This window comes from Bacteroidota bacterium, from assembly GCA_016213405.1.
Classification (GTDB): domain Bacteria; phylum Bacteroidota; class Bacteroidia; order Palsa-948; family Palsa-948; genus Palsa-948.
In genome coordinates, this window is the sequence record JACRAM010000069.1 from 57672 (window position 1) to 107540 (window position 49869).

At 39.7% G+C, this 49869-nt stretch carries 43 protein-coding genes and 1 tRNA gene (1 of these 44 cut by a window edge); 19 read left to right on the forward strand and 25 right to left on the reverse strand.

Translation table 11 applies throughout. The features are described from left to right. Positions 1-327 carry the 5' portion of a gliding motility-associated C-terminal domain-containing protein gene (locus HY841_08570; GenBank protein MBI4930800.1) on the reverse strand. It extends 2397 nt beyond the left edge of the window, so 327 of the gene's 2724 nt are visible here — the first part of the coding sequence; it begins with the start codon at positions 325-327; the stop codon falls past the left edge of the window. A gap of 27 nt (positions 328-354) precedes the next feature. After that, positions 355-1293, reverse strand: coding sequence for a hypothetical protein (locus HY841_08575; protein MBI4930801.1), 939 nt, complete (start codon positions 1291-1293; stop codon positions 355-357). Positions 1294-2861: 1568 nt separating this feature from the next. Here HY841_08575 and HY841_08580 point away from each other — a divergent pair. From HY841_08580 to HY841_08595, 4 genes are all read left to right on the forward strand, one after another. Next, positions 2862-4208, forward strand: a complete 1347-nt coding sequence (locus HY841_08580) for a T9SS type A sorting domain-containing protein (GenBank protein MBI4930802.1) — start codon at positions 2862-2864, stop codon at positions 4206-4208. A gap of 146 nt (positions 4209-4354) precedes the next feature. Then, positions 4355-5242, forward strand: a complete 888-nt coding sequence (locus HY841_08585) for a hypothetical protein (protein MBI4930803.1) — start codon at positions 4355-4357, stop codon at positions 5240-5242. A gap of 10 nt (positions 5243-5252) precedes the next feature. Further along, a complete protein-coding gene (locus HY841_08590; protein ID MBI4930804.1) occupies positions 5253-6092 on the forward strand; it encodes a class I SAM-dependent methyltransferase in 840 nt (279 codons plus the stop codon). Positions 6093-6104: 12 nt separating this feature from the next. Then, entirely contained in the window at positions 6105-7640 is a 1536-nt protein-coding gene (locus tag HY841_08595) for a UbiA family prenyltransferase (protein MBI4930805.1), read from the forward strand. Positions 7641-7710: 70 nt separating this feature from the next. Here the strand turns inward: HY841_08595 and HY841_08600 are convergent, their stop codons facing one another. From HY841_08600 to HY841_08625, 6 genes are all read right to left on the reverse strand, one after another. Further along, positions 7711-8355 carry a hypothetical protein gene (locus HY841_08600; GenBank protein MBI4930806.1) on the reverse strand — a complete coding sequence of 215 codons (645 nt, stop codon included), beginning with the start codon at positions 8353-8355 and terminating at the stop codon, positions 7711-7713. 85 nt (positions 8356-8440) lie between these two features. Then, positions 8441-9589 (reverse strand): saccharopine dehydrogenase NADP-binding domain-containing protein, encoded by a 1149-nt coding sequence (locus tag HY841_08605; GenBank protein ID MBI4930807.1) that lies wholly within the window; start codon positions 9587-9589, stop codon positions 8441-8443. Between the two features lie 48 nt (positions 9590-9637). After that, positions 9638-10102, reverse strand: a complete 465-nt coding sequence (locus HY841_08610; protein MBI4930808.1) for a hypothetical protein — start codon at positions 10100-10102, stop codon at positions 9638-9640. A gap of 75 nt (positions 10103-10177) precedes the next feature. Next, positions 10178-10516 carry a DUF86 domain-containing protein gene (locus tag HY841_08615; GenBank protein ID MBI4930809.1) on the reverse strand — a complete coding sequence of 113 codons (339 nt, stop codon included), beginning with the start codon at positions 10514-10516 and terminating at the stop codon, positions 10178-10180. Further along, a complete protein-coding gene (locus tag HY841_08620; protein MBI4930810.1) occupies positions 10509-10808 on the reverse strand; it encodes a nucleotidyltransferase family protein in 300 nt (99 codons plus the stop codon). The genes HY841_08615 and HY841_08620 overlap by 8 nt, the downstream gene beginning before the upstream one ends. A gap of 109 nt (positions 10809-10917) precedes the next feature. Beyond that, a complete protein-coding gene (locus tag HY841_08625) occupies positions 10918-12612 on the reverse strand; it encodes a hypothetical protein (GenBank protein ID MBI4930811.1) in 1695 nt (564 codons plus the stop codon). A 614-nt stretch (positions 12613-13226) separates the two neighbouring features. Here HY841_08625 and trxA point away from each other — a divergent pair. The 3 genes from trxA (at position 13227) to HY841_08640 (ending at position 15037) form a co-directional block, all read left to right on the forward strand. After that, the gene (gene trxA / locus HY841_08630; GenBank protein MBI4930812.1) at positions 13227-13544 is read left to right on the forward strand and encodes a thioredoxin; all 318 of its coding nucleotides are present in this window, start codon (positions 13227-13229) and stop codon (positions 13542-13544) included. Positions 13545-13684: 140 nt separating this feature from the next. Then, complete coding sequence (locus HY841_08635; protein MBI4930813.1) at positions 13685-14614, forward strand: DUF58 domain-containing protein; 930 nt, start codon at positions 13685-13687, stop codon at positions 14612-14614. Between the two features lie 12 nt (positions 14615-14626). Continuing rightward, on the forward strand, positions 14627-15037 hold the full coding sequence (locus HY841_08640) for a hypothetical protein (protein ID MBI4930814.1): 411 nt from the start codon (positions 14627-14629) through the stop codon (positions 15035-15037). Positions 15038-15043: 6 nt separating this feature from the next. On the opposite strand, the gene HY841_08645 is transcribed toward HY841_08640, so the two are convergent. Genes HY841_08645 through mtaB form a run of 5 tightly spaced genes read right to left on the reverse strand, consistent with a single transcriptional unit; the run spans position 15044 to position 21851 of the window. Continuing rightward, complete coding sequence (locus tag HY841_08645; GenBank protein MBI4930815.1) at positions 15044-16420, reverse strand: nodulation protein NfeD; 1377 nt, start codon at positions 16418-16420, stop codon at positions 15044-15046. A 15-nt stretch (positions 16421-16435) separates the two neighbouring features. Continuing rightward, entirely contained in the window at positions 16436-17821 is a 1386-nt protein-coding gene (locus HY841_08650) for a hypothetical protein (protein MBI4930816.1), read from the reverse strand. Position 17822: 1 nt separating this feature from the next. Further along, a complete protein-coding gene (locus HY841_08655) occupies positions 17823-19256 on the reverse strand; it encodes an MBOAT family protein (protein MBI4930817.1) in 1434 nt (477 codons plus the stop codon). 29 nt (positions 19257-19285) lie between these two features. Continuing rightward, complete coding sequence (locus tag HY841_08660; GenBank protein ID MBI4930818.1) at positions 19286-20449, reverse strand: prolipoprotein diacylglyceryl transferase; 1164 nt, start codon at positions 20447-20449, stop codon at positions 19286-19288. Between the two features lie 16 nt (positions 20450-20465). After that, positions 20466-21851: a tRNA (N(6)-L-threonylcarbamoyladenosine(37)-C(2))-methylthiotransferase MtaB gene (mtaB, locus tag HY841_08665; protein ID MBI4930819.1), complete on the reverse strand. Its 1386-nt coding sequence runs from the start codon at positions 21849-21851 to the stop codon at positions 20466-20468. Positions 21852-21995: 144 nt separating this feature from the next. Between mtaB and HY841_08670 the strand changes: the two genes are divergently transcribed. Next, complete coding sequence (locus HY841_08670; GenBank protein MBI4930820.1) at positions 21996-23660, forward strand: ABC transporter substrate-binding protein; 1665 nt, start codon at positions 21996-21998, stop codon at positions 23658-23660. A 68-nt stretch (positions 23661-23728) separates the two neighbouring features. Here the strand turns inward: HY841_08670 and HY841_08675 are convergent, their stop codons facing one another. Beyond that, positions 23729-24856 (reverse strand): endonuclease/exonuclease/phosphatase family protein, encoded by a 1128-nt coding sequence (locus HY841_08675; protein MBI4930821.1) that lies wholly within the window; start codon positions 24854-24856, stop codon positions 23729-23731. Between the two features lie 64 nt (positions 24857-24920). Further along, positions 24921-25790 carry a rhomboid family intramembrane serine protease gene (locus HY841_08680; protein ID MBI4930822.1) on the reverse strand — a complete coding sequence of 290 codons (870 nt, stop codon included), beginning with the start codon at positions 25788-25790 and terminating at the stop codon, positions 24921-24923. A gap of 51 nt (positions 25791-25841) precedes the next feature. On the opposite strand from HY841_08680, the gene HY841_08685 reads away from it, so the two are divergent. The 4 genes from HY841_08685 (at position 25842) to fumC (ending at position 30515) form a co-directional block, all read left to right on the forward strand. Further along, the gene (locus HY841_08685; protein ID MBI4930823.1) at positions 25842-27086 is read left to right on the forward strand and encodes an insulinase family protein; all 1245 of its coding nucleotides are present in this window, start codon (positions 25842-25844) and stop codon (positions 27084-27086) included. A 6-nt stretch (positions 27087-27092) separates the two neighbouring features. Continuing rightward, complete coding sequence (locus HY841_08690; protein ID MBI4930824.1) at positions 27093-28397, forward strand: insulinase family protein; 1305 nt, start codon at positions 27093-27095, stop codon at positions 28395-28397. Positions 28398-28455: 58 nt separating this feature from the next. Next, positions 28456-29034 carry an NAD(P)H-dependent oxidoreductase gene (locus HY841_08695; protein MBI4930825.1) on the forward strand — a complete coding sequence of 193 codons (579 nt, stop codon included), beginning with the start codon at positions 28456-28458 and terminating at the stop codon, positions 29032-29034. Positions 29035-29117: 83 nt separating this feature from the next. After that, complete coding sequence (gene fumC / locus HY841_08700; protein MBI4930826.1) at positions 29118-30515, forward strand: class II fumarate hydratase; 1398 nt, start codon at positions 29118-29120, stop codon at positions 30513-30515. Here the strand turns inward: fumC and HY841_08705 are convergent, their stop codons facing one another. Further along, positions 30516-30965, reverse strand: coding sequence for a hypothetical protein (locus HY841_08705; protein MBI4930827.1), 450 nt, complete (start codon positions 30963-30965; stop codon positions 30516-30518). Between the two features lie 84 nt (positions 30966-31049). Between HY841_08705 and HY841_08710 the strand changes: the two genes are divergently transcribed. Both HY841_08710 and HY841_08715 read left to right on the forward strand, forming a co-directional pair. Continuing rightward, positions 31050-32075: a hypothetical protein gene (locus tag HY841_08710; protein MBI4930828.1), complete on the forward strand. Its 1026-nt coding sequence runs from the start codon at positions 31050-31052 to the stop codon at positions 32073-32075. Between the two features lie 6 nt (positions 32076-32081). Beyond that, complete coding sequence (locus HY841_08715; protein ID MBI4930829.1) at positions 32082-33620, forward strand: T9SS type A sorting domain-containing protein; 1539 nt, start codon at positions 32082-32084, stop codon at positions 33618-33620. A gap of 33 nt (positions 33621-33653) precedes the next feature. On the opposite strand, the gene HY841_08720 is transcribed toward HY841_08715, so the two are convergent. The 5 genes from HY841_08720 to HY841_08740 all read right to left on the reverse strand — a co-directional run bounded on the left by HY841_08720 (position 33654) and on the right by HY841_08740 (position 39082). Continuing rightward, positions 33654-34736, reverse strand: a complete 1083-nt coding sequence (locus HY841_08720) for a mannose-1-phosphate guanylyltransferase (protein ID MBI4930830.1) — start codon at positions 34734-34736, stop codon at positions 33654-33656. Between the two features lie 39 nt (positions 34737-34775). Next, on the reverse strand, positions 34776-36074 hold the full coding sequence (locus HY841_08725; GenBank protein MBI4930831.1) for an aminotransferase class I/II-fold pyridoxal phosphate-dependent enzyme: 1299 nt from the start codon (positions 36072-36074) through the stop codon (positions 34776-34778). 63 nt (positions 36075-36137) lie between these two features. Beyond that, positions 36138-36803 carry a SprT-like domain-containing protein gene (locus HY841_08730; GenBank protein ID MBI4930832.1) on the reverse strand — a complete coding sequence of 222 codons (666 nt, stop codon included), beginning with the start codon at positions 36801-36803 and terminating at the stop codon, positions 36138-36140. 59 nt (positions 36804-36862) lie between these two features. After that, the gene (gene feoB, locus HY841_08735) at positions 36863-38800 is read right to left on the reverse strand and encodes a ferrous iron transport protein B (GenBank protein MBI4930833.1); all 1938 of its coding nucleotides are present in this window, start codon (positions 38798-38800) and stop codon (positions 36863-36865) included. Positions 38801-38839: 39 nt separating this feature from the next. Beyond that, positions 38840-39082, reverse strand: a complete 243-nt coding sequence (locus HY841_08740) for a ferrous iron transport protein A (protein MBI4930834.1) — start codon at positions 39080-39082, stop codon at positions 38840-38842. Positions 39083-39357: 275 nt separating this feature from the next. On the opposite strand from HY841_08740, the gene HY841_08745 reads away from it, so the two are divergent. The 3 genes from HY841_08745 to gcvH are packed head-to-tail and all read left to right on the forward strand — an operon-like array spanning position 39358 to position 41281. Beyond that, positions 39358-40113: an ABC transporter permease gene (locus tag HY841_08745; protein MBI4930835.1), complete on the forward strand. Its 756-nt coding sequence runs from the start codon at positions 39358-39360 to the stop codon at positions 40111-40113. Then, entirely contained in the window at positions 40110-40856 is a 747-nt protein-coding gene (locus HY841_08750) for an ATP-binding cassette domain-containing protein (GenBank protein ID MBI4930836.1), read from the forward strand. Before HY841_08745 ends, HY841_08750 begins: the two co-directional genes overlap by 4 nt. 44 nt (positions 40857-40900) lie before the next feature. Continuing rightward, positions 40901-41281, forward strand: a complete 381-nt coding sequence (gcvH, locus tag HY841_08755; GenBank protein ID MBI4930837.1) for a glycine cleavage system protein GcvH — start codon at positions 40901-40903, stop codon at positions 41279-41281. On the opposite strand, the gene HY841_08760 is transcribed toward gcvH, so the two are convergent. The 3 genes from HY841_08760 to HY841_08770 form a co-directional block, all read right to left on the reverse strand. Next, entirely contained in the window at positions 41282-42427 is a 1146-nt protein-coding gene (locus tag HY841_08760) for an aminotransferase class V-fold PLP-dependent enzyme (protein MBI4930838.1), read from the reverse strand. 46 nt (positions 42428-42473) lie between these two features. Next, complete coding sequence (locus HY841_08765) at positions 42474-44243, reverse strand: toxin-antitoxin system YwqK family antitoxin (GenBank protein MBI4930839.1); 1770 nt, start codon at positions 44241-44243, stop codon at positions 42474-42476. Positions 44244-44408: 165 nt separating this feature from the next. After that, positions 44409-44481 (reverse strand) — tRNA-Gln (locus tag HY841_08770). Between the two features lie 160 nt (positions 44482-44641). Here HY841_08770 and HY841_08775 point away from each other — a divergent pair. Together HY841_08775 and HY841_08780 are read left to right on the forward strand one after the other, a co-directional pair. Continuing rightward, on the forward strand, positions 44642-47890 hold the full coding sequence (locus HY841_08775; GenBank protein ID MBI4930840.1) for a DUF2723 domain-containing protein: 3249 nt from the start codon (positions 44642-44644) through the stop codon (positions 47888-47890). A 186-nt stretch (positions 47891-48076) separates the two neighbouring features. Further along, positions 48077-48769 (forward strand): polysaccharide deacetylase family protein, encoded by a 693-nt coding sequence (locus tag HY841_08780; GenBank protein ID MBI4930841.1) that lies wholly within the window; start codon positions 48077-48079, stop codon positions 48767-48769. Here the strand turns inward: HY841_08780 and HY841_08785 are convergent. Then, a complete protein-coding gene (locus HY841_08785; protein ID MBI4930842.1) occupies positions 48759-49586 on the reverse strand; it encodes a T9SS type A sorting domain-containing protein in 828 nt (275 codons plus the stop codon). The two genes, HY841_08780 and HY841_08785, sit on opposite strands and share 11 nt — an antisense overlap. Positions 49587-49869: the final 283 nt, after the last annotated feature.

Below are 49869 nucleotides of genomic sequence, written 5' to 3' on the forward strand. Positions count from 1 at the left end.
TGCATCATATGAGGCTCCCTGGTCTAAAACAAAACCATCATCAGCACCTATGTGAAGAGATGGATCTGCTGCCCCGCAAACTGAACCGCAAGCAGGGGGTGCATTACCACACTCTGCACCGCTCACAAACCATTTGTTGGATTCCGGGTCATTCAATCCGGTTGATGTTTGTGTCCATGGCCCGTTTGGTCCTGTCGTGTATAATGTTACTAAACACGGATTTCCTGAAACGCATCCATTCTGAAACGCTTCTGTCCAGAAAATTGTTTGAGCGTTTGAAGCGATGACAGAAAATATGGCGATGAAGAGGAGTAATTTTTTTTTCATCTTGTATTATAATTTACGCAACTATTTTTATTTATTGCTGTTGCCGACAAAAACTTTTTTAACAATCACGCTTTCGTTAATCTCAATGTGTACGAAACATATCATGGCTGATTCATTCAGTATGATTTTATTTCCAACCATCGCAGCAGGCAGATTTTTTCCCAGCACATCCGTTACGCTCATGATGCGGAAGGGAAGCGAACTTTCAACGAGAATGTTTCCATCCGCAGCATAAACAGAAACCGTATGAGCCAAATCAGCGGGCGAAGCAATGCCGGTTGTTCCTGCAGAAAGCGCAATGTCATCCACCGCAAAAGAAGGGTCAGTTCCAATGCCATCGTCATTGTTTTTCCAGTTGAATCCGATTTTCACATTCGGATTATTATTGGCGCTGGCAGGCAGCGCAATGGAAAAAGCAGTCCATTTCCCTGATGGAGAGCAGGCACCGAGTGGAGGTTTTGCAAGAGGGTCCAATTGCGCCCATGTTGCGCCATTATAATACCAAAGCGATGCATCATCATTTACTCCATCACCATTTTCCATATAATTAAAAGCAAGCGTAATAGTTGATTTCCCCGAACAATTAATTACGGGTGATTCCGTGCGCATATTGGTGGTAACACAAAACAAAGTTCCGCAAAATCCACCGGCATTATAGGAAGCGCCTGCGTCCTGTGTCGTGAAGCCATCATCTACTCCTATGTGTAGTGAGGGATCTGTTCCTCCGCAGGTTGAACCGCATACTCCTGCCGCATTGCCACATTCGCTTCCGCTCACAAACCATTTGTTTGACTGTGCATCATTGGTGCCGGTTGATGTTTGCGTCCATGCTCCATTAGTGCCGGTATATGCTGTAGCGAAACATCCGGACACACAACCATTTTGAAACGCTTCCGTCCAGAAAGTTTGCGAGTGAGAAATAAAAAAACAAAATGTGGCGATTAAAGAGAATAAAATTTTCTTCATGTAATCTGAATTAGAAATGAAAGAGTAAAATTAAAAAATCAATTTGAAGGAGAGAAATAAAAACGAGAAAAGTTTTTAACTCCGCTTTGCGAGAGTCCGTACTTTTGCCGGACCCGAAGCCCGCAGATAAACTATGTGAGGTTTTTTTAAAAAACTCATCTGCAAAAAAGATGTTTTGGTCTGATATATTCAGCACTTCGTCTAAAAGTTGTCCCATTACTATGATATAAGGTAATAACTAGTGTAACTTTGAAGTTTGAATAGATGAAAATGAAAGCAGCAAGCAAAATATTATTTTTTATTTCCATTCTTTTACAGGGTGGTTTTGCATTCTCACAGGTGCTGAATGATTACCGCTCAGTTGTCACAGGAAACTGGAATGCGCTTGCAACTTGGCAGAGCTATAATGGAGTGGCTTGGGTTGCTGCTACTGTTCTTCCAACTGCTGCCGTTGCCCAAACCATTACCATTCAAAGTCCGAATATCGTAACAATTACTGCCGCTGTTTCCGTTGATCAGGTTGTTATTAATTCTGGAGCCACACTCCAAACCTCAGCCGCAATTGTTCTCACTATTGCCGCTGGTGCAGGGGATGACCTTACTGTTAATGGAACGTTCATAGATGCTTCTTCTGGGAGCATTGTATGGAGTGCCGGCACAACATGGCTGATGGGCGCGGCAGGAACATTAATTAAAACCACCATCTCTGCGGCAACGGGCTGGCAAGGAAATTATTCTGGAGGTATAGCCACAATCCCTGCTACGGCAAATTGGATTATCAGAAGAAATACTGCAGTAAATCCTGTCATCACAACTATAGGAGCATATTATCCAAACCTCACCATTGAAAATAATGTGGCAGGTATCTGGACAACGGCAACCACTTCAACTTTTCAAGGCACTACAGGATTTCCAACCATCAAAGGGAATTTTGATATTGGCGGGAGCGGAACCAGCACAGTTGATTTTCTGAACGGGCATACATTTGCTACACCTTCGCTTGTTCAGGGAAACACCATTATTCGTGCAGGAAATATATTACGCAATTACGGCACTGGTCTGGAGATGCAAGGCGACCTCACAGTGAGCGGAACAGTAAATTATGCTGCAGGAGCTGGTACAAGAAAAATTATTTTTTCCGGAGGAAATGCTCAATCCATCAGCGGAGCAGGAACTCTGAATATTCGTGACATGACCATGAGCAAATCTGCAAATTCACTCACACTCAATCGCGCCATCACCATTGACAATGTGCTTACGATGACCACAGGTATAATTAATTCTTCTTCACCAACAAATTTTCCTACCATCAACACAGCCGGAACAGTTGCCGGAGCAAACAATGCAAGTTTTGTGAATGGTCCTGTGAGATATATCGGTACTGCCGCATTCACTTTTCCTGTTGGAAAAGGCAGCGATTATCAGCCGCTTGGTTATGGCGCTACCGGTGGCGGTGGAGTTTTTTGGACAGAGAATTTTAATCCGGCCGGAATATGGACAACAACTAATACAGGAGCAAATTCTGCAAGCGCAAACACTTGGTATATCAGAGTTGTCAGGAAGACGGTTTGCCAGCTGGTTCTTGCGGTTCGGGTTGTCTTGTTGGAAATTCATTACACCTTGGTTCAACTACTCTTGGTGATATTGGGGCTGCGTATGATGCGGCACAAACAACTAACAAAAGAGCAGAGTCACCAATAATAAATTGTTCCGGAAGAGTTGGAATAACCCTTGCATTTAACTTTATTGAATATGGGGAAGGAGCCACTGATGATGCAATCTTTGAGTATTACGATGGTGCTGTTTGGGCGCTATTGGGTAATCCTGCAAAACCCTTTTGTTGCGGTCCTGCGGTTTGCGATGGTCAACTTCAGGGTTTATGGACCGCTTACTCAGTCGCTCTCCCTGCTTCGGCTGACAATAACCCCAATGTAAAAATTGGTTTTAGGTGGACAAATAATGCATCGGGTGGAAGCGACCCTTCTTTCGCTGTGTGGAACATTACCCTATCAGCTCCTCCTACCGTTGATTTCACCTGCGAATATTTTTTTGCTAACCCAACAACTACTTTCAATAATACGATGGGTGTGGGGCTTGCACAAATAGAAAATTGCGAATACTGGGTTCTTACCCGCAATGCCGGCACAGCAAGTAAAAACGTAACTCTTAACTGGGATGCCAACAGTTGCATTACCGCGCCCGCCATAATCACTGATTACCGTGTTGCCCGCTGGGATGGCGCTGTGTGGCAGAACGAAGGCAGTACAGCAACAACCGGTGCTGTTCCGCCTGCAGCGGGGAGTATAACAAGCGGTTCGGTTTCAACCTTCAGCCCCTTTACCATTGGTTCTATTGTAACATGGTCTCTGCCAATTGAACTTTTAAGTTTTGATGCAAAAACAAGAAGTGAGGTTGTGGATTTATCTTGGACTACCGCTACTGAAATAAATAATGATTTTTTTACTGTAGAACGCTCTATAGATGGAAAAATATTTACTTCAATCGGGAAAGTTAAAGGCGCAGGCAACTCAAGCACAAAGCGTAACTATAAACTTACGGATACAAAACCTGTGAATGGAATTAACTACTACCGCCTCAAGCAAACCGACTTTGACGGAGCCTATTCTTATTCAAGCGTTGTTGCAGTCAATATGAAAGACGAATCACCGCTGGAAATAATCAGTATTGTGAATGGATCTGATGATAACCCTACTGCCTGGATTCAAAGCGATGGCAGCAGTTTTATCAAACTGGAAATTATTGATGATGCCGGAAAACTAATCCGTTCCTTTCATTTTCAAGCTGCCGGCAGTGTAACGCAAATTTCTCTTGGCACCCATTCCTTTGCTAAAGGAATTTACTTCCTGAAAGTAAGCGATGAAAACGATGTAAGAATAAAAAAATTCAGTCTCTGATTTTTTATTTAATAACCAATAATTTTTTTAAGGTGTTCTGTTATGTAATTGTACCGGGATTAATTCCGGTTGTACTTTTTTCATGTAAGACACATTCGCAAATTCTTGATAGCAAGGAATCCGTCCATGTCAACGACAGTTTGGAGATGTGGTATTTTTCCGGCTTTTTTAAAAATAAACATAGCAACAACCTGTATTCCTTATCGTATCTGGTTTTTCATAGAGGCAATGAGATGAGCGGCAAACCAGCATTTTCATCTCATGTCGCCATAACAGATATTGAAAATAAAAATTATTATTTTGAAATATTTAATCCGGTTTATGCTAAAAAAAATGTTCCTGATTTTTCAGAAAACCTTGATTTGTATATCGGCAATGATTCGCGGAACGTGCATTTGAATGCGAGAAAAAAAAATTATTTGCTGAAAGCCCGTTCGCAAAGGCAAAATAATTTTGACATAAAACTATTTTGTGACCGCGAAATAACGGACACGGTGAATAATTTCTGTTCTGATACGAATAAGTATAACGTTTTTCATTCTTTTTCATTTTTCAGAGAAGTTGAAGGAAAACTTAACTTTGGCGAAGCAAAAATGAAAGTCAGTGGAGAATTATTTTATAACAGGATTTATAAAACAAAATCATTAATGCTGTCTCATAAGGAAATCTTTTTGTTCAACATGCAAATTGACAGCACAGGGGAATGTTTTACGGTTTTTTTTACTAATGAAAAAAATAATCCCGAATCATTTAACATTATATCAATCTGCTCAACCAGTAAAAAAATTAATAAAACAGATATTGAAATCAAGCCAACAGGATTTTGGGAAAGCGCTAAACTAAAGAAGAATTATCCGATAAAATGGGAAGTTAAAATTCCTTCTGCGAATGTAAATGTGAACTTAACCGCTACATCTGAAAATCAGGAAATACAGTGGATGAAAAACGGTTATTGGATGGGCTCCTATTGGATAACTTCTGCGGCAGACAGCACAAAAAGAATCGGGAAAGCAACCGCTGTTTGTTTGAAATAGAATTTTTATTATGACAGATATCTCTATAAATACAGTAGCCGATTATTACAACAAAAACCAAATTCTATATAATCTTCTTTGGTCAAGTGATGTATTGCATTATGGATTTTGGGAGACAGGAATAAAAAATCATAAAGAAGCCCTTCAGAACACAAATTCATTTGTGGCATCTTGCCTTGATTTGAAACAGGGGGAAATAGTACTGGATGCCGGTTGTGGTGTAGGAGGAGCAGCGATTTATATGGCAAAACAATTCGGAGTAAAAGTGAACGGAATAACCATATCACATGTTCAGGTAAAACAGGCATTGAAGTCGTTAGAAAAAAATAATGCTATCAAACATCTGCTTAACTTTGAAAAGAGAAACTATACGGATACGGGGTATGGCAGCGAATCGTTTGAAAAAATTTATGCCATAGAGAGCAGTTGCCAGGCAAGCAGCAAAAAAAAATTCGCTGAAGAGATGTATCGTTTGATGAAGCCGGATGGAAAACTTGTCGTGAATGATTTTTTTCTATCGGAAATAAAAAATGAGTATGATAAAAAAAATTTAAACAGTTTTCTTCAAGGGTGGGCAATACCTCACCTTTCGCGAAGGGAGGATTTTTATGAGATTTTATCAAAGACTGGATTCCGAAACATTCAAGTTTATGACAAAACAAACGACATAAAAAAATCAAGCCGCATTGCGTGGATGCTGGGTGTTGTGTTTTATCCTTTTTCATGGGTTGGGTCAGCGTTGAAAATTATTCCTGAGAATATGCATCCGCATTGTGTGGCGTGTATTAATCAAAAATATTTATTTCTTAACCGGGTGGCAAATTATCTGGTCTTTGTTGCTGAAAAATAAATTTTATTTACCATGACTTTAATTCGCTGTGTTATAGATTATTTTGAGAATAACAAGGCGCCACTTGGAAATTTTATTGCTTCATTCTTGTTTTTTGTCCTGCTGAGAAATTTCACCGAAGTGTATGCTACTCATCAGGATTTGTATTTGATGCAAACACTCACATACTCTCCGTTTTATATTGCACTTGCCTGCTGGCTTATTTTTCTGATTTGTCTTTTTACCAAGGCGGATGTTGTTAAGGTTTCTAAAATGGTGTTTGCATTTCATGCCATTATTCTTCTTCCACCCATCATAGATATTCTTTTTTCTACTGGAAGCGCTGTGAGGATGCGCTATTTTTCTCTTTCAGGGTGGGAGAGTTTGTTCAAACAATATGTAATGATGGGAACCGGACAAAATTCCATGGGTCAAAGAATAGAGGTTGTCATAGCCGTTATCGGTTCTTTTATTTATTTTTTCAGTAAGAACAACCGATGGTTCCTGTCTGGTATGTATGCGCTGGCTATTTACACTTGTATTTTTTGTTTTGCTATTGGATTATCACTGCTTAATTCATTTTTTCAATGGCTGCACATTGCACACACTCCATCACAGGATTATTTTTTTCTCGCGCGATTATATTTTATTTCAACCGCCATCTGTGTGGTGCTTCTTTTTTATCTGCATAACAAAGAAAAATTTAAAATGCTTTTGTACGACTTAAGGGCGCTGCGAATCATACATTATCTTCTGATGGTAGTGTTGGGATTTGTTTTGTTGCGATACCGAACTCCGGAGCAGATTTCCGTTCCGCTTGTCATCACTACTGAATCGTTTTTCTATTTTTTTCTAATACCCATCAGCATTGTTTTTGCTGCTGTTTTCACCATCATTTCAAATAATGTAGAAGACCTTGCCATTGATAGAATTTCTAATCCAAACCGTCCGCTTGTAAGTAATCGTATTGCAGAAAAAGAATATATGATTATCGGATATATTGCTCTTGCACTTTCCCTGATTGCAAGCATTCTTGTCAACAGGTCGTGTTTTATTTTTATGGGATTAATAATTGGCAATTACTATCTCTATTCCAACCCTCCTTTCAAATTGAAACGAATACCCGTTTTGTCAAAATTAATTGTTGGAATAAACTCTGCTTTTATGGCGTTGATGGGCTATACAGTTTTTGGCGGGGCTGTATTAACTTTTCCTCCCGAGTTCCTTTTCTTTTTAGTAGTGTGCCTTGGACTATCATCTAATTTCATAGACCTGAAAGATTACGAAGGCGACAAATCATTCGGAATAAAAACACTTCCCGTTTTGCTTGGATTACGCGTGTCAAAAATGGTGATTAGTTTATTCACCGTTTTTTCTTACGTTGTTTTTTATTTTATTATTAGAAATTACATTTCTCATCTCTGGCTGCTGACTCCTATGCCCTTGCTGCTTGCAGCACATTTATTTTATCTGAATAAAAAAGAATTTAAAGAAGTGCCTGTATTTTTGATTTACCTAGCCGGGATTATCGGAGTTATTATAATAATGCTAGCAGATTCTTTTCTTTAGGGAACCATAAAAACTCAAACCCGGTTTTTTCATCGTCCCATGCTCTCCGCTAAGGATTTAAAAAAGTATTTTAATTTTTTGCTTTTGACGTTGAATCGCCACCTAATTTTATCGCAATGCCTGTGCCGATACAAAATCCTTTTGAGGCAAGAGTGTAGGTATATTCCAAACTGTCGCCAAATTTATTAAACGTGTATCTTGGAAACGCCAGATTGACTAGGATGCCGGTGCGGGGAGAAACATAAAACCTTCCGCCAATGTGAAAATCAAATGCTCTTCCCATGGAGCCGTAAATACTTTTGAAGTTGTCATTGGGATTAAGCCGGAATCCGGCAATACCCAACCGAAGTCCGGTGAACAAATCCGCTTTTTTACTTTTAACAAAATGAAAGTTGAAAAGAAAATTTCCGTCAAGCCCGTTTACGCTTGGCTTGTACCCGTTTGAATCTTTAGATGACAAGTAATGACTGTATAACAACGATGTGCCTATGCTGATTCGCTTACCCACTGCCCATTCCATTGCGGGAGCAAGAGCGATGCATGCGGCTTTTCCTGTGGCGCCTGTGTCAGAGGGTTTCTGATTATCTTTTAATGTTATGTTGTAAATTCCCAATCCGAGATTAACATCGAAAATACGGTTGCCTTTTTCAAAAGATTGAGCGTTCAGAAAATTAGCTGAGAAAAACACAAGCAGCAGGAGGATGATTTTTTTCATTTTGCTTTGGGTTTACTGATGAGATAGTTCGAAAAGAAAAGAGTATGCAAGTCTACAACTTTTCTGAACTATAGTAAAATGGAGTTTATGATTTTTTATCCTCTGAGCTGCTTTTTACATAATGAATATTCCTTTCTTTCAGATAATTAATCATGTAATTGAAACACGCTTCGTGTTTGCCGATTAATTCAGGAGGGAATATTCCTTTTTCAGTGAACAAACCTTCCAGAAACATATTTGCAGCAGCCGTGGCGGTATATCCTGTAGTTCTTGCCATGGAAGAAGTTTGAGTTTCATGGCAGTATTCATCATATAAATTATAAACTACTTTCTCTGTTTCCCCTTTTTTGTTTTCACCTTTAAGAGTAACGCGCATGACTGTTATTTCTTCTTCTGTTTCTCCCAGCTTCCATTCGCTAAAGAGAATTTTGCATGTAACATCCAGAGGAGAAACTTCTGTTCCATTCACATTTATTTTCTTTTTATTAAAGAACCCGCTTTCTTTTAATACTCTCACATATTCTACATGCCCGGGATAGCGGAGCGTTTTCTCTTTTCTGTTTTTGATGTGAGGCATGGTAAACAATATTGACCTTAATCCATCTGAATTAAAAGATTCCAGCGTTCCCACTTTGTCAAACTCTATGAACTCACAATCGGTTAATGGTTCGCGGATAATTATATTTCCGTTCTCTACATAGCGGGCAGGACGGGTATATTCTTCAATTACATCTACCGGAGAAAAAGGAGCTTTGTAACAAAATGGCCACTTTTTAATTTTAGGTAATCCTCCCACTAAACATTCAAAATCGGTGAGCTTTAATTTTTCATTGTAATAACCTAACAGAATATTATCCATCCCCGGAGCAACACCGCAATCAACAATGGCGGTTACACCTTTTTCTTTTGCAAGATTATCCAGATCGAGAGCGTTTTCAGGAAAGAAAGAAATATCCACCACATTTTTTCCGGCTTCAATAACTTGTTTTAAAGTTTCAAAGCCAAGAAACCCTGGAACAGCACAAATAACTATGTCAAAACTGTTAAGTGCGGAATGAAACTTTGGCTTATCACATACATCTAATTGCAAAATGCTGATCGCCTTGCATTTTTCTTTTACATGGATTAAGCGCTGGCTGTTCAAATCCGTTAAGGTTACTTTATGTTTCTTTGAAAGATCAATTGCCATTGCACTTCCTACCATGCCGGCTCCTAAAACGATTATGTTGCTCATATTTTTAATTTATATTTTATTGTGTTTTTATTTCAGAAGGGTAAGCGGTTACAGTTGTTGTACATTCTTATTCTTCTGTCTGAATTTTAAAAAAAGTCCGATTGCTGTTGAAACAGGAATAGTCAACCAGCCAAAGAACAATAAACTGAAAAATGTGAAAGCGAAAGATCCTATCAACATACTCGCCACAGAAGCCGGTGGACCACCAAAAGAGTCTGTGCATTTACCGGTTGTCAGATAACATATGTTCATTCCTGCACTCACTAAAATCCAGCAAACATAATGAGATATACTGCCCGTTAAAATCCCGGTCAAAATCACTCTCGGGGTCTTTAAGTCTTTTGAATTGCCGTTAATTATTTTCCAAAATAACCCGCCCGTAACAAATGCTGCCATAGCCGCTGCAATTGGAAACATGAAATATCCATCTCCGGTAGCCATCCCCAAAACCAATAGTCCGACTATTAATCCCATGGCAGAATTCAACAAACTGTATTTTAATGTTAATGTCATTTTGATAAAGGTTTTCGCATTTCCATTCGCCACTTTGGGATAAATCCCGACCAACGGGAATATTTTCCCGAATGGTTATCCGTTAATAATCTTTTGGAGATTAGTTTTGAGTTCAGGAATTTTTGTTTGAATTATTTCCCAAACTTTTAACGGAAGGATTCCAAAATACTGATGCGCAGCAAAATTTCGGAAGGAGCGTATTTTATACCATTCAATATGATTATGCTTATTCTGAAATTCATCGCTTAATTTCCAAACCAGTTCGCCAATCACGATAAAATCCATCATGCAGGCATCAAAAGTTTTTATATCTTTTTCAAATTCTTCTGAAGAATGAATAGATTGAGTGAATGTTTCAATCCGTTCAGCCATTTCGAGCATTAGTTTCAGTGTTGGAATATCGAATTCAGACATAAATGGCGTCTCTTAAAATGAAGGGTTTGAAATAAGAACGAATACTTTTTTCGTGCACCAAATCTACTTCGCGGTTGAATTGCTTTTTAAGTAGTTCCTGTAAATCGTATTCAAGGTCAAAAATATTTTTTGTTCCGTCTTCCAGTTCAATCAGAATATCTACATCGCTGGTCGGCTTTTGGTCGCCTCGCGCAAATGAACCGAACACACCGATTTTTGTAAGATGAAATTTTTCTCTTAAAAAGTTTTTGTTGTTCCTGAGAAATTGAATTATTTCTTCTTTAGTGTGCATTTATGTGCTTTTAATGCAAAGTTAAGACAAAAGATGGAAAGAAAATTTATTGTTTTATTAATTTTTTGATGGAGCTTGCCCAATCCATCCGCTGATTCATTGGTCGAGATTAATCCCGACTACGTGAGTTGTCAGTAAACTTTTTCGTTATGTTGCCTGAAAGTCTGTCTGCAATTAATTCATGGTAGTATTCGTTTACATGAATGCCATCGTCATGGAATAAATCTCTACCATCCTTTGCCATTTCTGAACCAGAAATAAAAATTTCTTTAGCAGCAAGTAAGGATTGTTTGAAAAATGCGTCAAGTTTTTTTGATAAGAAGTTTTCCATTTTATTATTTGTCCTGATAGCTGGTCCCATAACGATTAAAAATATATTTTGCTGCTTGCAGAAATTTATAATTTCATTTACCATGTTTAAATATTTATTCATTGCGTATCTGTTATTTCCAATGAGTATGCCGAGGAGATAATTAAGATTTACTAAAACTGTATTACTTTGCGATGGTTCATCATTGTTGCTGCCTAAGAAGAATTTTTCTTCAATGGAAAGCAAATCATATTTTTCTGGATTTAGCAGTCCAAGAAATGGAAGATTGAAAGAGCGTTTAATTTTTCCGGTGCTATCAATATGTTTATAAGATAATTTCGTTATGCGTAACATTGGAGTAGGTCTTACGCAAAATACAAGAATATCAATAGGATGTGTTGCTTTATATTTTACTATTTTTTCAAAACATTTATTAAGTCGTTCATACCGGAGAATATTTATATTAAATCTTACGTTCAATTTGTTTTCAATTTTCCTTTTCAGTAATTGATGAAATCGAACATCAATAGGTATATTGCCTTGCACAGGAAAACAGGTGCCAACAAAAGTGAAATTAATTTCAGGGAATTCTTTTTTCTTTAAATAATTTAATGATGCTTGATACTCTTGGGGAGATAACAGAATTCTTGTCTTTCCACTTAGCGTAAATCCGCGATTGTTATTGCCATTTTGAAAAGACTTAATAAAATTTTCAGTGTAAGAATCATTTACTCTCATATCAAGTCTATGAGGAATCTTATGAAAATGTGCTGCTGGTCTTTTATTAAACTTACTGCAAACCATAGACTGTTTAAAAGTGAGAGTGATTTGTCCGTAATTTATTCCACATATATAACTTAAACCGGATAGCATTTCTTCAAAGGAAGAATTATTATCAAGTTCTAGGAACGGAGAATTTACAAATTGGAGATTATAAGGTTTGATAGTAGAAACAATTTTTTCAACCCAAGTCCAGTATTCTTTCGAATCCTGATGAAAAAAAGGGAAATTACCAACGTCAAAGTTATAATCACAATGACCAAAAGCAATACTTTTTATTTTATTTGAATTTAGTTTTGCAATGTTTGTCAGATTCAAGAGTCCGGTTTTTGATTCAATGATGGGAATAATCTCGGTATAATTTATTTTCTTTGCATCAAGTTCATTAATTAAATTGATAGTTTGCTCGGCACTTTCTGTCTTGGGAAGTAAAATTGTGTGAATTGCTTTTAATCCAGCCAAAGAAGCAATGTCCAATTGTTGTTCTTTGGCGTTGCTTGCATTGATTCTCACTCCGATTTTTAAATTGTCGGGATTGACAATCTTTTGAATAAGTTCTCGATGATATGCTTTAAGTATAGTGGTTCTTTCCGGGTTAAAAATATCCTGGATGCTGTCTTCCAAGTCGAAACAAAGAACAGCATTGGATTTGTTTTTTTCTATTAAATCTTCAAAAGAATACTTATTATAGTTTACAAAGTGATAAATGTCCATGTTGCCGTTGCAATGACTACCAACTCGCTATAGCCGTAGGCAAATATACTTCTTATCCCTATATTTATCGGGGCAGGTACCATTCATTAAGAACTATCCGCGCCAACCCCGCCTGCCGTCATTGATTCACTTTGATGGCGGGCAGGCATCTAACAAACTTGTTGGATTAATCTGAAAAAGTTTTCGTTGCTTTGCTTTCATGACAAAGGAATTAGATCAAATTACGTTTCGCAGTGAGTTTTCTGAAATCATTCAAAAGAATTTGAAAACAACTAAATCAAACTTTGATAGATTTTGGCGCACCTACGGTGTTCGCATTGACCATATTATTAAAAAACAAAATTTTCTGAAAATTGATTTCTACTTTTTAATTTGTGCGCTGCTGGGGCTAAGTTACACTACACAGGGCTGTTTGCGCGAAGGATAGTAGCGTAAATCCTTTTTGCTTCAAAAAGATTGAAGCGAATAGCCAGACCCTGACGCTTTGGTTAGGGGCGCGCCCAAATAACGCCACTATGTCGGAGAAAAGATAATGGCAGAATTCTTGAACACAAAGATGGAAATTGTAAATTTGTATTGAAATCCTAAATCGCAAATCCTTAATAAAAAAAATTATGGCACTAGAAATCACAGATGCAAACTTTGACGAAGTAGTTCTCAAATCAGACAAACCCGTGCTCGTTGATTTATGGGCAGAATGGTGCGGACCCTGCAGAATGGTTGGTCCCATCGTGGAAGAGCTCGCGAAAGAATACGAAGGCAAAGCAGTCATCGGAAAACTAAATGTTGACAACAATCCGAATATTTCTGTCAAGTACGGCATCCGAAGCATTCCCACGCTTCTCTTTTTCAAGGGCGGACAAATGGTTGACCGGCAGGTGGGTGCAGTTCCAAAATCGGTGCTTGAAGGAAAACTGAAGGCACAACTTTAGCGCCATGCCAATATACTAATGGCATACCAATGAAACGAATAATACAAATCATTCATACTAATTATTATTTGCAATCGTTTGCATTTGTATATTAGTATTGATTTATATCATTAGTACCATTCGTATATTAGCATTATAACATGCCTCTTGACCAACAACAACTCCAGCATTTGTCTCACCTCGAACTTTTAGCAAAGCAGGTTGTAGAGGGGTTTATTACGGGTTTGCACAAAAGCCCGTTTCATGGATTTTCGGTTGAGTTTGCAGAGCATCGCATTTACAACTCAGGCGAACCTACCCGCCATATTGACTGGAAACTTTTCGGCAAAACAGATAAACTTTTTGTAAAACGCTACGAAGAAGAAACCAATCTTCGCTGCCAGATTGTTATTGATGATTCTTCATCTATGTATTTCGGAAGCAAAGATGGAAAGACCAAACTCATATTTTCTATTCACTGTGCAGGAGCTCTTGCGTATCTCTTGAAAAAACAGAGAGATGCTGTGGGACTTTCCGTGTTCTCCGATAAAGTTGAATTGCACACGCAGGCAAAATCAAATTACGCTCACCAGAAAATGCTTTTTGCAGAACTGGAAAAATTGCTGGTCCCTATTTCTGAAGATGAACATAAAAAATCTTTTACTGCCACTTCATTACATGAGATTGCAGAATCAATTCACAAACGCTCCCTCGTAATTATTTTCAGCGACATGATGTCTTCTTTGTCCCCCTCTGGTGGTGGGGGAGGAGATGATATATTTTCAGCATTGCAGCATTTGCGCCACAACAAGCATGAAGTAATTTTATTTCATGTGGTGGACAAAAGTAAAGAACTTGATTTTGAATTTGAGAACCGACCCTACAACTTCATTGACATGGAAACGGGCGAGCGTGTGAAAGTTCATCCCAGCGAGATTAAAGAAACATATGTACGTTCGATGGCTGAATACAAAAAAGAATTAATGCTTCACTGCGCGCAGTATAGAATTGATTTTGTTGAAGCAGATATCAAAGAAGGATTTCAACAGGTGTTAATGCCGTATCTCATTAAGAGGTCGAAAATGCAGTAGAGAAAAGTAGTTATGAAAATAGAAGAACTACAAATAAAAATTCAAGAATTAAATATCCCCAACAATTGGTATTATATAGATGAGAATATTGGCCGACTTGACAATGAAACAAATATTATCGTCAGTAGAAACAACAACACAATTGCTGTTTACCAAAATGTGTTTAATGACGGGATAACAAAATCTTTTACTGAAGAAAGCGTGGCGTTAGATTATGTGTTTGAAAATTTGAAAGACTTAACAAGACTAAGAAAGATTAATGCAACTGAAGGATTGGACGGAATGACAACGAACGAGCGTCTATTTGTAAGCGGACTAATGAATGAATTTGATATCGCCAAGCTAAAGGATAAGGTAAGAGCAAAACAAATACTTCGTTGCTTAAAACTTGACGAACAAACAATAAGGGAAATAGTTAAATAATTCTTCCTAAGATTTTCGGACAAACAACTGAGCCGTTTCAAATCTCACTACTTCAATTTTTTCATCTTTATCAATATAGCCGGTTTCGGCAGTGGCATCATAAATATTTCCGTCAATCTCCACTTTTCCTGAAGGACGAAGAATGGTGAAAGCAGTTCCTGATTTTCCTACAAGATTTTGTGAGGACATATCAACGCCCATAAATCCTTCTTCTTTGGAAATTTTTGATTGAACGGAAACACGGCTGAACGCAGATGATTTAATAAACCGACCGAATAAATAAAATGACAAACCAATCGAAATTATCATGGAGGCAATCACAATAAAGAGTGCTTTCACAAAAGCATTTCCTTCGGGAAGATTCACAGGAAAGTTTGTTGACGGAACACTTTTGATCAGCGAAAGTGTGAGCCCGAGAACAATAAATAAAATTCCTAAAACACCTGTCACGCCAAATCCCGGGATCACAAAAATTTCAAGCGCAAGAAGAATCAATCCAACAAAGAAGACAAGTATCTCCCAGTTTTCCGCTAGTCCTTGTAAATAATGTGGAGCGAAGTAAAGCATCGCGGCAATAATGGAAGCAGCAATCGGGAAAATCGCACCAGGGGTTTGAAACTCATAGTAAATGCCTGCGATGATTATCATAATTAATATTCCGCTGATGAAAGGATTGATAAGCAGGTCAATAATGCCTCCTACTTTGCTTACTTCGTACGTTTGGATTTCGTAATTATCAATGTGCGCGAGTTTCAAGACTTCTTCCACTGTTTTTGCTTCTCCTTCGCAGTAATTATTTTTAATGGCTTCGCTCGTAGTGAATGTCAAAACTTTTCCTGAATCATTTACTCCGGGAATGTACGCACGCGGGTCGTTCATCGCTTCCGCAATTTTCGGGTCGCGCCCGCTTTGCTCGGCAGTGGAGCGAAGCATGGAACGCATGTAACTTTGGAATTTTTCCGGAGCGGGAACTCCGTTCTGATCAACTACTGTGGCTGCACCCATGTTGGCACCGGGTGCCATGTAAATGCTGTCACACGAAATTGCGATAAGCGCCCCGGCAGAAGCGGCATTGTTATCAACAAAAGCAAAGACAGGAATTTTACTGTTTAGAATCGTAGTGCGTGTTTTATCTGCGTCATCTACCGCGCCACCGTATGTATTCAAATGTAAAATTATGTAATCAGCATTAATTTTTTCCGCCTCAAGAAACCCTTCCTGTATATGCCTTGATGAAACAGGACCGATTTCTTCCACAATGGGAAGAACGAATACAATTGGTTTAGGGTTTTTCTGTTTCAGCGTATCGCCAGCAAAAAGAAAATTTCCAATTGAAAGTTGGCAGCATACAATCGGCAATAAAAGACGGATAGGTGAAATCATTTTTTTTGTGCAATGTTAATGTTTATCTTTCTCACTATTCTGCTGTGCAGCCATTTCAATTGCATTAAGCGTTATTGCTGAATCAATATCTATGTGCATTGCTTCTGCATTATCCACCGCTATGTTCAGCAGCGAAGGGTTATTCCTGATTTTCTTTTTATAAGATGAAAGCTGTTTTTCTTTTTGAGAGTCAATCAAATATTGTTCTGGGTTTGTATATAATTGATAGGCATTCTGAATGAATCCGTTTCCAAAGTTAGCAAGTGAACCATCAGAATATAATATAAGAATCACATTATTTTTTTCAATTTCTTTTTTCAGGTCAAGTTCCCATACTTCATTGGTGCTTTTGCCATTACTTAGAGTTACTTTGTTGTTGTAATACCAATACTCACCGTTGTCAAAAGCGTATCTCATGGCGCCAAGATAAAGAAAACCCCTGTAATAACTGTCGCCAATGCCGAGCACTTTAACGGGTTTTGAATCGGTTCGTGTTTGAAAGGCAACTTTCGGGAAAGCGTATTTCGTGGAGGGTGTTGGCGCAGACATCAACTTTGCTTTTCCAATAATATCGGCATCACGGTATTTTGGTTTGTCTTCAAGCAGTACTTCTTTTATTGTAAGATGCGCCACATAACTGTTCCTTATTTTTTCAATGTATTTTATTACTGAATCAATGGCGAGACATTCTCCATAGCTGGTCCAGTGATGTGCAAATTGAGCAAAGAGAGGATATTTTGCAGTTGGTTTTAGTTTCAAAAAATATTCCTGCAGGTCAATATAGTTTAAGCCGAGCTCTTTGCTTTTGCTTACAAACACTTCATAATTTGTCGTTGACTTAGGATATTTCAGAAATTTTTCTGGAAGAAAGTCTTTGCAATACGTTCCTTTGCCCGGAGCATAAATTAAAACAAGATCAATATTTTTTTTCTTCAGTGTGTCCTGTACTGCTTTTGCTTTTTGCAGCAGGTCTTCAATTTTTTTCTCGCCAATGAAATTTCTTCCGAGGTATCCTTCAATCCACGGAATTGAAAATATATATCCCTCTTTTCCGACCACAAAATCTTTCACATTTATTTTGTCAAACAAATCATAGTCCAGCTGGTTTTTGAAAGGAATCAATTGTTTTCCTATAGGGGAATTTGACTTCATATCCTCTTCTGTTTCCCTCTGGTAACTTAGATTAAACCAAGATGCCATGGATAGTTTTACTTTTTCTTTTTTCTTTTCCTCATTTTTCTTTTTCTCTTTATCATTTTCTTCATTAGGTTTTTGCATCTGTAAAATAAAAGTAGCAGATAAACCAAGCAGTACTATCACCCAAAGAAAGCTTAACATGCGCGGCTGGAATGATTTCGCTTTCTGCGGAGGCGTTTTTATTTTCTGATTCTTTTTCGCCATGTTAAAACCTGAAATAAATAAATGGGTTAAAGGATGAACCGCTTACAAATGCAAGGCACAACGTATATAGGACAAAGGCAATGAAAGTGAAAAAAACATATTGTGCTGCTGACATCCCTGAATAAAATATTTTATCATGTAATGATTTAACGTGTTTGTTCAGGGAGATGAATGAAAAAAACAGTGCGACAAAAATCAGGTAATCAAAATCGTTATTTGTGACGATTCCTTCTGCAGAATTGAAGTTGAACGAAAACATTTTTTTTACAAAGCCGAAGGCAAGATGAATATTTTCAAGTCTGAAAAAAACCCACCCAACCACTACAACAAGGAATGAGTAGAGGATGCTCGGAATTTTTCCTGCTTTATTAAGAGCGTTTAACAGAAAAGCTCTTTCAATGATGAGAAAGAAACCGTGATAGGCCCCCCAGAAAACAAAATTCCATGACGCGCCATGCCATAATCCCGACATCAGGAATACAATGCCAAGATTAATGTACAACTTGGATGGTGTTACTTTGTTTCCTCCGAGCGGGATGTACAGATAATTTTTCATCCATGCTCCTAATGTTATATGCCACCTTCTCCAGAAATCAGTAATGCTTGTGGAAGTATATGGGTTGTTGAAGTTTTCAGGAAAACGAAATCCTACTATTTTTCCAATCCCGATTGCCATATCGGAATAACCGGAAAAATCAAAATATATCTGCATGGTGTAAGCGAGTGCTCCGATCCACGCTGATTGCGAATTTATGTCGAGCGGGTTCATAGAGAAAACAGCATCCGCCTGTTCGCCCATAGCATTTGCAATCAAAACTTTTTTACTCAACCCAATGCAAAACTGAATAAACCCCGACAATTTATTGCTCATCGTTTCATTTTGCACATGATTTTTTATCTGGTCGGAAATATCGTGATACCGCACAATAGGTCCTGCAATCAACTTTGGAAAAAGAATTATGTACAATTGATATTCCCAGAAATTATCGAGGGGCTTATGAATTCTTCTATATACGTCAACAGAGTAAGTAATGCTTTCAAACGTGTAAAAGGAAATTCCAATCGGCAGAATAATTTTTGCAAGATGAATGGATGAAATACCGAAAATTCCCGAAACTGAATTTACGTTGTCAATAAAAAAATTAAAATATTTGAAGATGAAAAGCAGACCAAGATTTAATCCGACAGAGAAAAACAAAAATAATTTTCTTTGGGCAGGATTGTTTTTCTGATGCATTATCTTTACCAGAAAAAAATCAAGAACCGTTGTTGTAAGAATTGCAAAAATGAATTTTGGTCCTCCCCAGCTGTAAAAAATAATGCTTGAAAAAAGGATGAATGTATTTTTAATGCCAACCTTTTTTGGTAAAAGCGAGTAAATAAGAATGAAGAGAGGAAAAAAAACAGTTAGAAAAGATATGCTGCTGAAAACCATTCCTCTTTTTTGAAAATTAGTCGCTGAATCTATGATACTTTTTTCTCACGTGATTGTTTTTTGAAATAAAAGATGCCAATAGTTCCAAGAAGAAACAGAACTACTGCAATGATTTCTGCCTGGGTAATCTGCATTCCAAAAATGTCATATTTGTTATTCACTCTGATTTTCTCTATAAAGAATCGTTCAAAGCCATTCAGAATCAGATAAACTGAAAACATCATGCCCGGAACAGTAATTTTTTTTCTGACAGCCCACAACACAAAAAATAAAGCAATGCAAATGATGGCTTCCCAAAGTGGAGTAGGAAAGACAGGGATTTCAAGCACCGAACAAAATTTTCCTGTACAATCTTCAATTGGAATGCCGACATTATTTACGTTGTGTGGATAGGTATAACCCCAAACCCAGTCCGGAAGAAAAAACCAGGAAGGCTTTGCAGAAAGATTTTCTATTCCCCAATCTCCATCGCCCGCAAGTTGGCAACCTATACGCCCAACGCCATATGCAAGCATAAGTGCTGGAGCACATGCGTCAATGAGATGAGTAGTTGTGATTCCGTTTTTTCGTGCATAATAGATTACAGAAAAGCTGGCAACAATCAATCCTCCATACATGGTGAGACCGCTGAATGAAATCAAACTTCCTATTGGGTCACGCATAAACTCGTCTAAGTTTTCGAGGTTATGAAAAATTTTAGCTCCAAGAATTCCGGCAATGGCGGCAATGAGTGTCATGTTCGGCACGTGTTGGTAAGGATGAAGCGTGAGAGTTACCCATTCAGGTTTTGGCAATTGCTCTTTTTTCTTTTCACGATAACGCATGAAGGCAAGCAATGCTGCGCCTGCGATTCCTCCTATGATATTTCCTTCTTTGGAAAGAATAAATCCTTGTGTGTCTTGTGTGAATGCATGAAAATTCAGTAAGATGTGAATGAGTTTATAAAAAATAATAAAGCCCAAAACTGCGGAAAGAATAATTTCAGAAATTTTTGGCGGCTCACCTTTCAGATACTTTTTTTCTGTGGGTTTAATTAATCCGTCTTTTTCTTTCCGCTGAAGTTCTTTGGAGAAAAAATAAGCAGCAAATAAAAAAGAAATTGCCACCAGTACTCCGAAACTCTGGAAGATTTGCAGAAAGCCAAGTTCAATTCCGAAAATGTCTTTAAATAAGTAATAGAGGTTGGGATACATGGCGGAAAATTACGAATTATTCCGAAGGAACTCCTTCGGAGCAAATGACGAGTGACGAATCAAGTTCTTCAATTAAAACATTTCCATCCCCATCAATTTTTTCTAAAGATACTTTGGCAAGCTGATTTATTAATTCAGGATTGAATTTTGTTTTCACTTTTATATAATTCTCGGTAAAGCCGCACATCAATCCATCTTTGTTCTCAGTTTCAAACAAAACTATTTTCTTTGTTCCAATATTTTCAGAAAAGAATTTTTGTTGTTTTGCGGCAGAAAGATTTCTAAGCACTTTGTTTCTTTTTCTTCTTTCTTCAATGGGAACTATCGGTTTGAATCCAATTGCTTCTGTATTTTCTCTTTCGGAATAAGTGAACACGTGCAAGTAAGAAATATCTAATGAATCAATAAAGTTGTAAGTGTCAATGAAGTCTTCTTCTGTCTCTCCCGGAAATCCAACAATTACATCAACTCCAATACAGCAATGAGGCATGAGCATTTTTATTTTCTCAACGCGCTCTGCATATACTTCGCTTCTATATCTTCTTCGCATTAAGCTGAGAATTTTGTCTGAACCCGATTGCAGAGGAATATGAAAATGCGGAACAAATTTTTCTGACTTCGCTACAAACTCAATGATATCATCTGTGAGAAGGTTTGGTTCGATGGAAGAAATTCTGAAACGGGGAGATGAAGCCCCTCTCTGGCTCTCCCCCAAGGGGAGAGAATCAAGTGCGTAAAGCAAATCAAGAAAATTTTCTCCCTTCCCTTGGGGAAGGGATGGGGATGGGCTCCCGAAATCTCCAATATTCACACCTGTCAATACAATCTCTTTTATTCCTTGCTCTGCAATTTTTTCTGCATTGCGAACAACATTTTCATTTGAATCGCTTCGACTTGCTCCTCGTGCAAGGGGAATGGTGCAGTAAGAGCAGTTGTAATCACAGCCATCCTGAACTTTCAGGAATGCGCGTGTTCTGTCTCCTGTTGAATAACTTCCAATAAAATCATTTACATCTTGAATCTGGCAGGAATGAATTTTTGCTTTTTCTTTTTTATGTCCGTCATGCAAAAATTTCAGAACATTGAATTTTTCATTTGCTCCCAAAACTAAATCAACTCCATTGATACTAGCAATTTCCTCAGGATTTAATTGTGCGTAACAACCGGTAACAATCACAAAAGCTTCGGGAGAATTTCTCAATGCGTTTCGTACAATTCTTCTGCACTCGCGGTTGGCATCTTCGGTAACGGAGCAAGTATTAATTACAAATACATCCGCACCACTTTCAAAATCAGTTTTGGAGAAACCATTTTGTTCAAACTGCCTTGCAATAGTTGAAGTTTCTGCAAAGTTGAGTTTGCATCCCAGTGTGTGAAAGGCAACTGATTTTTGAGATTTCATAAAGGGAAGCAAAGGTAAATAAGTTTAAGGTCTAACGTTTAAAGTTGAGAACATAGAGAGAAAACTGTTAATAAGACTGTTTATTATTAGAATGCCCAACAACTGCATTCACGGTTTTGTTTTCCTAACATTGCTTTTCATTAAATGATTAAACAGATTCAAAATAGATTACACCGATTATGTATTTGTTTGTTGCCTATTGTCTATTGTCTATTGCATTTCTCCTGTGGTGAGCCGGAAGAAAATACCGAAAAAAAATTTTTCCGTTACAACGAATCAGGTGGAATTGCTTCGCTGGATCCTGCTTCAGCAAAAACAGTGGAGATAATTTGGGCAGTGAATCAGATGTTCAACGGTCTGGTGCAACTCAACGACAGCCTTGAAGTGATTCCGTGCATAGCGAAGAGCTGGGAAATTTCTGACAGCGGAAAGGTTTATACGTTTCATTTGCGCAACGATATTTTCTTTCATGACCATCCTTTTTTTCCGAATGGGAAAGGGAGAAAAGTGGTGGCGCAGGATTTTGTCCTATCGCTTTTCCGCCTGATGGATATGGACGAGGAGCAGAGTGCGAAATATCTTTTTTCCAATATTGCACGGGATGAGCGAAGTGATAATCTTGGTTTCATCGCACCGGATGATTCCACGTTCGTGATTTATCTCAACGAGCCGTTTCCTCCGTTTCTGAACATTCTCACCATGCAATATTGTTCTGTGATTCCGAATGAAATCGCGGAGCATTACGGACCTGACTTCCGCAGAAATCCTGTAGGAACCGGACCCTTTGCATTCAAGGCATGGGAAGAAGGTGTGAAACTGGTTCTGGTGAAGAATGAAAATTATTTTGAGAGAGATGGCGAAAACAGATTGCCGTACCTGGATGGCATCACGGTGAATTTCATCAAAGACAAACAGAACGCATTCATTGATTTTGAAAAAGGAGATGCGGATATGCTTTCGGGCGCTGACATGGTGAATATTGATTTGATTATTGATAAAGAAGGAAAACTGAAACCTGAATACGCAGGCAAATTCAAAATGCAAACGGGTTCCTATCTGAAAACGGATTATCTCGGATTTATGATTGACATGGATTCTGCCATCGTGAAAAAATCTCCGTTAAGAATAAAAGAAGTGAGGCAGGCGATTGGCTATGCGATTGACCGGGAAAAAATTGTGAAGCATTTGCGAAACAGCATAGGCACTTCTGCCACGCAGGGTTTCATTCCCAAAGGAATGCCATCGTTTGATTCAACGCTTCAGGGTTATACTTATAATCCTGATAAGTCACGCGAACTATTGAAGATGGCAGGGTTTCCTGGCGGAAAAGGAATTGATGAAATCACGTTGAATGTTACCGAGCAATATCTTGAACTCAGCCAGTTTGTTGAGCATGAACTGGAAGAAATTGGAATCCCTGTAAAGATTTATCTGAACCGCCCCATTGTTCAACTGGAAATTATTGCCAACGCGCAGGTGAATTTTTTCCGCAAGTCATGGGTGGCGGATTATGCGGATGCGGAAAACTTCTTCGCTTGTTTCTATAGTAAAAATCTTTCTCCGAAAGGTCCCAACTACACTCATTTCAAGAATAAAAAGTATGATGAGTTGTTTGAAGAGTCCTTGCATGAATCAGATAATACAAAGCGTTTTGAGATTTATAAAGAGATGGACAAAATATTAATTGAAGAAGCGCCTATCGTTCCGCTTTTCTATGATCAGGTGTTTCGTCTTGTAAACAACAAGATCGAAAACTTCACGCTGAACCCCATGAATCTGCTGAACCTGAAAAGGGTGAAGAAGAAGTAAAAAGAAAAGCCCCGCCTAAATCATCCCCGCTAGGGAGGACTTTTAGCAAAAATATAGGCGAGGAATTTTCACCTCCCCAATGGGGAGGACGGGAGGGGCTTGAGGGTGCAACTTACAGGATAGTGATCAGACAATTCCTCCGAATGAATTTCAAAGTTTGAGGAAGTAAATTGTGAAGAATGAAAAATGTAATCAATTCTATAAGAAGGAAAATCTCCGATATACGTATTGCCGATGCCGCTTCCGCTTTCCATAAATGAATCAAGATATTTTTCCGCGAAGGCATGATACGTATAGGAGAAAGGAGTGTCGTTGAAATCACCGCAAATGATGACAGGATATTTGCAGGCGTTGATGTGAGCTAGAATTTTTTCTGTTTGTGTTGCCCGCTTGATGAAGGCGTGTTTGATCCGCCTGAGAATATTTTTTGAAGCAATCTCAATGTCTTCCACATCCAGCGTATCATTATTTTTTTTCAGCGCTTCAATGAATCTGTAGTCAGCATAACCAAAACTGATGGACTGCAAATGCATGTTGTACACACGCACGGTATCTTCACCGATTTTTAAATCAGAAAAAATGCAAATGCTGTTGCTTTTGTATTTAAAAGGAATCTTTCCTTTGAAGAGGATGGGATATTTACTGAAAGTGGCTATGCCCCAATGATCTGTTTTCCTGCGCGTGAGGGTATATTTAACGTGATGGTCTACTGATTGAGTGAGTTCAATCAGCGTGTCCAGCGTTTCAAAATAGCCGCTGTCACCCTGAAAGAATTCCTGCAGGCAGACAATATCAGCCGATTCGTTTTTCAGGAAGGAAAAAATCTTGTTGCGCGTTTCTGTGTTGTGAGTCCAGTTGTATAAATCAAAGTTGCGGACATTGTAAGAAAGAACTTTGATTCCGCCTTTTGTATTTTGATTCCCGCTACCGAAGTGAAATAAGTTTTTCATGTCATTCCAGCCGATGAGGATGGCAATCAATGAAAGCCAGTATAGTTTCTTCCATCGAATAATCCACCAGATGAGAAACAAAACATTTACAATAAGAAGCCATGGATATGCCAGCCCGAAAAAAGCAAACAGCCAGAATGGTTTTGGATTTGCGTAAGGGGCGAAGTAGGAGAGAAGTAAAGAGAGTAGAAAAATGAAATAAGCAATCCGAAAGAAAATGGATAATATGGTTTTTAGTTTTTTCATAAATGATTCAGACGGATTAAGGATGATTCAAACGGATGTATCCGTTTTTATCCGTTTGCATCTGCTAGTTCCGCCCGCTTGCCTTAAACAAAAAATCTTTTTCTTCTTTCGTCAGCGCTTCGTATCCTGATTTCGAAATCTTGTCAAGTATCGCATCAATCTTTGCTTGCTTTGCCCGTTGATTCTGGTTGTAATCTTCATCGCTTGGTTTTCTTCGGTAGCTTACTTTTATTTTTGTTCTTCCCAAGAAAAGAGATTGCATCCAATCTAAAAAAACACTAACAGGTTTTGTAATGTCTCTTCCGCTTTTATATTGAAGTATGAAAAGAACGCCAAACAATGCTCCGCCAATGTGCGCGATTTTTCCTCCTGTGTTTTGTGAAATGTCAAGTACGCTGGTGAGAATGAATGAAACAAGCGCGAGATATTTCAGGCGGACAGGTCCAAAGAACATAAGTTGAATTACGTAATCAGGAAGAAGCACTGCAGTAGCAATCACCACCGACATTACGCCTGCTGAAGCGCCAAGTAAAAATGTGTTGTAAAAATACAAGGGTGCAATCACAGCCATGAGCAGGTATAGAATTCCTCCACTCAATCCTCCCAGCAAATAAACTCCTACCAACCGCTTGCTTCCCAGATACTCTACAAAAATTTTTCCTATCCAGAAAAGCCAGAGCATGTTGAAGAGAATGTGCATCAGTCCTTCGTGCAGAAACATATATGTGAGGCACGTCCACGCGTGCGTGAGAGCAAGAGAAACATTTCCGGGAATTGCCAGCCAGTAAGTAAGTGAAAGCCCGCCTCCATTGAATTTTATCAGCGCGTCAATAATATTGACGATTAAAAAAACAATTACGTTGATGAGGATAATCCTCGTCAGCCCGCTTCCGCTTCGGGAGAAAACATTTTTTATATCATCTGCAAACGACATGGCTCAAAAATTCTTGTTCAAAGTTAATTGATTTATGCGACATTTGTTCCTATGAGTTTACATTTTCAAAAATTCACTCTCGCTAACGGGCTTCGCGTTATTTATCACGAAGACCGTTCCACACCTCTCGTGTGCATGAATATTTTGTATGATGTGGGCGCGCGAGATGAAGATTCCAGCCGCACGGGTTTCGCGCATTTGTTCGAGCATCTGATGTTTGGCGGAAGCGTGAACATTCCCAGTTATGATGAACCATTGCAAAGAGTAGGAGGAGAAAACAACGCTTTTACTTCGAATGACATTACTAATTATTATCTCACCCTTCCCACGGCAAATCTTGAAACGGCTTTCTGGCTGGAGAGCGACCGTATGTTGTCGCTCGCGTTCTCCGAAAAAAGTTTAGAGGTTCAGCGCAATGTGGTGATAGAAGAATTCAAGCAGAGATACCTGAACCAGCCATACGGAGACATCTGGTTGCTCCTTCGCCCGATGGTGTATAAAGTGCATCCGTATTTGTGGGATACGATAGGGAAAGATATTTCTCACATAGCAGAAGCGAAGATGGAAGATGTACGCGCGTTCTTTAAAAAATTTTATTGCCCGAACAATGCCATTATGGTTTTGTCAGGCAATACTTCGCTGGAAGAGGTGAAACGACTTTCTGAAAAATGGTTTGGTGTTATTCCCCGAGGACCTGAAAACAAACGCAACCTGCCTGCGGAACCTGAACAAAAAGAATTCCGTTCGCTCACTGCGGAGCGCGAAGTTCCATTCAATGCGCTTTATCAAACCTACCACATGTGTTCACGCAAGGACAAGGAATATTACACCGTGGATCTGCTTTCTGATATTCTCTCGGATGGAAGTTCTTCGCGCCTGTACAACCAACTCGTGAAGAACAAGAAAATGTTTTCCGAACTCAGCGCCTATGCGGATGACAGTTTTGACAAAGGAATGTTTGTGATAAGCGGAAAGCTTTTGAACGGAGTGAAAATGGAAGATGCCGAAAAAGCAATAGCCGAAGAGTTGGAGAAACTGAAAAAGGAGAAAGTGCAGGAAAAAGAATTGCAGAAGGTGCAGAACAAGGTAGAAGCCACGCTGGAATTTTCCGAGATGAACATCATGAACAAAGCGCTCAACCTTGCTGTATCAGAATTGTTTGGCGATGCCGAACTGGCAAATCACGAAGCCGAAAAATATCTTGCAGTCACCACCGAACAGATTCAGCAGCAGGCAAAACAGATATTCAGAAAGGAGAATTGTTCAACGTTGTATTATCTGGCGAAAAATAATTGATAACCTATGGAAGTAGTAGACCGAAACAAAAGCCCGCAGGTAAATCAGATAAAGAAGATTGACCTTCTCCGCGCTTCAGAGACCAAGCTGAAAAATGGAATCCCCGTTTATCATATCAAAGCCGGCACGCAGGATCTGGTAAAGATTGAATTGCTTTTTCCTGCGGGAATGTGGCATCAGACCTATCCGCTGGTGGGTTCTGCGGCAAGCACCATGCTGAATGAAGGAACTTCCAAACGCAGTGCAAAAGAAATTTCTGAGATGTTGGATTACTATGGAGCGTTTCTGCATACAGAAATCACTCATGACTTTGCGGTAGTGGGAGTTCATTCTCTGAACAAGCATTTGCCTCATGTGTTGTCTGTCATTGAAGAACTGATTTCTGATTCTGTTTTCCCGCAAGATGAATGGGATATTTATTTGCAGAACAAAAGACAATCTTTCATCGTCAATAATAAAAAGGTAAGTTTTGTTTCCCGTAAAAAATTCGCTGAACTTCTCTTTGGCAATGACCACCCTTACGGGCACAATGTAATGGAAGATGATTTCGACAAACTGAAAAAAGAAGATGCCTATAATTTCTATAAGAAAACTTATACTGCAAAAGGTACCATCATAGTAGCTGCCGGAAATGTGACGGATTCCACGCTCAAACTTATTGAGAAATACTTCGGCTGCCTCCCCCAACCCCCTCCATTAGAGGGGGCTTCACGCGTGAAAGTCCTCCCTAATGGGGAGGATTTAGGTGGGGCTTCAGGCGGCTCTTTCCTTGAAGAAAAAAAAGACGCACTTCAATCTGCTATCCGAATCGGCAAAATGCTTTTCACAAAACCGCATCCTGATTATTGCGCCATGCAGGTGGTGAATACTATTTTTGGCGGATACTTTGGTTCAAGATTGATGGCGAACATCCGCGAAGACAAGGGATATACTTACGGAATCGGTTCTGCGGTGGTGTCGTTCAGTCACGCGGGGTATTTCACCATCTCCACCGAAGTAGGAGCGGAAGTAACCAAAGATGCCATCAAAGAAATTTATTTTGAACTCAGCCGGATGCAAACCGAAAAAGTTTCTGAAAGCGAGCTGGCGTTGGTGCGCAATTATATGCTCGGAGCTTTTCTCCGAAGCATTGACGGACCCTTTGCGCTTGCCGACCGTTTCAAAGGCATTTATTTCAGCGGGCTCGACTACGATTATTACAACACCTTCATCGAAACCATCCGCACCATCACTCCTGAAAAAATCATGGAACTTGCCAACAAGTATCTGAAAAAAGAAGAGATGATTGAACTGGTGGTGGGGAAAAAATAAAATAGTCATTAGCAACAGCCAATAACCAGTGACTAATGACCAATGACTAAGAATAACAATGTATTTAATTATTTACGCGCACCCCGATTCAAAAAGTTTCAACTATGCGATGCTGAAGCAGGTGATGAGTACACTTGCGAGAAAAAATATTCCTTACAAAGTCATTGACCTTTACGGAATCAATTACAATCCTGTGCTTTCACTGGAAGAGCTGAAGGGAAAAATTTCTGAGCAGACGATTGAGTTTCAGAAAATGATTAAGAAAGCAACCAATATCATTTTTATTTTTCCTGTGTGGTGGTTTCGCGCACCTGCAATACTGGAAGGTTTCTGCGATAAAGTTTTTACTGTGGGATTTGCTTACCATTATAAACATCTTTTCGGAGTGTACGGAATGCCCATCCGTCATTTGACTGATAAACGCGTAACCGCATTCATCACACATGGCGCACCGGCTTTTCCTGTAAAAACTATTTATGTGAACGCGGTGAAGTATCGTTTCATCCTTGGTTTCCTTAGTTTCTGTTTCAATATTTTCAAATGCAAAATAGTTCAGTTCTGGTCTGTGCCGTTTGTGGGTGAGGAGAAAAGAAAAAATTATTTGAAGAAAATTGTGAGTGTAATCAGTAATTTATAATCTGCTATTTCATATTATTGCATACTAAATTAGTGCAATACAATTTATACAAATATTATTATCAATTTCTAATCTGAGTAACTATGGATTTCCGAACCGAACACGACACGATGGGCGAGGTGAAAGTGCCAGCCGATAAATACTGGGGCGCGCAGACAGAGCGCTCAAGAAATAATTTTAAAATTGGTCCCGAGGCGAGTATGCCAAAAGAAATCATTTATGCGTTTGCGTATCTGAAAAAAGCTGCCGCTCATGCAAACTTTGAATTGAAAGTTCTTTCACAAGAAAAACGAGATTTAATATCCAAAGTGTGCGATGAAATTCTTGCCGGAAAATTGGACGAGCAGTTTCCTCTTGTGATTTGGCAGACGGGAAGCGGCACACAAAGCAACATGAATGCCAACGAAGTGATTGCTTACCGTGCGCATGTTCTTTCTGGAGGAAAACTTACGGATGAGAAAAAAGTTTTGCATCCGAATGATGATGTGAATAAATCTCAATCTTCTAACGACACATATCCGACTGCCATGCACATTGCCGCTTACAAGCAAGTACATGACATCACTCTTCCCGGCATGCAACTTCTGCATGACACGCTGAAGAAAAAATCGGATGAGTTCAAAAATATTGTAAAGACCGGAAGAACTCACTTCATGGATGCCACTCCGCTCACACTCGGGCAGGAATTTTCAGGGTATACACAACAGATGGCAAACAGCATCCGTGCGATTAAATGCGCTCTGGAAATGGTGCGTGAACTTGCACTTGGAGGAACAGCAGTGGGAACGGGAATGAACACACCTAAGGGTTACGATGTTCTGGTTGCAAAAAAAATCGCTGAGTTTACCGGACTTCCTTTTGTTACAGCTCCTAATAAATTTGAAGCACTTGCCGCACACGATGCGATGGTTGAATTGAGTGGCGCATTGAAACGTTCAGCAGTATCATTGATGAAAATCGCAAATGATATTCGCATTCTTTCTTCAGGGCCAAGAAGCGGAATAGGAGAATTAATTATTCCGGATAACGAACCCGGCTCATCCATCATGCCCGGAAAAGTAAATCCCACTCAGCCCGAAGCCATGACAATGGTCTGCGCTCAGGTGATAGGAAATGACGTGGCGGTTTCAATAGGAGGCATGAACGGACATTTTGAACTGAATGTTTTCAAACCTGTTATTGCGGCAAATGTTTTGCAATCAGCTCGCTTGATTGGCGATGCCAGCGTTTCATTTGAAAAAAATTGCGCTGTTGGAATTAAACCTAACATGGAAATCATCAAGAAACATTTGGATAATTCCCTGATGCTTGTTACTGCGCTGAACACGCATATTGGCTATGAGAATGCTGCTAAGATTGCCAAGAAAGCACACAAGGAAAATAAAACATTGAAACAAGCAGCAATTGAGCTCGGATTAGTTAGTGCAGAGCAATTTGACCAGTGGGTAAGGCCTGAAGATATGACGGGAAGCTTAAAGTAATTACTTCGCCTTTACTGGTTTCTCTTTTAATGTTCCTGTAAAAGAATATTCTTTTTTCGTTTTTCCTTTTTTGGAAATTATAGCTGTTCCCTCAATGTCTTTGTCAGTAACTGTTCCCTCCCATTTAATTTCTTCTCCATCAGGACTTTTTCCATCTGACTGAAAACTAATATCCATACTTTCGGAAGAAGAATCTACCGAAACAGTGTACGTTGCTGCAGGGAAATGGTTTTGCGAAGTCATAAACTTTGAATTCAGTTTTTCACTTTTAAAACTTATTTCATCTGTTTCGGTTTTACCTGCTTTCTTGGCAGTTGTTTCGGTCATATCAACAGTATACGTTTTATTCGCCAGAACTTTGTCCTTGGCTTTTTTCTGAGCAAATGCATTTGAATTGAAGGTAAAAAATGCAACCGTCAATGCTGACAGTGATAAAATTGTTGTTTTCATATTTATTGAGATTTTTGTGGCTAATTCATTTTACCCAAAGATAAAAAAAATTACATTTGTGTTCTTCATTAATCATTCACATACATGAAAAAGATTTCCACCCTTACAGTTGCTTGTGCATTAGCTTTTTTTTCAAAAGCAGGAGTGCTCACCGTCAACAACAATTCCAACAGCCCCGGGCAATACACCAGCCTGCAAACGGCAATTGATTCTGCTTCCGCAGGCGATAGTATTTATGTACACGGTTCCGCAACCAGTTATAGCAACGTATCCATAAAAAAACAGTTAACTCTTTTGGGAACAGGTCACAACCCGAATAAAACAAATAATCTTATCTCTGAAATAGGAATCATTCTGCTGGATACAATAAACGGAATTTCTGGAGCGTCCGGCACAAAAATCATCGGATTTAAACTGAACCGTGTTTCGGGTTTTGGAGGTTCAGGAGGAACAAAAAATATTTTCGTGAGTAGAAATTATTTTATCTCGGGTGGCTCAAAAATCATAATTACAGGAAAAGGCTGGACAATTGAAAACAACATCATTAACTCCTCTTCTGTAACCGTCAGCAATAATTCAAACGTCATCATCCGAAACAATATTTTCAATAACGCAAGCATTGTTACATCCAATCAACCTTCTGTGCTTATTGCTAATAATATTTTCTTCGGCACTTCGCCTCTGACCTGCTTCACTACGTTAAGCAACGCGCTCATTGCAAATAATATTTTCAGCGGCTCGTCTCCCAAGGGAGCCAACGTGAACACTAATACATTCAACAATAATATCACCTATCAAACTGCCTACGATACTATTCCTTTCGGAACAAATTCAGGCAGCGGAAATATACTTGCTCAGAATCCTCTGTATACAAATGTCGCTTCTACTTCATTCAGTTATAGCTACGATTTTTCCTTACAGGCGACATCGCCAGGGAAAAATGCCGGCACAGATGGAACTGACCTGGGAATTTATGGTGGTGCCATGCCTTTTGTGGATATGACGGGAAGCCCAGCTATTCCTCAGATGAAATTAGTTTCCATTCTGAATCCTATGATTCCTGCAGGAGACAGTTTGCATGTTATCATTAAAGCTAAGAAACAAAATTAATTTTTAGTGAATCATTTTTCTGCATTGAAAAAAACAGTTTACATATTTCTTTTTACTCTGGGATTCTGGATTCTGAATTCCGGATTTTGTTCTGCTCAAACCATTGATTCTGCCGAATATTTTTTTGATGCAGATCCTGGCACAGGAAATGGAATGTCGATTTCGATTACAGCAGGAGATTCATTAACTGATTCTCTCTATGTAAATACAAATGGTTTAAATTCCGGATTTCATTTCGTTTTCTTCCGGGTGAAGGACACTAATAACGTATGGAGTTTATATGAGGGAGGACTTATTTTTATATACGATACTGCTATGACCGCATCTGCTTCCATTGATTCTTCAGAATATTTTTTTAGTGCCGACCCGGGAGTCAACAATGGAATCACGATCACGATTGCCCCCGGTGACTCAACGCTTGATACGGTTATTGTTCCCACAACAGGACTGTTGCCCGGCTTTCACAATTTATTTGCAAGAGTAATGGATACGAACGCTGTCTGGAGCTTATATGAAGGAACTAATTTTTATTTATATGATACAATTGCTCAATCAGTCCCCGCGTCTTATCCCATTGAGTCAGCAGAATATTTTTATGATACTGACCCCGGAGTAGGAAACGGAATTGCTATAGCAAATTTTTCTCCTGCCGACAGCATTTTTTTAACTGATACTCTTCCCTCTGCACCTCTTACAACTGGGTTTCACAGTTTATTTTTGCGCGTACGCGATACAATGAATGTATGGAGTTTGTATGACTGGCAGTCTTTTGTGATTTGTAATTTCATTCCTGTGCCTGATTTCACTTCCGACACTGTGTGCCTGAATAACCCTACCACTTTTACCGACCTCAGCACGAATCTTGACACTAGCGCAAATTATACATATGGCTGGGATTTTAACAACGATGGAATTACGGATGATACCACAAAAGGAAATACTTCCTATACATTTCTATCAAGCGGCACACAAACTATTTCGCTGATTGTTAATAATTCAAATGGGTGCGTAGATACTGTTATTAAAACAGTTTATGTGGATTCTCTTCCAACAGTAACGCTGAATTTCCCGGTGGATACTTTCTGCCACGATGATTCAATTCTTCTTTCAGGCGGATTACCTGCTGGCGGAATTTATTCAGGAAACGGAGTGTACGGAGGATCATTTTTAGCTGATAGTGTTTCAAACGGAATACATTTTATTGCTTATACCTATTATAACAGCGATTCTTGTTCTATCACTGTGTACGATACGGTTTATGTCAGTCCGTGTTTGGGAATAAATGAATTCTCGGGAGGAAATGTTTCTGTGGTTATCAGTCCAAATCCGTTCACAACAGAAACCATGATTTCGATTCAGGGGTATACATTTAAACACCAGAGTATAAAACTCTATGATATTTTTGGCAGATTGGTTTTACACTCGAAATTCGAAACCCGAAACGTAAAACTTGAAAGAGGAAATCTGATGAGCGGAGTTTATTTCTACAAAATAACTTCTGACGAAAAAATTTTCGCAACTGGCAAACTGATACTGGTTGATTAAACCCCGCACAATCGTCAGTTGACGAACAAAGGGTTAAACAAACCGCTCCCCTTTTTTAGATTTAACATCATTTACAAAATCGCGGATGCGCTGCTCGTCCTGCTTTTTGCAGATGAGAATGATGTCGTCTGATTCCACAATAATATAATCTTTCAGCCCTTCCACCACCACCAATTTATCTTTTGAAATATTCACAATGCAATTTTTACTTCCATACATCATTACATTTTTCCCAACAATTGCATTATCGTCATCATCTTTTTTGATATGGTTATAAAGCGAGCCGTAGGTTCCCAAATCGCTCCAGCCAATAAGCGAAGAACGCACATAAACATTATCAGCTTTTTCCAGAATTCCATAATCAACAGAAATATTTTTGCATTCAGCATATACTTTTTTTATTCCCTCCTCTTCTTTTGAAGAATTATATTTCACAGAAGAAAACACATTTGCCATTTCCGGAAGAAGTTTCTGGTATGCTTTCACAATACTTTTTGCTGACCATACAAAAATTCCGGCATTCCATAAAAAATCTCCGCTCTGCAAAAAAAACTTTGCCATCTCAGCATCAGGCTTCTCCGTAAATGTTTTGACTTTTTTAATTCGTCTGTCCTTTTCTTTTACGGGTGATTCAATGAATTGAATATAGCCATAGCCGGTATCAGGCCGGGTGGGTCGGATGCCAAGCGTAATCAGGCAATCTTCCGATTTGGATTTTCTAAAACAGGATTTTACCGCTTTGGCAAATGTTTGTTCTTTCAGAATAAGATGATCGGAAGGCGCGACAATAAGATTTGCTTTTTTGTTCTGAGAATAAATTTTGTAGGAAGCGTAAGCGATGCAAGGCGCTGTGTTTTTTCTGGCAGGTTCGCAAAGAAGATTTTCAATCTTGAGTTCCGGCAATTGCTCCATCACCAGGCTTTTGTATGCATCGTTCGTCACAATAAAAATATTTTCCTTCGGGCAAATGGAAAGAAATCGGTCAAAGGTGGCTTGCAAAAGAGTTCTGCCGATTCCAAGAATATCTATAAACTGCTTGGGATGCGCGGTGCGGCTCATAGGCCAGAAACGGCTTCCGATTCCGCCAGCCATTATCACGCAGTAATTATTTTTCATTGGCATTTTTCTAAACTAAAAAATGATTCTGAAACAAGTTCAGAATGGCTGTGTCAGTTTATTAAGTGCATTGCGAAGATTCATGATGATGCCGTCCACATCTTCCAGCCTGCAAGTTCCCACAGACAGGCGATACCAGCTTGATTCTTCCGAAGCGCCAAATGCATAGAAAGGAACCAGGGCAACTTTTGCCTCGTCAAGAATATATTTTGTGACATCTTTTGTTGTGGAAAGAATTTTTCCGTCAGAAGTTTTTTGTCCGTGCAAAGAAAACTGGACGGTGAGATAAATTGCCGCTTGAGGAGCAATAGAATCGACCTTAAATCCTTCATTCTTCAAACTCTGAAATCCTTTGTGAAATCCAACCAAGCGGTCATTCACTTTTTTTCTGATATCTGAAAGATAGCCGTCAACGGCTGAATCATTCATCAGGTAACGCGCAGTTGCCATTTGCTCAGGACGCGGAGCCCATGCTCCAATATGTCCGAGCATAGATTTCATTTTATCCACAATTTTTTTCGGACCCATTCCCCACCCTACACGTACTCCTGTTGCAGCAAATGCTTTTGAAATCCCGTCAACAAAAATGGTGTAATCTTTCATTTCCGGTCGGAGCGAAACAGGGTCATAATGTTTTGTATTCCCGAAAGTGAGTGTCCAGTAAATCTGGTCGTACATCAGGTAGAGAGGTTTCTGTCCGTTTTCTCGTCTGGCATTCTCTTCTAAAATCAAATCGCAAATCTCAGCAAGCGTTTCTTTAGAAAAAGTTGTACCCGTTGGGTTCAAGGGTGAGCATAGCGAAATCAATGTTGCATTCTTTATATGCTTTTTAAGATCAACAGCTGAAGGCATGAAATAATTTTCAACCGATGTTTCAATAAGGACAGGTTTTGCAGAGGAAAGATGAACATAGTGATTGTTATTCCATGATGGCACAGGAAAAATTACTGTATCGCCCGGATCAAGAATGGTTTTGTATATGGAATAAATCACAGGGCGTGCTCCACAGGCAATGATAATATTCTCAGGTTTAAAATCAAACCCCTGAAGGCGATTCAGAAAATGGCAGACCGCATTTCGCAATTCAGGAACACCTTCAGCAGGCGGATAATTAGTTTCGCCATTTTCATAAGCAGCAATAATTTCTCTCTTCAATTCTGCAGGAATAGGGAAAATTTTGGGATTAAAATCACCAATTGTCAGGTTATAAATCTTTTCTCCTTTTTTAATTTTATCGTTTACTTCCCAGGCAAGTTTGAGAATCTCAGAGCCGATGATGTTTTCAGCGATATCAGAAATGATAAGTTCCTTTGAAACGGGAGTAGTTGCAACGTTCATAAAGTGTTTTTTATTGATGCTGCTAAAATAGGAATTAATCCCAAACAGAAGTTTATATTTCTCCTATGAAAATCCTGACAGTTCCACTTTACATAACGCGTGAATCAGGTATTCGCGTTTCGTTCGGGTGTGAATGCATTTAAAGCGGGTCCGTCTTTTTTCTCCCTTGATGAATGTATCCTTTGACTGTTTTCTTCCTGATGAAATAATCCTGAAAGAAGAGCCGGCAGAGATTTTTTCAAGGTATACTGTTTCAGAATCAGCATCAAAATTTTTCAGCACACGCGATAAGTGCAAATCTGAACAACTTGCCGCTGAAGGACTCATCGTATGTTTGTGAAGAGCTAAAAAGATTTCTTTTGGAAATAGTTTTTCTTCTTCGTTCTGTAATTTATCGTTCCGCAAAAAATAATTCAGAAGATTACTGTATTCTGATTTCCACTCTTTGCCATGCGGATTCACTCTCTCTTTATATTTCTCCCATGTAACAAGATGTGCAACTTCATGAATGAGCGTGACAAGAAACGCATACTTGTTCAGGTCGTGATTGATGGTGATGGTGTGATTCTTGCCGTTATGCGGAGGCATGTAATCGCCTTCTTTTGAACTGCGGGATTTCTTAACCTTTAATTTGAAATTGTATTTGTAAATCCATTCCGTAATCGTGTCAATAGATTTTTCAGGAATATATTTTTTAAGGATGGATTTATTTCGGTCTACTTGGTTCATAAGAAAAAAATCCCTTCGACAAAATCAGGGTTGCAACTGCAAAAATACTCCGAGATATCTTACTTGAAAAAATGGTATGCAGTAAAACTCGCGAGGTAAGCAAGAATACTCATATAAATGAATTGAATGACAGGCCATTTCCATTTTTTTGTTTCGCGGTAAACAACAGCCAGCGTGCTCATGCACTGCATGGCGAAAGCATAAAACAGCATCAGCGAAATTCCTACTGCGAAACTATATCTCGGTTTTTCTGTTTCGGGGTTTATTTCGGCAGACATCTTCTCTCTGATTGAAAGTCCGTTGTTGCCGTCTCCCGTACTGTAAATAGTCGCCATAGTTCCAACAAAAACCTCCCGCGCAGCAAAAGAAGTAACGAGGGCAATTCCAACCTTCCAGTCAAAGCCAAGAGGTTTGATAGTTGGTTCAATAAATTTTCCGAGAATGCCTGCATAAGATGCTTCGAGTTTTTCAGCAGCTATCTGTGTTTGTGTTACTTTTTCATAAGGCCAGGGTTGAGGATACGATGCATATTGTTTGTCTATTTCTTCAAATTTATTTCCAGGAGCATGCGAAGCCAGAAACCAAAGCAGGATGGAAATAGCGATGATTATCTTTCCTGCATCAAACAAAAAAACTTTGACTCTGTCAATAATCAAAAGCATGACATTTTTCCAGCGTGGAGAGCGATAAGTCGGAAGTTCCATGATAAAATAACTGCGCTCCGTTGATTTGATTATATACTTCATTACAAATGCTGAACTGATTGCTGCAAGAAATCCGATGAGATACAGCGCCATCATCACCACGCCCTGCATATTAAAAAATCCAAACATTTTTTGGGACGGAATAACAAGCGCAATCAAAAGAGTGTAAACAGGCAACCGGGCGGAGCAGCTCATCAGAGGAGTAACCATGATAGTGATTAATCGTTCCTTCCAGTTGCTGATAGTGCGCGTGCCCATAATTGCCGGAACAGCACAGGCAACTCCGCTCAGAAGAGGAATAACCGAGCGACCGTTCAATCCGAATTTGCGCATGATTTTATCCATAATGAAACTAACGCGTGCCATATAGCCAGTATCTTCAAGAATGGCTATGAAGAAAAACAAAAGAGCAATCTGCGGAATAAAAACAGCAATGCCGCTCAAGCCGGAAAAAATTCCGTTTACAAGCAAATCAGAAAATTCTCCTTTGGGTAAATGCTCGGCTCCCCACTTGGAGAAAAAAATAAAAAGCGTTTCTATCCACTGCATGGGATAGGCGGCAATAACAAACACAGATTCAAAAATCAAAAACAAAACAAAAAGAAAAATGGCGTAACCCCAGATTTTATGCGTAAGAATTTTATCGGTTCGCGATGAAAATATTTCTTCCTCTTGCCGGTCTTTGAATTTAATGGAACCCTTAACAATTTCTGTGATGACGCGGTAACGCTCAATGGTTATTTGCTCGTCTGTTTTTCCAGCAAGAATTTCATCCGATAGTATTTTCTGATTCGGAATTTCAACCAGTGAAACAATTGCCAGCTTCAAGGTATCAATCCCTGTTTCTTTGCGCGCACTTATAGGAATCACTTTCACGCCAAGTTTTTGAGAAAGCGCATCCACATCTATTTCCATTCCCCTTTTCTCAACTATATCCATCATATTGAACACAATCACAACAGGAATTCTGAGATCAATGATTTGCGTGGCAAGAAATAGACTTCGCTTGAGATTTGAAGCATCAGCGACACAAAGAGTGAGGTCAGGATAATCTGAATTATTTTTGTCATGCAGGATTTCAACTGCAATTTTTTCATCATACGATTTCGGGTTCAAACTATATGCACCGGGCAAATCAGTGAACTCAACCGAAACATTTTTGATTTTGCCAACTCCTGTTTTCCTGTCAACCGTTGCACCCGGAAAATTTGCTGTGCTTTGATTTAATCCGGTTAGAATATTGAAAAGTGTGGACTTTCCGCAATTAGGATTTCCAATCAATGCGATTTTTATTTTTTTTTCTTTTTCCAAGGGAAATAAAATCTGTTATGGCTATTCTATTTGCCTGATAATGACCGATGCAGCTTCTGATTTGCGAAGTCCAAGCGTGTAACCGCTCACAAAGATTGCAATGGGGTCTCCAAGTGGCGCTATGTTTTTCAGTTCTACAACTTCTCCGGGCAGACATCCCATCTCAAGCAATTTGACCGAAACTTCTTTATCCGTAAACGAATCAATGATTGCTTTTTCTCCCAAACGAAGTTCAGCGAGGGTATGAGGAATACCGTTTTTCATAGCAAAACAAAGTTAATGAATGCATTTGCTTCTTGCTACCTAAAAGAGGGTATTCTTAAATTACGAGTGACGAATGATAAATGACGAATTTGTATTAGCATGTCCTTTCTGTTTTTTCCATGAAGGACAATCCGCGCATTTATTTTTCGGACGAAAAAGATAACAACCAGACAGGAGAATGCAGATAATAATCAGTATAAAAAATCGTTTTAACATTGCAGTACAAAGATACAACGATTCGCCTGTATATTTATTCCCTATTTTCGCAGAGACAAATGCTTACATTCATTTCAAACATATTTTTTCATATCGGCAGGTATTATACGCTTGTAATCAGGTCATTTAACCGACCTGAAAAAAATCATGTTTTCCGAAAAAGGATTTTTGAAGAAATTGACCGGCTGGGTGTCAGCTCCATTCCCATCGTATTGATTATTTCTCTTTTTATGGGAGCGGTAATCACCATTCAGGCAGCATTCGGTTTTGAAAGCCCGTGGATTCCGCTTTATGCAGTTGGAATAACCACAAGAGATTCTGTTATACTTGAATTTGCGCCCACGCTGGTAAGTCTGATTCTGGCAGGAAAAGTCGGTTCAAACATCGCTTCTGAAATAGGTACCATGCGTGTGTCTGAGCAAATTGATGCGCTTGAAATCATGGGCGTTAATTCAGCATCACATCTTATTCTTCCAAAAATAATTGCAGCAGTTTTTATTAATCCATTTTTGATTGTCCTCAGCATGTTTACAGGAATTATCGGTGGATGGTTGTTTGGAACGCTGACAAATGTTGTTACTCCTTACGAATACATTTATGGCATTCAATATGATTTCAGAATTTATAATGTGATTTACGCATTGATCAAAACGGTAGTGTTTGCATTCATCATCTCTTCCGTTCCTGCCTATCATGGCTATTTTACAAAAGGCGGAGCTTTAGAAGTAGGCAAATCAAGCACCACGGCTGTTGTGTACAGTTCCCTGCTGATTTTGCTTTTCAATTTCATTCTCACTCAATTATTACTGGCGTGATTGAAGTACGAAACATATCAAAATCATTTGGGCAGAAACAGGTTCTGAAAAATGTTTCGCTTGTCGCGGAGAAAGGGAAAACCACGCTAGTCATAGGAGAAAGCGGCCACGGAAAAACCGTGCTGATGAAATGCATTGTAGGCTTAGAGGAAGTAGACAGCGGTGCTGTTTTTTATGATGGCAGAAATTTTTCAGAAATGAAAATCAAACAGCGGAAAGAAATCCGAAAGGAAATGGGAATGCTTTTCCAGGGTGCTGCTCTTTTTGATTCTCTTTCGGCAGAAGAAAATGTGGGCTTCCCGCTTTCCATGTTTACTAATATGACCGAAGAAGAAAAACTGGAACGTGTAAATTTCTGTCTCAAAAGAGTAAATCTTGAAAATGCCAACAAACTTTTTCCTTCTGAACTCAGCGGAGGAATGAAAAAACGCGTGGGCATTGCGCGCGCTATCGCCTTGAGTCCAAAATATCTTTTCTGCGATGAACCCAATTCAGGATTAGACCCACTCACCTCGGTTGTGATTGATGATCTGATAAAGGAAATCACTCAGGAGTTCAACATCACTACCATCGTGAACACACACGATATGAATTCAGTGATGAACATTGGCGATAAAGTAATTTTTATTTACAAAGGGCAAAAGTGGTGGGAAGGAAGCAGCAAGGATATTCTTCATTCGGATAATAAGGAAGTTGCGGAGTTTGTCGGAACTGCAAAAATGCTGAAGGAATTAAAAAAGTAAGAAATAAAACTAATTATATATTTGCAGTCTATAAAAATCATTTTATGAATTTTCCATCCAACCTGAAATATTCCAAGGATCACGAATGGATTCGCGTGGAAGGCAATGATGCTTATATCGGAATCACCGAATTTGCACAGGGAGAACTGGGCGACATCGTATTTGTTGACATAGGCACGCGAGGCGATACGCTCGATAAAGAAGCCGTGTTTGGTACGATTGAGGCCGTGAAAACAGTTTCTGATTTATTCATGCCGATTGGTGGAAAAGTAATGGAGCTCAATTCTAAAATTGATACTAATCCTGAATTGGTAAACAAAGACCCCTACGGTGAAGGATGGCTGATTAAAATTTCTGTTTCAAATCTTGCTGACATAAATATGCTTTTGTCAGCCGATGATTATCAGAAGTTGCTCGGAAAGTAATTATCGCCTCAGCTCTTTTATTTTCTCTTTCATCTTTCCACAAACAAAATCTATTTCTTCTTTCGTTGTGAATTTTCCGAGTGAGAAACGGATGGATGAATACGCCATTTCATCGGGGATTCCCATCGCTTTCAAAACATACGATGGTTCAGGAATTTCGGAAGAACAGGCAGAACCAGCTGATACAGCAACCTCAGGAAGTTTTGCGATGAGAGAATCGGCTTTCACATTTTGAAAAAAAAGATTAGTGACATTTGGCAGGCGGTTTTTGATGCTTCCGTTTACAAAAACGTTTTTTAAGCCAAGAAAATGCTGTTCAAGTAGGGTTCTGAGAGCAGAAATCCGTTGCGCGTCATTCCACATTTCTTTTTCCGCGAGTTCGCAAGCTTTTCCTAATCCGACAATAGCAGGAACATTCAATGTTCCGCTTCTTAATCCGCGCTCGTGCCCGCCTCCGTGAATGAGCGGAGGTAAACTCACACGGGGATTTTTTCTTCTCACATACAAAACCCCGATTCCTTTTGGTCCATAGAATTTGTGTGCTGAGAGACAAAGTAAATCAATCCCATCGCTTTCCACATCCACATTAATTTTCCCCACTGCCTGCGTTGCATCACTCATGAAGATGCTTCCCTTCTCATGAACAATTTTCGAAATCTCATTTATCGGCTGAATCACTCCTGTTTCATTGTTCGCAACCATCACGCAAACAAGAATGGTTTTGTCTGTAATGCTTTCGCGAAGCTGATCAAGGTTAATTAATCCTTCTCTGTCAACCGGCAGGTAAGTTACCTGCGCACCTTTTGTTTCAAGGTATTTGCAAGTATCCAAAACTGCTTTGTGCTCGGTGGAAACGGTGATGATGTGATTTCCTTTGGAAGAATGATTTTCAAAAACTCCTTTGATGGCGAAATTGATTGCTTCGGTTGCTCCTGAAGTAAAAATTATTTCATGCGCAGTTGCATGAATGAGTTTTGCGGCATGTTCTCTCGCTTTTTCAACTGCGGCTTCTGCAATCCATCCGAAAGAATGTGTTTTGCTCGCAGCATTTCCAAATTTTTCTGTAAAGTACGGAAGCATTGCTTCCAGCACACGATGATCTACCGGAGTAGTGGAGTTATAATCGAGATAAATCGGAAGTTTCATTAAAAGCAAATATACATACCCGCAAGCTACACAAAAGGAAAAAAAATTACTGCTTTACTCCGCTCTTATAGGTTTCCTTTCGGATTACATTTTCTTTTGCATCGTAAAAAATCCAATCACCATGCTTTAAACTAATCCATTCTGTTTTTTCGCTGGGGCGGGAAATGGCATAATGCCCAACGCTGATAATCTTTCCATCCATCGCCCATGTTTTTATTTCTCCAGCCAGTTTTCCGAATTTGTGGTTTTCCTCCATATACTTCGCGCCTGTTTCATAATAGTAAGTCCACTTGCCATCTTTCTCACCGCCCACAAAATTGCCTTCATTTTCTAAAAGTCCTGTATCATAGAAAAATTTCCAATCACCTTCTTTCAATCCTTTCTGGTAATTGCCCTGCTGATATATTTTTTCATTCTTAAACCAGTTGGTCCAGAATCCTGTCTTCAAGCTGTCTTTGTATTCACCTTCATAATTTTTTATTCCATTATCAAACCAACCGATCCACTTTCCGTTCATCGCGCCATTGCTGAAACTTCCTTCATCTTTTTTCTGTCCGTTTTCAAACCAGGAAGTCCACAAACTGTCTTGCTTATCGTCAATAAATTTCCCCCTTTCCATTTGTTGTCCGCCCTTATAATAAAATTCCCAGTGACCGTTTTTCTTTCCGTCCTTATAAAATCCTTTTTTCCATATTGCTCCTTTGTAATACCAGTATTGCCACAAACTATCCTGTTTATCCTTTTTGTAGTAGCCTTCTGCTTCTTTATTTCCGTTGTCGTGCCAATAAATCCATTTTCCGTTTTGCAAATCATCTTTCAGAGTTCCTTCCATTTCAATACTTCCGTTTTCGCGATAAAATTTCCAGTAGCCGTTCTTTTTGTCATTTGAATAAGCGCTTTCGCTTTTTGTTTTTCCGCTTTGAAAATAATTAACGCACTTGCCTTCTTTTTTTCCATTGGAGAAAGTTATGAGATGCTCTTTCCATCCATCTCGGCTCCAGAGAAACCATTCACCATTTTCTTTTCCGTCTTTTAAATTGCCCTCTCTGAGTTTTGTGTTTTGCACATCATAAAAAATGTAAAGTCCGTTTCCATCTTTTACTTGCTGTTTTCCATCCTCTGTATAGAAATTCATCACAAGGAAATCATTATTTGAAATATATTTTCTTTCTTCTTTGGTATTACCGTTCTTGTAATAATACATCCATTTGCCTTCTCGCTTTCCGTTTTTGTATTCGCCTTCAAACATTTTTTTACCGTTGTCAAAGTACTGAGTAAAAGTTCCTTCTTCCTTGTCAAACTGAAAATATCCTTCACTCTGCTTGTTGCCGTTTGAATAATAATATTGAAAGGTTCCGTGCCTGATGCTGAGCCAGTTGTTTTTCGATTCGACCACACGAAAGTTTTCCACACTTTTCTTCTTCGCGTTTTCAAACCATCCCAGCCAGAAACTATCCGGAAGATTTTGTTTGTAATATCCTGTCTGAGCGGATTTTCCCTTCTCATACCAGTAAGAAACTTTTCCTTCTTTTTTCCCTTTCTCATAATTCTCCTGGCTCTGCAATTGCCCGTTCGGATGCCACGCTTTCCAAACGCCCTCTTCCAATCCCATGTTGTAGTTTCCTTCCTTGGCAAGTTTGCCATCCTTGTACCATTGCGTAAACTTTCCGTGCTGTACACCGTTTTTAAAATCCTCCTCTGATTTCTTATGAATGGAATCGTTATTCCAGTAAGTGATAACGGGCTGTGAAAAACAAGGCAAAAGACCAAAGTTAAAAGTCAAAAGGGAAAAACAAAAAAATAGAAATCGATTCATAGAAAAATAATTGCTCAAACATAAAGATTTATCGGTGCAATCATTTTTAATAACGAGCCAATCTTTTGCACAATTTATTTCTGAAGATATTCTTGTTGTGACGAGACCAACAGAAAATCCCGCACTTAATCCCGAATGTTTTCGGGGGTGCGGGATTTTCTGTTGTTGACCCACCAGGGCTCGAACCTGGACTCTACTGAACCAAAATCAGTCGTGTTGCCAATTACACCATGGGTCAATGGGACGCAAAAATAAAAATATTACTGATTGTTAAAGATTGTTAATGCAATTATGAGGGTGAAATATTTCATACATTCGCCAACAAATTATTAAGGATTTTCAGAATCAGGAATCAGGAATCTGAAATCCTAATTCTGAGAATCCTAAATTCCTCGCCTGTGGAACAAAAATATCAGAAGTTTAACAATATTGCCGGCTGGCTTGTTTTCATCGCTTCAGCGTTTGTTTACCTTTCTACGATTGAGCCCACAGCCAGTTTTTGGGATTGCGGTGAATACATTGCCTGCTCTTATAAATTAGAAGTGGGTCACCCGCCAGGCGCGCCTCTTTTCATCATGCTCGGCAGAATTGCATCTCTTCTTGCGTTTGGCGACACCAGCAAAGTAGCCATGATGGTGAATGGATTATCGGGGCTTTGCAGTGCGGGCACTATTTTGTTTTTGTTCTGGTCTATCACCTACTTCATTAAAAAGATGATTACGCGCGGTGGCGCTGAACTTACCGAAGGAAAAATATTCGCCATTCTCGGAAGCGGAATAGTTGGCGCACTCGCCTATTGCTTTTCAGAATCGTTCTGGTTTTCGGCAGTGGAAGGCGAAGTGTACGCGATGTCGGCATTTTTCACTGCTATAATTTTCTGGGCTGTGCTCAAATGGGAGCAGGTTGCCGACCAGCCGCGCGCTGACCGGTGGATTATTCTCGTCTTCTTTCTGCTCGGACTCGCCATCGGAGTTCACCTGCTCGGCATACTGGTGATTCCGGTTCTTTGTTTTGTTTACTATTTCAAAAAATATAAAGTCACAAAAAAAGGATTTATTATAGCGGGAATTGTTTCTGTTGCTCTTCTGGGAATTGTGCAAAGCGTAATTATTCCTGGCGTTGTTTCTCTCTCGGCAAAATTTGAACTCTTCTTCGTAAACACAATGGGAATGCCGTTCAACTCGGGCACCATTTTTTATTTCGTAGTGCTTATCGGTGCAATAGTATGGGCGCTCCGGTTTACCGCAAAAAGAAAAAAAGTTTTGTGGAATACGGCTGTGCTATGTTTCACCGCCCTGCTTATCGGTTATTCTTCTTTCTTCATTCTCATCATCCGTTCCAAAGCAAACACTCCCATTGACGAAAACAATCCTGAGAACGCCATATCTCTTCTCTCTTACCTGAACCGCGAACAGTATGGCGACTGGCCCATTCTTTACGGACAATATTACAACGCGCCTCTTTACTATGGAAACGATGATGACCCAGCGGCAGAACCCATGTACAGCGTGGATAAAAACGATCCCACTCCTCACTATGTGGATGGCAAACCTATTTATGTGCGCGATGACAAAGCGGGAAAATATGTGATTGCCGATGACCGCAAAGACCAGATTCCGAATTATGATAAGCGCTTCTGCACTTTCTTTCCGCGTATGTGGAGCCAGCAGGGAAGCCACGAGCGCGCCTATCAATCGTGGGCAGACATAAAAGGAACTCCCATCAAAGTGAGAAACCCGGGTTCAGGAGAATACGAAACGTTAATCAAGCCCACCTTTGGAGAAAATCTTACTTACTTTTTCAAATACCAAATGAGCCATATGTTTCTGCGCTACTTCATGTGGAATTATGCCGGAAGGCAAAACGATGTGCAGGGGCACGGCATTGAATCTACCAGCCGCATTGAAGGAAACTGGATCAGCGGCATTCCTTTTCTGGATGAGTGGCGCCTGGGTCCGCAGGATAAACTTCCGGAAAGCGTTACGCAAAGCAAAGCCAACAATAAATTTTATTGCCTTCCTCTTTTGCTCGGATTGATCGGGTTGCTCTATCACTACAAGCGCGACAAAGAAAACTGGTGGGTGGTGATGCTGATGTTCCTTCTTGCCGGATTCGCTATTGTAATTTACCTGAACCAATATCCGTATCAGCCACGCGAGCGTGATTATGCGTATGCAGGTTCCACCTATGCGTTTGCCATTTGGATTGGAATGGGAGTTGCCGCTATCTGGGAATTTCTCGGAAAGAAAATGACGAACGAAAAGGTGCGCGCGATACTTACAACAGCCATTTGTTTTCTCGCTGTTCCATTTCTCATGGCAAAAGAAGGATGGAATGACCACAGCCGCGCAAGAAGATATACCTGCAGAGATTTTGCCGCAGACTACCTGAACTCCTGTGCGCAGAACGCCATCCTCTTTACGAATGGCGACAACGATACTTTCCCGCTCTGGTATGTGCAGGAAGTGGAAGGCATCCGCACCGATGTGCGCGTCATCAATCTTTCTCTCGCCAACACCGATTGGTACATTGACCAGTTGAGAAGAAAGCAATATGATTCGGATGTTATTCCTCTTCTTCTTGACCAAAGCAAATACGCGCAAGGCAACCGTGATTTTGTTCCCATCCGTCCGCGCGAGGAAGTGAAAGATGAGTTTCTTGATTTGAAAGAAATGGTGAACTTCATGGGAAGCGAAGACCAGCGGGCGAAAATTTCATGGGGCTCAACTCCTATAAACTATCTGCCTACTACCAAGTTTCGCCTGAAAGTTGATTCAGCCAACTTTGTGAAAACTCTTCAGCATATTCCGGACAATCCTGCCCAAAAAGAAATTGCCGCAAACGACACGAATGCATTCGCTAAAAATACTCAACCGAAAATTCTTCCTTATATAGACTGGGACATGGGCAAAAAAAGCTACATCATGAAAAATGATTTGCTCGTGCTTGACATTCTCGCGGCAAACAACTGGACGCGCCCTGTTTATTTTGCAGTCACAGTTGGTCCCGATGCATTTGTCGGGCTCGAAAAGAATTTTCAGATAGAAGGTCTTGCCTACCATCTGGTTCCTTACTCTCCACAGGGTGGGCAGCCAAGAGTTGCCACCGACATCATGTATGACAACCTGATGAACAAAGCGAAATGGGGCGGGCTTGATAAAGATGAAGTGTGGATGGATGAAAACAACATGCGCATGGCGCTCACCATGAGAATGCAGATGAGAACGCTTGCCATGTCATTGATTCAGGAAGGAAAGAAAGAAGCCGCGCTGAAAGTGCTGAAGAAAGAAGAAGAAGTGCTGCCTGAAAGAAACGTTCCTTATTACTATGACCCGATTACTTATACATACTATTTGATTCAGGCATTTTACATGGCGGATGGAAAAGAAGATGCGATAAGAATTTCAAAACGCTTTTTCGACATTGTTGAAGGAGATACCGAGTACGCAATTTCTGTCCGCAAGAAAGAGCAAGGCGCGCTTCAGGCGTATTTGGATGACCGCCTTGAAATGATGCAGCAATTGATTTCTGATGCGCACCGCTTTGGGGCAGATGCTCTGGCAAAAGAGTTGGAAGCAAGATTCAAAAAGTATGAAAGCTTTATTACCCCGCCACAGCAGCCACAGGGAATGCCGATGCATAAATAAGTAGCCCATCCCTAAAGGGAGAAAATGAAAATCCCAAGTATCAAGCACCAAGTTGAAGTCCAAAGCATCAAGAACCAAATTCCAAATTCCAAGGAACAGCCGATGTTGTATTTCTTGGGACTTGGAATTTGGAATTTGGAACTTGGGACTTTATTTCCTTTAGGGATTTAGGGCAAAACATTACTCATGTATTTCACCCGTCCAAACCTGTTGGTAAGAAAAATATATCCGTCTGCTTTATGGCGTGTGCAACTCCCTTCCCTTCGGGGAGGGACGGGGAGGGGCTCAATCTTTCTCACGTTTGATGACGGACCCATCCCTGAAGTAACTCCGCAAGTGCTTGCTATTCTGAAAGAACACCATGCCAAAGCAACTTTCTTCTGCATAGGAGCCAACATTGAAAAGCATCCTGAAGTTTTCCGGCAGATAATTTCTGAAGGACATTCAATCGGCAATCATACTTACAATCATTTGAACGGATGGAAAACGAAGACGAAAGAGTATTTGGAGAATATTGAAAAATGCAATGTGCAAATTGGCAGATATGCAGATGTGCAGATGAAAACCAATCCGCACATTTCCTCATCCGCACATTCGCATATATTGTTCCGTCCCCCCTACGGCAGAATGAAGTTGTCTCAATACTCACTACTCAGTACTCAGTACTCAGTAGTTATGTGGGATGTGTTAAGCGGTGACTTTGACGAAAAAACTTCAAAAGAAAAATGCCTGAAGAATGTGCTCAGCAATACCCGCGAAGGTTCCATCATTGTTTTTCATGACAGCGTGAAGGCAAAGGAAAAACTATTTTATGTGTTGCCGAAGGTGTTGGAACACTTTGGAGAAAAAGGGTTTGAGTTTCTGCGCCTCAATCCGTGATTACAAGTTTGCCTGTGACCTCGCCCCCTCCCTGTGTCCCTCCCCCGCTGGGAGAGGGAGTTGAAAGCCGAATAAAATACAACCCGCTTGGAAGATTGTCGCGGAAGAAAGTAAATGAATTACCTGTTATATTGTTATATTGTTTTACTGTCTGCCCGAAACAATTGTAAACCGTGAGGGTTGCGTTGTGTAAAAGATTGCCTGCCCCGTTTTGGGCGGGGTCAATCTGCAAAGTTGTTTGGGTGGAAAAAGGGTTTGGATAAATAGAAAAACTTATCGAAGAATTTAGTTCAGGCAGTCCGAGTAGGGGTTGAGTGATTGTCGCAATAACACAGGTATAACATCCGTTTGCGTCTGTAACGCATAAAGTATAGTTGCCAGCACATAATCCGGTAGCGTTGGCAGTTGTTGCACCATTAGGAAACCATTGGTAAGTATAAGGCGCAGTTCCGCCACTTACAATTCCTATTGCAGAACCATCGCAACAACCATTACAACTCGCACTTATACTTGAAACAAATACATTTAATACGATTGGTTGAGTAAGAGTAATTGTTCCTGTTGCAGTCGCACTATTGGCGTCTGTTACGGTAACTGAATATGTTCCTGCGCAAAGGCCTGTAATCGTCTGGGTTGTTTGTCCGGTAGGACTCCACATATAATAAAAAGGCGGAGTACCACCAGTAGGAACTACAGTTGCAGTTCCATCACATTGTCCTGCGCAAGTAGGACTTGTCCCCGTTAAAGTTACGGCTATCTGCCCCTGCGCAACGGTCAGCGCGAGAACTGCTGTCGAGATGAGAAAAAGTTTTTTCATTGTATTTGATTTATTGTCAAGATACAAAGTTACTGTTAAAGGTTGCGCCTTTGTTCCTACAAACATACGCATAACCCGGCAGATAAACCCCGTAGGATATTTGTTTTTATCCAACGGGGTAAATTATGTGCGGGATTTTTATGGGTGTACGACAAAATGCACCTATCTCAATTCCTCTGCGGTTCTCTGCGTAAATCTCCGCGCTCTCTGCGGTTACTGTATTTTTTAACAGCCTTTACCGCAGAGTTCGCAAAGAAACAGCCCGCAGAGAACGCTGAGAAGT

Excerpts from the sequence above, each read along its gene's own strand:
- HY841_08575 (MBI4930801.1), bottom strand. The coding sequence starts at position 1,293 with ATGAAGAAAATTTTATTCTCTTTAATCGCCACATTTTGTTTTTTTATT.
- HY841_08585 (MBI4930803.1), top strand. The coding sequence starts at position 4,355 with ATGTGGTATTTTTCCGGCTTTTTTAAAAATAAACATAGCAACAACCTG.
- HY841_08590 (MBI4930804.1), top strand. The coding sequence starts at position 5,253 with ATGACAGATATCTCTATAAATACAGTAGCCGATTATTACAACAAAAAC.
- HY841_08595 (MBI4930805.1), top strand. The coding sequence starts at position 6,105 with ATGACTTTAATTCGCTGTGTTATAGATTATTTTGAGAATAACAAGGCG.
- HY841_08600 (MBI4930806.1), bottom strand. The coding sequence starts at position 8,355 with ATGAAAAAAATCATCCTCCTGCTGCTTGTGTTTTTCTCAGCTAATTTT.
- HY841_08605 (MBI4930807.1), bottom strand. The coding sequence starts at position 9,589 with ATGAGCAACATAATCGTTTTAGGAGCCGGCATGGTAGGAAGTGCAATG.
- HY841_08610 (MBI4930808.1), bottom strand. The coding sequence starts at position 10,102 with ATGACATTAACATTAAAATACAGTTTGTTGAATTCTGCCATGGGATTA.
- HY841_08615 (MBI4930809.1), bottom strand. The coding sequence starts at position 10,516 with ATGTCTGAATTCGATATTCCAACACTGAAACTAATGCTCGAAATGGCT.
- HY841_08620 (MBI4930810.1), bottom strand. The coding sequence starts at position 10,808 with ATGCACACTAAAGAAGAAATAATTCAATTTCTCAGGAACAACAAAAAC.
- HY841_08625 (MBI4930811.1), bottom strand. The coding sequence starts at position 12,612 with ATGGACATTTATCACTTTGTAAACTATAATAAGTATTCTTTTGAAGAT.
- trxA (MBI4930812.1), top strand. The coding sequence starts at position 13,227 with ATGGCACTAGAAATCACAGATGCAAACTTTGACGAAGTAGTTCTCAAA.
- HY841_08635 (MBI4930813.1), top strand. The coding sequence starts at position 13,685 with ATGCCTCTTGACCAACAACAACTCCAGCATTTGTCTCACCTCGAACTT.
- HY841_08640 (MBI4930814.1), top strand. The coding sequence starts at position 14,627 with ATGAAAATAGAAGAACTACAAATAAAAATTCAAGAATTAAATATCCCC.
- HY841_08645 (MBI4930815.1), bottom strand. The coding sequence starts at position 16,420 with ATGATTTCACCTATCCGTCTTTTATTGCCGATTGTATGCTGCCAACTT.
- HY841_08650 (MBI4930816.1), bottom strand. The coding sequence starts at position 17,821 with ATGGCGAAAAAGAATCAGAAAATAAAAACGCCTCCGCAGAAAGCGAAA.
- HY841_08655 (MBI4930817.1), bottom strand. The coding sequence starts at position 19,256 with ATGGTTTTCAGCAGCATATCTTTTCTAACTGTTTTTTTTCCTCTCTTC.
- HY841_08660 (MBI4930818.1), bottom strand. The coding sequence starts at position 20,449 with ATGTATCCCAACCTCTATTACTTATTTAAAGACATTTTCGGAATTGAA.
- mtaB (MBI4930819.1), bottom strand. The coding sequence starts at position 21,851 with ATGAAATCTCAAAAATCAGTTGCCTTTCACACACTGGGATGCAAACTC.
- HY841_08670 (MBI4930820.1), top strand. The coding sequence starts at position 21,996 with ATGATTAAACAGATTCAAAATAGATTACACCGATTATGTATTTGTTTG.
- HY841_08675 (MBI4930821.1), bottom strand. The coding sequence starts at position 24,856 with ATGAAAAAACTAAAAACCATATTATCCATTTTCTTTCGGATTGCTTAT.
- HY841_08680 (MBI4930822.1), bottom strand. The coding sequence starts at position 25,790 with ATGTCGTTTGCAGATGATATAAAAAATGTTTTCTCCCGAAGCGGAAGC.
- HY841_08685 (MBI4930823.1), top strand. The coding sequence starts at position 25,842 with ATGAGTTTACATTTTCAAAAATTCACTCTCGCTAACGGGCTTCGCGTT.
- HY841_08690 (MBI4930824.1), top strand. The coding sequence starts at position 27,093 with ATGGAAGTAGTAGACCGAAACAAAAGCCCGCAGGTAAATCAGATAAAG.
- HY841_08695 (MBI4930825.1), top strand. The coding sequence starts at position 28,456 with ATGTATTTAATTATTTACGCGCACCCCGATTCAAAAAGTTTCAACTAT.
- fumC (MBI4930826.1), top strand. The coding sequence starts at position 29,118 with ATGGATTTCCGAACCGAACACGACACGATGGGCGAGGTGAAAGTGCCA.
- HY841_08705 (MBI4930827.1), bottom strand. The coding sequence starts at position 30,965 with ATGAAAACAACAATTTTATCACTGTCAGCATTGACGGTTGCATTTTTT.
- HY841_08710 (MBI4930828.1), top strand. The coding sequence starts at position 31,050 with ATGAAAAAGATTTCCACCCTTACAGTTGCTTGTGCATTAGCTTTTTTT.
- HY841_08720 (MBI4930830.1), bottom strand. The coding sequence starts at position 34,736 with ATGAAAAATAATTACTGCGTGATAATGGCTGGCGGAATCGGAAGCCGT.
- HY841_08725 (MBI4930831.1), bottom strand. The coding sequence starts at position 36,074 with ATGAACGTTGCAACTACTCCCGTTTCAAAGGAACTTATCATTTCTGAT.
- HY841_08730 (MBI4930832.1), bottom strand. The coding sequence starts at position 36,803 with ATGAACCAAGTAGACCGAAATAAATCCATCCTTAAAAAATATATTCCT.
- HY841_08740 (MBI4930834.1), bottom strand. The coding sequence starts at position 39,082 with ATGAAAAACGGTATTCCTCATACCCTCGCTGAACTTCGTTTGGGAGAA.
- HY841_08745 (MBI4930835.1), top strand. The coding sequence starts at position 39,358 with ATGCTTACATTCATTTCAAACATATTTTTTCATATCGGCAGGTATTAT.
- gcvH (MBI4930837.1), top strand. The coding sequence starts at position 40,901 with ATGAATTTTCCATCCAACCTGAAATATTCCAAGGATCACGAATGGATT.
- HY841_08760 (MBI4930838.1), bottom strand. The coding sequence starts at position 42,427 with ATGAAACTTCCGATTTATCTCGATTATAACTCCACTACTCCGGTAGAT.
- HY841_08765 (MBI4930839.1), bottom strand. The coding sequence starts at position 44,243 with ATGAATCGATTTCTATTTTTTTGTTTTTCCCTTTTGACTTTTAACTTT.
- HY841_08780 (MBI4930841.1), top strand. The coding sequence starts at position 48,077 with ATGTATTTCACCCGTCCAAACCTGTTGGTAAGAAAAATATATCCGTCT.
- HY841_08785 (MBI4930842.1), bottom strand. The coding sequence starts at position 49,586 with ATGAAAAAACTTTTTCTCATCTCGACAGCAGTTCTCGCGCTGACCGTT.